The sequence below is a fragment of the Pseudomonas fluorescens genome (assembly GCF_000968015.1).
Classification (GTDB): domain Bacteria; phylum Pseudomonadota; class Gammaproteobacteria; order Pseudomonadales; family Pseudomonadaceae; genus Aquipseudomonas; species Aquipseudomonas fluorescens_W.
The window spans coordinates 1-57,671 of record NZ_LACH01000016.1 but is presented as its reverse complement, the minus strand read 5'-3'; the positions used below and the strand labels follow the sequence as shown (position 1 = coordinate 57,671).

General features: G+C 60.2%; 52 protein-coding genes (1 of these 52 running past the window's edge). 17 read left to right on the top strand and 35 right to left on the bottom strand.

Annotation, left to right across the window (positions count from 1 at the left end; all coding sequences use genetic code 11):
* Positions 1-292, bottom strand: partial view of a TSUP family transporter gene (locus tag VD17_RS09225; protein ID WP_046053566.1) — the start only. Its footprint begins 488 nt before the window's first position; only the first 292 of its 780 coding nucleotides appear in the window; it begins with the start codon at positions 290-292; the stop codon falls past the left edge of the window.
* A 191-nt stretch (positions 293-483) separates the two neighbouring features.
* Entirely contained in the window at positions 484-1,722 is a 1,239-nt protein-coding gene (locus VD17_RS09220) for an acyl-CoA dehydrogenase family protein (protein ID WP_046053565.1), read from the bottom strand.
* 343 nt (positions 1,723-2,065) lie between these two features.
* Here VD17_RS09220 and sfnG point away from each other — a divergent pair, with 343 nt between their 5' ends.
* Positions 2,066-3,166: a dimethylsulfone monooxygenase SfnG gene (gene sfnG, locus VD17_RS09215; protein ID WP_185753128.1), complete on the top strand. Its 1,101-nt coding sequence runs from the start codon at positions 2,066-2,068 to the stop codon at positions 3,164-3,166.
* A gap of 122 nt (positions 3,167-3,288) precedes the next feature.
* On the opposite strand, the gene VD17_RS09210 is transcribed toward sfnG, so the two are convergent.
* Both VD17_RS09210 and VD17_RS09205 read right to left on the bottom strand, forming a co-directional pair.
* Positions 3,289-3,765 carry a nuclear transport factor 2 family protein gene (locus tag VD17_RS09210; RefSeq protein WP_010460010.1) on the bottom strand — a complete coding sequence of 159 codons (477 nt, stop codon included), beginning with the start codon at positions 3,763-3,765 and terminating at the stop codon, positions 3,289-3,291.
* Positions 3,766-3,821: 56 nt separating this feature from the next.
* Positions 3,822-4,385, bottom strand: a complete 564-nt coding sequence (locus tag VD17_RS09205) for a TetR/AcrR family transcriptional regulator (protein WP_008152706.1) — start codon at positions 4,383-4,385, stop codon at positions 3,822-3,824.
* Positions 4,386-4,602: 217 nt separating this feature from the next.
* Here VD17_RS09205 and pssA point away from each other — a divergent pair, with 217 nt between their 5' ends.
* The 7 genes from pssA (at position 4,603) to VD17_RS09170 (ending at position 13,066) form a co-directional block, all read left to right on the top strand.
* Complete coding sequence (gene pssA / locus VD17_RS09200; protein ID WP_046053563.1) at positions 4,603-5,946, top strand: CDP-diacylglycerol--serine O-phosphatidyltransferase; 1,344 nt, start codon at positions 4,603-4,605, stop codon at positions 5,944-5,946.
* A 106-nt stretch (positions 5,947-6,052) separates the two neighbouring features.
* Positions 6,053-7,069: an AraC family transcriptional regulator gene (locus VD17_RS09195; protein WP_046053562.1), complete on the top strand. Its 1,017-nt coding sequence runs from the start codon at positions 6,053-6,055 to the stop codon at positions 7,067-7,069.
* Positions 7,070-7,345: 276 nt separating this feature from the next.
* Positions 7,346-9,010 carry an AMP-binding protein gene (locus VD17_RS09190; protein WP_046053561.1) on the top strand — a complete coding sequence of 555 codons (1,665 nt, stop codon included), beginning with the start codon at positions 7,346-7,348 and terminating at the stop codon, positions 9,008-9,010.
* A 16-nt stretch (positions 9,011-9,026) separates the two neighbouring features.
* Positions 9,027-9,788 (top strand): SDR family NAD(P)-dependent oxidoreductase, encoded by a 762-nt coding sequence (locus VD17_RS09185; RefSeq protein WP_033054749.1) that lies wholly within the window; start codon positions 9,027-9,029, stop codon positions 9,786-9,788.
* A 12-nt stretch (positions 9,789-9,800) separates the two neighbouring features.
* Positions 9,801-10,994 (top strand): acetyl-CoA C-acyltransferase, encoded by a 1,194-nt coding sequence (locus VD17_RS09180; protein ID WP_046053560.1) that lies wholly within the window; start codon positions 9,801-9,803, stop codon positions 10,992-10,994.
* A 157-nt stretch (positions 10,995-11,151) separates the two neighbouring features.
* The gene (locus VD17_RS09175) at positions 11,152-12,279 is read left to right on the top strand and encodes an acyl-CoA dehydrogenase (RefSeq protein ID WP_046046988.1); all 1,128 of its coding nucleotides are present in this window, start codon (positions 11,152-11,154) and stop codon (positions 12,277-12,279) included.
* Positions 12,280-12,292: 13 nt separating this feature from the next.
* A complete protein-coding gene (locus VD17_RS09170; RefSeq protein ID WP_046053559.1) occupies positions 12,293-13,066 on the top strand; it encodes an enoyl-CoA hydratase in 774 nt (257 codons plus the stop codon).
* Positions 13,067-13,285: 219 nt separating this feature from the next.
* Here VD17_RS09170 and VD17_RS09165 read toward each other — a convergent pair whose 3' ends face one another.
* Positions 13,286-14,437 (bottom strand): acyl-CoA dehydrogenase family protein, encoded by a 1,152-nt coding sequence (locus VD17_RS09165; protein WP_046053558.1) that lies wholly within the window; start codon positions 14,435-14,437, stop codon positions 13,286-13,288.
* Positions 14,438-14,440: 3 nt separating this feature from the next.
* The gene (locus VD17_RS09160; RefSeq protein ID WP_046053557.1) at positions 14,441-15,547 is read right to left on the bottom strand and encodes an enoyl-CoA hydratase/isomerase family protein; all 1,107 of its coding nucleotides are present in this window, start codon (positions 15,545-15,547) and stop codon (positions 14,441-14,443) included.
* Between the two features lie 517 nt (positions 15,548-16,064).
* On the opposite strand from VD17_RS09160, the gene VD17_RS09155 reads away from it, so the two are divergent.
* The 7 genes from VD17_RS09155 to astA all read left to right on the top strand — a co-directional run bounded on the left by VD17_RS09155 (position 16,065) and on the right by astA (position 21,875).
* Positions 16,065-16,847 (top strand): transporter substrate-binding domain-containing protein, encoded by a 783-nt coding sequence (locus VD17_RS09155; RefSeq protein WP_046053556.1) that lies wholly within the window; start codon positions 16,065-16,067, stop codon positions 16,845-16,847.
* Between the two features lie 76 nt (positions 16,848-16,923).
* The gene (locus tag VD17_RS09150; protein ID WP_033054762.1) at positions 16,924-17,649 is read left to right on the top strand and encodes an ABC transporter permease; all 726 of its coding nucleotides are present in this window, start codon (positions 16,924-16,926) and stop codon (positions 17,647-17,649) included.
* Positions 17,646-18,356 (top strand): ABC transporter permease, encoded by a 711-nt coding sequence (locus VD17_RS09145; RefSeq protein ID WP_008155279.1) that lies wholly within the window; start codon positions 17,646-17,648, stop codon positions 18,354-18,356. Before VD17_RS09150 ends, VD17_RS09145 begins: the two co-directional genes overlap by 4 nt.
* A gap of 56 nt (positions 18,357-18,412) precedes the next feature.
* Entirely contained in the window at positions 18,413-19,174 is a 762-nt protein-coding gene (locus VD17_RS09140; protein WP_008155281.1) for an ABC transporter ATP-binding protein, read from the top strand.
* 12 nt (positions 19,175-19,186) lie between these two features.
* Positions 19,187-19,666 carry an Lrp/AsnC family transcriptional regulator gene (locus tag VD17_RS09135; protein WP_007974731.1) on the top strand — a complete coding sequence of 160 codons (480 nt, stop codon included), beginning with the start codon at positions 19,187-19,189 and terminating at the stop codon, positions 19,664-19,666.
* 239 nt (positions 19,667-19,905) lie between these two features.
* Entirely contained in the window at positions 19,906-20,844 is a 939-nt protein-coding gene (ctlX, locus tag VD17_RS09130; protein WP_046053555.1) for a citrulline utilization hydrolase CtlX, read from the top strand.
* Positions 20,841-21,875, top strand: a complete 1,035-nt coding sequence (astA, locus tag VD17_RS09125; protein WP_046053554.1) for an arginine N-succinyltransferase — start codon at positions 20,841-20,843, stop codon at positions 21,873-21,875. The genes ctlX and astA overlap by 4 nt, the downstream gene beginning before the upstream one ends.
* A gap of 132 nt (positions 21,876-22,007) precedes the next feature.
* Here astA and VD17_RS09120 read toward each other — a convergent pair whose 3' ends face one another.
* The 9 genes from VD17_RS09120 to argH form a co-directional block, all read right to left on the bottom strand.
* The gene (locus tag VD17_RS09120) at positions 22,008-22,715 is read right to left on the bottom strand and encodes an HPP family protein (RefSeq protein ID WP_046053553.1); all 708 of its coding nucleotides are present in this window, start codon (positions 22,713-22,715) and stop codon (positions 22,008-22,010) included.
* Positions 22,716-22,873: 158 nt separating this feature from the next.
* Complete coding sequence (locus VD17_RS09115) at positions 22,874-24,052, bottom strand: MFS transporter (RefSeq protein ID WP_046053552.1); 1,179 nt, start codon at positions 24,050-24,052, stop codon at positions 22,874-22,876.
* A 149-nt stretch (positions 24,053-24,201) separates the two neighbouring features.
* Positions 24,202-25,551 (bottom strand): MmgE/PrpD family protein, encoded by a 1,350-nt coding sequence (locus VD17_RS09110; protein WP_046053551.1) that lies wholly within the window; start codon positions 25,549-25,551, stop codon positions 24,202-24,204.
* Positions 25,548-26,435 carry a polysaccharide deacetylase family protein gene (locus tag VD17_RS09105; protein ID WP_046053550.1) on the bottom strand — a complete coding sequence of 296 codons (888 nt, stop codon included), beginning with the start codon at positions 26,433-26,435 and terminating at the stop codon, positions 25,548-25,550. The genes VD17_RS09110 and VD17_RS09105 overlap by 4 nt, the downstream gene beginning before the upstream one ends.
* Complete coding sequence (locus VD17_RS09100; protein ID WP_046053549.1) at positions 26,428-27,276, bottom strand: polysaccharide deacetylase family protein; 849 nt, start codon at positions 27,274-27,276, stop codon at positions 26,428-26,430. Before VD17_RS09100 ends, VD17_RS09105 begins: the two co-directional genes overlap by 8 nt.
* Before the next feature lie 284 nt (positions 27,277-27,560).
* Complete coding sequence (locus tag VD17_RS09095; RefSeq protein ID WP_046053548.1) at positions 27,561-28,385, bottom strand: ABC transporter substrate-binding protein; 825 nt, start codon at positions 28,383-28,385, stop codon at positions 27,561-27,563.
* Positions 28,386-28,438: 53 nt separating this feature from the next.
* A complete protein-coding gene (locus VD17_RS09090; RefSeq protein WP_033054778.1) occupies positions 28,439-29,203 on the bottom strand; it encodes an amino acid ABC transporter ATP-binding protein in 765 nt (254 codons plus the stop codon).
* A gap of 10 nt (positions 29,204-29,213) precedes the next feature.
* Entirely contained in the window at positions 29,214-30,092 is an 879-nt protein-coding gene (locus VD17_RS09085) for an amino acid ABC transporter permease (RefSeq protein WP_033054780.1), read from the bottom strand.
* Between the two features lie 149 nt (positions 30,093-30,241).
* Positions 30,242-31,669, bottom strand: coding sequence for an argininosuccinate lyase (argH, locus tag VD17_RS09080; RefSeq protein ID WP_046053547.1), 1,428 nt, complete (start codon positions 31,667-31,669; stop codon positions 30,242-30,244).
* Positions 31,670-31,976: 307 nt separating this feature from the next.
* Between argH and VD17_RS09075 the strand changes: the two genes are divergently transcribed.
* Positions 31,977-32,942, top strand: a complete 966-nt coding sequence (locus VD17_RS09075) for a LysR family transcriptional regulator (RefSeq protein ID WP_046053546.1) — start codon at positions 31,977-31,979, stop codon at positions 32,940-32,942.
* On the opposite strand, the gene VD17_RS32145 is transcribed toward VD17_RS09075, so the two are convergent.
* The 10 genes from VD17_RS32145 to arnB are packed head-to-tail and all read right to left on the bottom strand — an operon-like array spanning position 32,893 to position 43,667.
* Positions 32,893-33,228, bottom strand: a complete 336-nt coding sequence (locus VD17_RS32145) for a GNAT family N-acetyltransferase (protein WP_185753127.1) — start codon at positions 33,226-33,228, stop codon at positions 32,893-32,895. The two genes, VD17_RS09075 and VD17_RS32145, sit on opposite strands and share 50 nt — an antisense overlap.
* A gap of 46 nt (positions 33,229-33,274) precedes the next feature.
* On the bottom strand, positions 33,275-34,873 hold the full coding sequence (locus VD17_RS09070; protein ID WP_046053644.1) for an ArnT family glycosyltransferase: 1,599 nt from the start codon (positions 34,871-34,873) through the stop codon (positions 33,275-33,277).
* Positions 34,870-36,249 carry a UDP-glucose dehydrogenase family protein gene (locus VD17_RS09065; RefSeq protein WP_046053545.1) on the bottom strand — a complete coding sequence of 460 codons (1,380 nt, stop codon included), beginning with the start codon at positions 36,247-36,249 and terminating at the stop codon, positions 34,870-34,872. Before VD17_RS09065 ends, VD17_RS09070 begins: the two co-directional genes overlap by 4 nt.
* Entirely contained in the window at positions 36,246-36,647 is a 402-nt protein-coding gene (arnF, locus tag VD17_RS09060; protein WP_046053544.1) for a 4-amino-4-deoxy-L-arabinose-phosphoundecaprenol flippase subunit ArnF, read from the bottom strand. The genes VD17_RS09065 and arnF overlap by 4 nt, the downstream gene beginning before the upstream one ends.
* Positions 36,644-36,988: a 4-amino-4-deoxy-L-arabinose-phosphoundecaprenol flippase subunit ArnE gene (gene arnE / locus VD17_RS09055; RefSeq protein ID WP_046053543.1), complete on the bottom strand. Its 345-nt coding sequence runs from the start codon at positions 36,986-36,988 to the stop codon at positions 36,644-36,646. The genes arnF and arnE overlap by 4 nt, the downstream gene beginning before the upstream one ends.
* Positions 36,985-38,634, bottom strand: coding sequence for a lipid IV(A) 4-amino-4-deoxy-L-arabinosyltransferase (gene arnT, locus VD17_RS09050; protein WP_046053542.1), 1,650 nt, complete (start codon positions 38,632-38,634; stop codon positions 36,985-36,987). The genes arnE and arnT overlap by 4 nt, the downstream gene beginning before the upstream one ends.
* Complete coding sequence (arnD, locus tag VD17_RS09045) at positions 38,631-39,515, bottom strand: 4-deoxy-4-formamido-L-arabinose-phosphoundecaprenol deformylase (RefSeq protein WP_046053541.1); 885 nt, start codon at positions 39,513-39,515, stop codon at positions 38,631-38,633. Before arnD ends, arnT begins: the two co-directional genes overlap by 4 nt.
* Complete coding sequence (gene arnA, locus VD17_RS09040; protein WP_046053540.1) at positions 39,515-41,506, bottom strand: bifunctional UDP-4-amino-4-deoxy-L-arabinose formyltransferase/UDP-glucuronic acid oxidase ArnA; 1,992 nt, start codon at positions 41,504-41,506, stop codon at positions 39,515-39,517. Before arnA ends, arnD begins: the two co-directional genes overlap by 1 nt.
* Positions 41,503-42,522 carry an undecaprenyl-phosphate 4-deoxy-4-formamido-L-arabinose transferase gene (gene arnC, locus VD17_RS09035; protein WP_046053539.1) on the bottom strand — a complete coding sequence of 340 codons (1,020 nt, stop codon included), beginning with the start codon at positions 42,520-42,522 and terminating at the stop codon, positions 41,503-41,505. Before arnC ends, arnA begins: the two co-directional genes overlap by 4 nt.
* Positions 42,519-43,667, bottom strand: a complete 1,149-nt coding sequence (gene arnB / locus VD17_RS09030; RefSeq protein ID WP_046053538.1) for a UDP-4-amino-4-deoxy-L-arabinose aminotransferase — start codon at positions 43,665-43,667, stop codon at positions 42,519-42,521. The genes arnC and arnB overlap by 4 nt, the downstream gene beginning before the upstream one ends.
* Positions 43,668-44,056: 389 nt before the next feature.
* Between arnB and VD17_RS09025 the strand changes: the two genes are divergently transcribed.
* Positions 44,057-44,995, top strand: a complete 939-nt coding sequence (locus tag VD17_RS09025; RefSeq protein ID WP_046053537.1) for a site-specific integrase — start codon at positions 44,057-44,059, stop codon at positions 44,993-44,995.
* A gap of 10 nt (positions 44,996-45,005) precedes the next feature.
* Here VD17_RS09025 and VD17_RS09020 read toward each other — a convergent pair whose 3' ends face one another.
* The 10 genes from VD17_RS09020 to VD17_RS08975 all read right to left on the bottom strand — a co-directional run bounded on the left by VD17_RS09020 (position 45,006) and on the right by VD17_RS08975 (position 57,285).
* Positions 45,006-46,076, bottom strand: coding sequence for an ABC transporter ATP-binding protein (locus VD17_RS09020; RefSeq protein WP_046053536.1), 1,071 nt, complete (start codon positions 46,074-46,076; stop codon positions 45,006-45,008).
* On the bottom strand, positions 46,073-47,671 hold the full coding sequence (locus VD17_RS09015) for an ABC transporter permease (protein ID WP_046053535.1): 1,599 nt from the start codon (positions 47,669-47,671) through the stop codon (positions 46,073-46,075). The genes VD17_RS09020 and VD17_RS09015 overlap by 4 nt, the downstream gene beginning before the upstream one ends.
* A 3-nt stretch (positions 47,672-47,674) precedes the next feature.
* Positions 47,675-48,688 (bottom strand): iron ABC transporter substrate-binding protein, encoded by a 1,014-nt coding sequence (locus tag VD17_RS09010; RefSeq protein ID WP_046053534.1) that lies wholly within the window; start codon positions 48,686-48,688, stop codon positions 47,675-47,677.
* A 196-nt stretch (positions 48,689-48,884) separates the two neighbouring features.
* Positions 48,885-49,640, bottom strand: a complete 756-nt coding sequence (locus VD17_RS09005) for an ABC transporter ATP-binding protein (RefSeq protein WP_046053533.1) — start codon at positions 49,638-49,640, stop codon at positions 48,885-48,887.
* Positions 49,634-50,695 (bottom strand): FecCD family ABC transporter permease, encoded by a 1,062-nt coding sequence (locus VD17_RS09000; protein WP_046053532.1) that lies wholly within the window; start codon positions 50,693-50,695, stop codon positions 49,634-49,636. Before VD17_RS09000 ends, VD17_RS09005 begins: the two co-directional genes overlap by 7 nt.
* Positions 50,692-51,873, bottom strand: a complete 1,182-nt coding sequence (locus VD17_RS08995; RefSeq protein ID WP_046053531.1) for an ABC transporter substrate-binding protein — start codon at positions 51,871-51,873, stop codon at positions 50,692-50,694. The genes VD17_RS09000 and VD17_RS08995 overlap by 4 nt, the downstream gene beginning before the upstream one ends.
* Before the next feature lie 65 nt (positions 51,874-51,938).
* Entirely contained in the window at positions 51,939-54,368 is a 2,430-nt protein-coding gene (locus tag VD17_RS08990; protein ID WP_046053530.1) for a TonB-dependent receptor, read from the bottom strand.
* Positions 54,369-54,469: 101 nt separating this feature from the next.
* The gene (locus tag VD17_RS08985) at positions 54,470-55,447 is read right to left on the bottom strand and encodes a FecR domain-containing protein (RefSeq protein ID WP_046053529.1); all 978 of its coding nucleotides are present in this window, start codon (positions 55,445-55,447) and stop codon (positions 54,470-54,472) included.
* Positions 55,448-55,963: a sigma-70 family RNA polymerase sigma factor gene (locus tag VD17_RS08980; protein ID WP_046053528.1), complete on the bottom strand. Its 516-nt coding sequence runs from the start codon at positions 55,961-55,963 to the stop codon at positions 55,448-55,450.
* Positions 55,964-56,043: 80 nt separating this feature from the next.
* Complete coding sequence (locus VD17_RS08975; protein WP_046053527.1) at positions 56,044-57,285, bottom strand: MFS transporter; 1,242 nt, start codon at positions 57,283-57,285, stop codon at positions 56,044-56,046.
* Between the last annotated feature and the right edge of the window lie 386 nt (positions 57,286-57,671).

The following is a 57,671-nucleotide window of genomic DNA, read 5'->3' as shown; positions in this document are numbered from 1 at the left end:
CGACCACAGCCCCGGTCAGCGCGCCCACCAGCGTGCCGACAATGGCGTGCATCCACTGCCTTGGATGGAACAGCTTGCGTCGGTAGAAGGTGAAACTGGCGGTGGCCGAGCCGAACGTCGAACTGAGTTTGTTGGTGCCCAGCACCAGATGCGGCGGCAGGCCTGCGGTCAGCAGCGCCGGGGTGGTCAACAAACCACCGCCACCGGCAATGGCGTCGATGAAACCGGCAATGAAAGCGACGAGGGCCAGAATGGCCAGGGTGGTGAGGTCAACACTGAGTTCGAAAGGCATGGAATCGGCTTATTCGGCGGGGTGCAGGACAGGGCTGCGGGGGAAGGGCCGATATCTTACCTATATCCAACTTCTGCGGCGACCGCTCTGGCCCTATCGCGAGCAAGCTCGCTCCCACAGGGGATCTGCGGCGTTGCACAGAACAATGTGGGAGCGAGCTTGCTCGCGATGGCGTCAGCCCTGACGACACATCACTTGGTCTGTGGCCCATTCCCGATCTGCCACACAAACGGCGGCTCGGTCCCGTTGATCGCCCAATCCCCGACAATCCGTGCCTTGTAGATCACCGGATTGTGCGACGACACCGTCCGCGCATTGCGCCAGTGCCGATCCAGCGATTTACCCACCCGAGTATCCGAAGCCCCCAATGCATTGAACAGCTCTGTAGTCGCTCGCTGGATCAGCTCCGACACCACCACCTGCGCCTTGGCCGATTCGATTTCCGCCGCGACATTCGCCACTTGTTCCAAGGCTTCATCACCTGAGAATCGCGCCAGATAAGCCCGCTGCGCCGGTTGTGCAGCCCTCAAGGCGCTGGCCTCGGCCGCATACACCAGTGACGCGATTTCACCGACCACTTGCTGCACCTGCGAATCCTGGCTGACGTGCTGCGCATTGCCATGGCTGTAGATGCGTTTGCGTTCACGTACTTGGTGAGCCACATCGCGCAACGCCGCACGACCGATCCCGGCCAGTGTCGCCAGCAGCACCAACTGATAAAACGCGGTCTGGTATTTGAAGCGGGTGGCGAAGTCGATGATGTTCTCGGCCTCCACGTCGGCATCGATAAACCGTGAGGTGCCACTGCCGGTGGTGCGTTGACCGAAGCCGTCCCAGTCGTCGCTCTGCACGATGCCGGGCTGGCGAGTGCGGACCGCGGCAATCACGTCGCCGCCGGTGTCGCTGCGTTGCGCATACACGTCGATCCAGTCGGAAAACAGGCTGCCGGTGCTGTAGAACTTCTCGCCGTTGAGCCTCCACTGATCGCCATGAGGTGAGACTTTGGTGATGACATCGCCAATCGCCACGCTGCCGATTTCGGTCCAGGCATTGCCGGCGATATCGCCGTCGACGAAGCGCTTGAACCACAGATCCCGCGCCGGCCCGGGCGCCGAGTTCAAGCGATCCTCGGCAAAGGCGAAGTGCCCGCGCAAGGCCTGAGGCACGTTGGAATCGGCTTCGGCCAATTCGATCAGCAGCTCAAACAATTGTGGCAGGGAGGCGCCGCCACCGCCGTATTCAACGGGAATCCGTACGGCGCCGAAACCGGCGTCCTTGAGCCACTGAATCGGTTCGTACGGAAGGCTGCGGGACTGTTCGCGCTCAACGGCACCGGCGGCGATGCGTTGGAAAATTGGCCGGAACCTTGCGGCCAGCGTTTCATAGTCAGTGCCAGTGGACAGCGGATTGATTACCTGATGTTCGGTCATGGGACGGCTCCTTGGGTCGGCAGTAGAAAGTGTTGCGTCTGCCAGGGGCAATTGCAGGGTCCATGCCGAAGCTCGCGGGCCAGGATTTACGGGAGGAACTGGATGCCGACACGCAGTGAATTGTTGCTGTACCAACAGTGCATCAGCAAATTGCCTCTGATACACCCACATCTGTGGCGAGGGAGCTTGCTCCCGCTTGAGTGCGCAGCGCTCACAAAAAAAAAGGGTCGCTGCGCAGCCCAGCGGGAGCAAGCTCCCTCGCCACAGTGTTCGCCCACCCCGAGATTTCGGTGCTGGCACGGTTGCTGCTCTTACCCCAGGACTTCCCTAAAGTCCCGAGGACATGTCAATGAGTCAGCAAGCCGTCAAATTTGCCTACTGGGTGCCGAACGTCAGCGGCGGGCTGGTGGTCAGCAAGATCGAGCAACGCACCCACTGGGGCATCGACTACAACCGCAAACTGGCGCAACTGGCCGAAGAGGCCGGGTTTGAATACGCCCTGACGCAGATCCGCTTCACCGCCGGTTACGGCGCCGAGTACCAGCACGAATCGGTCGCCTTCAGCCATGCGCTGCTGGCCGCCACCACCCAACTGAAAGTCATCGCCGCGATCCTTCCCGGCCCTTGGCAACCGGCGCTGGCGGCCAAGCAATTGGCAACCATCGACCAACTGACTAACGGCCGAGTGGCGGTGAACATCGTCAGTGGCTGGTTCAAGGGTGAGTTCCAGGCGATTGGCGAACACTGGCTGGAACACGACGAGCGTTATCGTCGCTCCGAAGAATTCATCCGCTCGCTGAAGGGCATCTGGAGCCAGGACAACTTTACCTTTCGCGGCGACTTCTACCGTTTCGACAACTACAGCCTCAAACCCAAGCCGCTGGGTCAGCCGGAAATCTTCCAGGGTGGCAGTTCCCGCGCGGCTCGGGACATGGCGGCACGGGTTTCGGACTGGTACTTCACCAACGGCAACACCCCGGAAGGCATCAAGGCCCAGGTCGATGACATCCGCGCCAAGGCAGCGGCCAACAATCATTCGGTGAAGGTCGGTGTGAACGCGTTTGTCATTGCCCGCGACACCGAAGAAGAAGCGCGAGCCGTACTGGCGCAAATAATCGATCAGGCGGACCCCGAGGCGGTGAATGCGTTTGGCGATGCGGCGAAGCAGGCGGGCAGGGCGTCACCTGAGGGCGAGGGCAACTGGGCCAAGTCGACGTTCGAGGATCTGGTGCAGTACAACGACGGGTTCAAGACCAACCTGATTGGTACGCCGCAGCAGATTGCCGAGCGGATCGTCGCGTTGAAAGCGGTGGGCGTGGACCTGGTGTTGGCGGGGTTTCTGCACTTTCAGGAGGAGGTGGAGTATTTCGGTAAGCGGGTATTGCCGTTGGTGAGGGAGCTGGAAGCCAAGGCAGCGGCCAAGCAGCAGGCCGCGGTAGCCTGAACACCACAAAACCCCTGTAGGAGCTGTCGAGTGAAACGAGGCTGCGATCTTTTGACTTTGATTTTTGAGATCAAAAGATCGCAGCCTCGTTTCACTCGACAGCTCCTACAGGGGATCAGTGTTTACAGGCCCAAGTCGGACAAGCTTGGGTGATCGTCAGGACGACGGCCCAGCGGCCAGTGGAACTTGCGGTCACTTTCCTTGATCGGCATGTCGTTGATGCAGGCAAACCGATTGGCCATCAAGCCGTTCTCGTCGAACTCCCAGTTTTCGTTGCCGTACGAGCGGAACCAGTTGCCCGAGTCGTCGTGCCATTCGTAGGCATAACGCACGGCAATGCGATTGCCGGTAAAGGCCCAAAGTTCTTTGATCAGGCGGTAATCCAGTTCCTTGGCCCATTTGCGCGTCAGGAAACCTTTGGCTTCTTCGCGGTTGTAGGCGAACTCGGCGCGGTTACGCCATTTGGTGTCCAGGGTGTAGGCCAGCGACACGCGTTCCGGGTCGCGGGAGTTCCAGCCGTCTTCGGCCAGGCGTACTTTTTCAATGGCCGATTCACGGGTGAATGGCGGCAATGGCGGACGAACTTCGGCATTAGACATTAATAGTCTCCCTATCAAAGTAAAGTTCTAGCAAGTTGTCGGGCTTGGTTAAAGTGTTACAGGTCCAATAACTTTCGCGCCATGCATTGCGCATTATCGGCGGCACTGTGATCACCCATGACAAGCGCCACGGTAATGGCACCGTCGATCAGGATCAGCAGCTGTTTGGCCAGCGTCTCCGGGTCTGTGGCGCCATGTTCGGTGCAGAGCTCGCGCACGTAGTCGAGCAGCTTCTGTTTATGGTCTTTGGCAACCAGGCGAACCGGGTCTTGCGGGTCGCCGGTTTCGCCGCTGGTATTGATGAATGCACAGCCACGGAAGCCTTCGGAGGCGAACCAGGCCTTGAGCACGGTAAACAGGTTGAGCAGCCGGTCGGCCGGTGTTTCAGCCTGGTCGACTTCGCTTCGGTACCAATGCATCCAGCGCACATCACGGCGTTGCAGGGCCGCGACGGTGAGCTCCTCCTTGTTGGCGAAGTAGCGGTAAATACTCTTTCTGGAGACACCGGCGGTTTTCACCAGAAGATCCATCCCGGTGGCAGCGATGCCACTTTTGTAGATCAACTTTTCGGTGACATCCAGAATGATGTCGCGTGTGTCGTTGCTGGTTATTTCGTTCATGTGGCAAACAGTAGAACGATCGTTCTCCTTGGTCAAGAAGATATTTTTGTCGTCTACAAAATTGCTATCGCGAGCAAGCTCGCTCCCACATTTGAAATGCGTTCCCCTGTGGGAGCGAGCTTGCTCGCGATGGGGCCATTACAGTCAGTAACAAGACCCGAACCGATCCATGGTGTAAGCTCTCGGGTTCTCCGGATTCGACCTTTTTGCGAGCCCTATGCCGTCGCTTTTCAAACGCTCTCTGCTGCCCAAACTGCGCAGTTTTCCGCTGACCGCCGATGCCGTCACCATCCTTTCTGGCGCTGCCGAGTTTCGTCGGTGCCTGCTGGAAAAGATCGCCAGCGCCACCCGGCGCATTTATATCGTCGCGCTTTATCTGCAACAGGATGAAGCCGGCCAGGAAATTCTCGATGCCTTGCATGCGGCCAAACTGGCGCGTCCGGAACTGGACGTGGTGGTGGTCGTTGACTGGTTGCGCGCCCAGCGCGGCTTGATCGGCGCCGGCAAGCAGCCGGGCAACTCGGCCTGGTATCAGGAAACCACCCGCACTCACGCCAGTGAAGTGCCGGTGTATGGCGTTCCCGTGCAGACCCGAGAACTGTTCGGCGTGCTGCATTTGAAAGGCTTCGTGATCGATGACTGCGTGATCTACAGCGGCGCGAGTCTGAACAACGTCTATCTGCACAAGTTCGACAAATACCGCTACGACCGTTATCACCTGCTGCATAACAGCGCGCTGGCCGATTCCATGCAGCACCTGGTCAAGCACGGTCTGATCGCTTCCAAAGCGGTACATCGTCTCGATTTGCCGAACCTGCCGACCACTCGCAGCCTGCGCAACGACATCGGCGACTTGCGCAGCCGCCTCAAGCACGCGGCGTACGACACCACGACAGGCACCACGGAAAAAGGTGGTTTGTCGGTCAGCCCATTGCTCGGTGTCGGCAAGAACAACCCGTTGAGCCGGGTGATTTGCGAGTTGATCGCCAGCGCTCAGCATCAACTGACCATCTGCACACCGTACTTCAACATGCCGCTGCCCGTGACTCGGGAAATCAACCGGGCACTGGCGCGGGGCGTGAAGATCGACATCATCGTCGGCGACAAGACGGCCAACGACTTCTACATCCCGCCGAGCGAGCCGTTCAAGGTGATTTCGGCGCTGCCTTATCTTTACGAGATCAGCCTGCGGCGCTTCGCCAAACGTCATCATCGCAGCGTCGACAGCGGCCAGTTGAACCTGCATCTGTGGCGTGACGGCGACAACACCTATCACCTCAAGGGCATGTGGATCGATCAGCGCTACACCTTGCTGACCGGCAACAACCTCAACCCGCGGGCGTTCCGACTCGACCTGGAAAACGCCTTGCTGATTGATGATCCGAAAGGTGAGTTGTTGGAGCCCCGTCGTAAAGAGCTGGCGGAGATTTTCGAGAACACCCGCCGCATCGAACGTTACCAGGAACTGGAAACGCTGCTGGAATACCCGGCGGCGGTGGCCAAGTTTCTCAAGCGCGTGAGTCGTGTGCGGATCGAGCGGTTGCTCTATCGGATTTTGTAACGCAAGGGTTGGTGGCGGGTCTGAATATGCCTTCGCGAGCAAGCTCGCTCCCACAGGGTTCTGCGCTAAGATGCCGGCACTCAAATAACAAGGCTCGCCTCGGTCAATGTCGGAAAAAGACACCATCTCCATTCAACTGGTGCGTGAAGCACTGCTGCAAAGCTGCGCCCCCGGAGCGACCGCCGATGAGGTGTTGAACAAGGTCGGCATCGATCCGGCACTGCTCGACAGCAGCGATGCACGCGTTCCGGCCACAGCTTATGCGCGTCTGTGGCGTTTACTGGCGCGACGTGGAGACGATGAATTTTTTGGCATGGATCCGCGCAAACTCAAATCCGGCAGCCTGGCTTTTCTCTGTCGCTGCTCCATGGTCCAGCCGAGCCTGGCCGCCGGCCTGACCTCGGGCTTGAGCTTCCTGTCGTTGATGCTCGAACACCTGCCCGCGCAGTTGGTTCGTCAGCAAAGCCTGGCGGAAATCGTCCTGCTCGAAGACGACCAGGACCCGCGCCGCGCCTTCACGTATTTCACTTACTGGATGATCGTTCACGGCGTCGCCTGCTGGCTGGCGGGGCGACGAATTCCGATCCTGGCCATCGAGTTGCGCTGCCCGACACCGGACTTCTGCGATGACTATCAGGTGATGTTCTCCGAGAACCTGCGTTTCGACCGGCCGCGCACGCGGATGATTTTCTCCGCCGAGTGCCTGGACTTGCCGATCAAGCGCAGCCCGGAAGAACTCAAGCGTTTCCTGGCCCATGCGCCGGCCAATATCCTGGTCAAGTACCGCGACCCGGAGAGCCTTGCCAGCCGGATCAAGCACGATTTGCGGCAACTCCCCGCCGAACACTGGCCGGAAACCGAACCCCTGGCGCAACAGCTGTGCATGTCGGCTTCCACCCTGCGTCGGCGCCTGGCCGAAGAAGGCCAGACTTACCAAGGGCTCAAGGACAGCGTGCGCAAGGAACTGGCGATTGTCTGGCTGGCCGAACCCGCTATCAGCTTCGCCGAGATCGCCGCGCGGCTGGGGTTTGCCGATACCAGCTCGTTCTACAAGGCGTTTCGCAAGTGGTCGGGGTCAAATCCCGGGCATTACCGCAGCCTGATCCTCAACGAAGCTGATTGATCCGAAGCCTGTTGTGCCTGGGCTGACGCTATCGCGAGCAAGCTCGCTCCCACAGGGAATTTGGTGTGACATAGATAGTGTTCACACCAAAGAACTACTGTGGGAGCGAGCTTGCTCGCGATGAGGCCCTTACAGGCGCCACATCTCTCAAATCTTGGCCAAACCAGTCACGCAACTTGATAGCTTTGACCATTGTCCCGCGCCCTGCGCAGAGCGAGTATTTCCCTGTAAATAAAGGTTCCCCCGGCCTAATAAAAATACAAAGGGATTCTGGCAATGCGCGATTATTTGTCTGCTACATCACAGTTTAATTATCAGCACACCGTCGATGCCGCGCTCGCGGGCGATTTGACTGCCCTCAACGCCTGTGTCGAGTGTTGCGACCGCCATGCCTTGCCGGGGCGCATCGCGCTGTTCTGGGAAGGCCGTGATGGCGCCAGCGCGACCTACACCTTCAGCGACTTGCAGGACAAAGCCGCACGTTTAGCCAATTTCCTCCTGGCCCAAGGCGTGAAAAAAGGCGACAAGGTTGCCGGTCTCCTGCCTCGTAACATCGAATTGCTGATCACTGTATTCGCCACCTGGCGCATCGGCGCGGTCTACCAGCCGCTGTTCACGGCATTCGGCCCGAAAGCCATCGAACACCGTCTCAACTCCTCTGGCGCCAAAGTGGTGGTCACCGACGCGGGCAATCGCTCCAAACTCTCTGAAGTCGCCGACTGCCCGACCATCGTCACCGTTGCCGGCCCGAAAGGCCAAGGCATCGTCCGCGGCGATTACAGCTTCTGGGCCGAACTGGCCCATTATTCTCCTGTGTGCGAACCCGTCCTGTTGACCGGCGAAGACCCGTTCCTGCTGATGTTCACCTCGGGCACCACCGGTCCGTCGAAAGCGCTGTCCGTTCCGCTCAAGGCCATCGTCGCCTTCCAGAACTACACCCGTGACGCCGTGGACTTGCGCCCCGAAGACGCCTTCTGGAACCTCGCCGATCCGGGTTGGGCCTACGGCATCTATTTCGGCGTCACCGGGCCCATGGCCCTGGGGCATCCGATCACCTTTTACGATGGCCCGTTCTCCCTCGAAAGCACCTGTCGGGTGATCAACAAATACGGGATCACCAACCTCACCGGCTCGCCGACGGCCTATCGCCTGTTGATCGCCGGAGGTGACGAATTCGCCCGCTCGATCAAGGGCAAGCTGCGCATCGTCAGCAGCGCCGGCGAGCCGCTGAATCCGGAGGTGATTCGCTGGTTCGCCGACAACCTCGGCGTGGTGATTCACGACCATTACGGCCAGACCGAACTCGGCATGGTCCTGTGCAATCACCATGGCCTCGAGCATCCGATCCACATGGGCGCCGCCGGTTTCGCTTCGCCCGGCCACCGCATCGTGGTGCTGGATGACGAGTACAAAGAACTGGGCGTCGGTCAGCCGGGCATTCTGGCCATCGACCGCACCCAGTCGCCGATGTGCTGGTTCGCCGGTTACGAAGGCGCACCGACCAGGGCCTTCGTCGGCAACTATTACCTGAGCGGCGACACCGTCGAGTGGAACCCGGACGGCAGCATCAGCTTCGTCGGTCGCAGCGACGACGTGATTACTACCTCCGGTTACCGCGTCGGCCCGTTCGACGTGGAAAGCGCGTTGATCGAACACCCGGCCGTGATTGAAGCCGCCGTTGTCGGCAAGCCCGACCCGGAGCGCACCGAACTGGTGAAAGCCTTCGTGGTGATTTGCGAGCAATACCGCGCAACGCCGGAGCTGGCCGAAGAGCTGCGCCAACACGTGCGCAAACGACTGGCCGCGCACTCGTACCCCCGTGAAATCGAATTTGTCAGCGAGTTGCCGAAAACCCCTAGCGGCAAATTGCAGCGCTTTATCTTGCGCAACCAGGAAATCGCCAAGGCTCAAGAGGCCGTCGCGAAGAACGTTTCAGCTTGAATCCAAGGAAACAATGATGCAGATCGAAAATAAGGTTTTTCTCGTCACCGGCGGTGCGTCGGGCCTCGGTGCGGCCACCGCTGAAATGCTGGTCGCTGCCGGTGCCAAAGTGATGCTGGTGGACATGAACGCCGAGGCCGTTGCGGCCCAGGCTGAACGTCTCGGCGCGCAAAGCGTGGTGGCGGATATCAGCAACGAAGCGGCGGCCGAAGCCGCTGTGCAGGCGACGGTCAAAGCCTTCGGTGGCCTGAATGGTCTGGTCAACTGCGCCGGCATCGTGCGCGGTGAGAAGATCCTCGGCAAGAACGGCCCGCACGTGTTGGCCAATTTCAGCCAGGTAATCAACGTCAACCTGATCGGCAGTTTCAACATGCTGCGCCTGGCCGCTGCGGCGATTGCCGAAACCGAAGCAGATGCTGACGGCGAGCGCGGCGTGATCATCAACACCGCTTCGGCTGCAGCCTATGACGGCCAGATCGGCCAGGCCGCGTATGCCGCCTCCAAAGGCGCAATCGTCAGCCTGACCTTGCCCGCCGCCCGTGAACTGGCGCGCTTCGGCATCCGCGTGATGACCATCGCCCCGGGCATTTTCGAAACCCCGATGATGGCCGGCATGACCCCGGAAGTCCGCGCGTCGCTGGCGGCTGGCGTGCCGTTTCCGCCACGTCTTGGCAAACCAGGCGAGTATGCCGGGCTGGTCAGGCATATCATTGAAAACAGCATGCTTAATGGCGAGGTGATCCGTCTCGACGGCGCCTTGCGCATGGCCGCCAAGTAAGGAGGATTTGTCATGACTATTTCCAACGATCCCATTGTTATCGTCAGCGCCGTCCGCACCCCGATGGGTGGTTTCCAGGGCGAACTGAAAAGCCTGACTGCACCGCAACTCGGTGCTGCGGCGATTCGCGCTGCCGTCGAACGCGCCGGTGTGGCGCCAGACGCGGTTGAAGAAGTGCTGTTCGGTTGCGTCCTGTCCGCCGGCCTCGGCCAAGCCCCTGCGCGTCAAGCCGCACTGGGCGCCGGGCTGGATAAATCGACCCGCTGCACCACCCTGAACAAGATGTGCGGTTCGGGCATGGAAGCGGCGATTCTGGCCCACGACATGCTGGTGGCCGGTAGCGCCGACGTGGTTGTCGCCGGCGGCATGGAAAGCATGTCCAACGCACCGTATCTGCTGGACCGCGCCCGTAGCGGTTACCGCATGGGCCACGGTCGCGTACTCGACCACATGTTCCTCGACGGTCTGGAAGACGCTTACGACAAAGGCCGCCTGATGGGCACCTTCGCCGAGGATTGCGCCGAAACCAACGGTTTCACCCGTGAAGCCCAGGATGCGTTTGCCATTGCCTCGACCACCCGCGCGCAGCAGGCGATCAAGGACGGCAGCTTCAAAGACGAGATCGTGCCGCTCACCGTGACCGTCGGTAAAGAGCAGGTGCTGATCAGCAACGACGAACAACCACCGAAAGCCAAACTGGACAAGATCGCGTCCTTGAAACCGGCGTTCCGCGACGGCGGCACGGTGACGGCGGCGAACTCCAGCTCGATTTCCGATGGCGCCGCTGCACTGGTGTTGATGCGCCGTTCCGAAGCTGAAAAGCGCGGCCTGAAACCGCTGGCAGTGATTCACGGCCACGCCGCGTTTGCCGACACCCCGGGCCTGTTCCCGGTGGCACCGGTGGGGGCGATCGAGAAGCTGATGAAGAAAACCGGCTGGTCGCTGGACGAAGTCGATCTGGTCGAAGTTAACGAAGCCTTCGCCGTGGTCAGTCTGGTCACCATGACCAAACTGGAAATCCCTCACGAGAAGATCAACGTTCACGGCGGCGCTTGCGCCCTCGGCCACCCGATCGGTGCGTCTGGCGCGCGGATCCTTGTGACCTTGCTCTCGGCCCTGCGCCAGAAAGGCCTGAAACGCGGCGTTGCAGCAATCTGCATCGGCGGCGGTGAAGCCACGGCCATGGCTGTTGAATGCCTCTACTAAGGCCTGCACGGTCTCTGTAGGAGCAATGTAGGAGCTGTCGAGTGCAACGAGGCTGCGATCTTTTGACTTTGCTTTTTTAAAGATCAAGATCAAAAGATCGCAGCCTCGTTGCACTCGACAGCTCCTACAAGGGCAACTGTAATTTTAAGGATTTGCCATGATTCCCAATGACGAACAACTGCAAATCAGCGAAGCGGCCCGGCAGTTTGCCCAGGAACGGCTGAAACCGTTCGCCGCCGAGTGGGACCGCGAGCATCGCTTCCCCAAGGAAGCCATCGGCGAGATGGCGGAACTGGGCTTCTTCGGCATGTTGGTGCCGGAAGAGTGGGGCGGCTGCGACACCGGTTACCTGGCCTACGCCATGGCCCTGGAAGAAATCGCGGCCGGCGACGGCGCCTGCTCGACCATCATGAGCGTGCACAACTCGGTGGGTTGCGTGCCGATTCTCAAGTACGGCAACGACGACCAGAAAGAACGCTTCCTCAAACCTTTGGCCAGCGGCTCGATGCTGGGGGCCTTTGCCCTGACCGAACCGCAGGCCGGCTCCGACGCGAGCGGCTTGAAAACCCGTGCCCGCCTGGAAGGCGATCACTACGTGTTGAACGGCTGCAAACAGTTCATCACCTCCGGACAGAACGCCGGGGTGGTGATCGTGTTCGCTGTGACTGATCCGAGTGCCGGCAAGCGTGGCATCACGGCGCTGATCGTGCCCACCGATTCGCCGGGCTACAAAGTCGCGCGGGTCGAAGACAAGCTCGGCCAGCACGCCTCCGACACCTGCCAGATTCTGTTTGAGGACGTGAAGGTGCCGGTGGCCAATCGGTTGGGCGAGGAGGGCGAAGGTTATCGAATCGCCCTGGCCAACCTCGAAGGCGGCCGCGTCGGCATCGCTTCGCAATCGGTGGGCATGGCCCGCGCTGCGTTCGAAGCAGCCCGCGACTACGCCCGCGAGCGTGAAAGCTTTGGCAAACCGATCATCGAGCATCAAGCGGTCGCGTTCCGCCTGGCGGACATGGCAACCCAAATCGCTGTGGCCCGGCAGATGGTGCATTACGCAGCGGCGCTGCGTGACAGCGGCAAACCGGCCTTGGTCGAAGCGTCCATGGCCAAGCTGTTCGCCTCGGAAATGGCCGAGAAAGTCTGTTCCTCGGCGTTGCAAACACTCGGCGGCTACGGTTACTTGAACGATTTTCCGCTGGAGCGGATCTACCGCGACGTGCGTGTCTGCCAGATCTACGAAGGCACCAGCGATATTCAGCGCATGGTTATTTCTCGCAATCTTTAAGAAGGAGTCATCTGTGAGTTACGAAACGATTTTGCTGGAAACCCACGGTCGTGTGGGCCTGATTACCCTGAACCGGCCGCAAGCGCTGAATGCGTTGAACGCGCAAATTGTCAGCGAGCTGAACCACGCCCTCGATGGCCTGGAAGCCGATTCGAACATCGGTTGCATCGTGCTGACCGGCTCGAAAAAAGCCTTCGCCGCCGGTGCCGACATCAAGGAAATGGCCGAGCTGACCTACCCGCAGATATACCTCGACGACCTGTTCAGCGACAGCGATCGCGTGGCTAACCGCCGCAAGCCGATCATTGCTGCCGTCAACGGCTTCGCCTTGGGCGGTGGTTGTGAACTGGCGCTGATGTGCGACTTCATCCTGGCCGGCGACAACGCCAGATTCGGTCAGCCGGAAATCAACCTCGGCGTACTGCCGGGCATGGGCGGCACCCAGCGCCTGACCCGCGCGGTGGGCAAGGCCAAGGCCATGGAAATGTGCCTCAGCGGTCGCTTGATCGATGCGGTGGAAGCGGAGCGTTGCGGGATTGTCGCGCGGATTGTTCCGGCTGATGAGTTGCTGGAAGAAGCGTTGAAAGTCGCGGCGCTGATCGCCAAGAAGTCGCTGCCGATTGCAATGATGGTCAAGGAAAGCGTCAACCGCGCGTTTGAAGTGAGCCTGTCGGAAGGTGTGCGCTTTGAGCGTCGGGTGTTCCATGCGGCGTTTGCGACGCAGGATCAGAAGGAAGGGATGGCGGCGTTTATTGCCAAGCGTGAGGCCGAGTTCAAGGGTAAGTGATGGTAGTGGGGTAGATTCAAAATCCACCCCTCACCCCAGCCCTCTCCCCATGGGGGAGAGGGGGAAAGGGAGCCCATCTCCATGCTTTTCAAATCCTGAGTTCGACCCGGAATTTTCAGGTCGATGAAACTCGAAAAACACCTCGGTCAGTCCCCTCTACCCTCTGGGGAGAGGGTTAGGGTGAGGGGTGGATTCAAAGACCACCCCCGATCCCAGACCTCACACAAGGTAGTTTTTGAGCTCCCGGGCAATCACCATCCGCTGTATCTCGCTCGACCCTTCATAAATCTGCGTAATCCGCGCATCCCGGTAGTAACGCTCCACCGGGTAATCCTCCAGATACCCATACCCGCCGTGAATCTGCATCGCCGACGAACACACTTTCTCGGCCATCTCAGATGCAAACAGCTTGGCCTGTGAAGCCTCCGACAGACACGGCTTGCCGGCACTGCGCAACCGCGCAGCATGCAAGATCAGCAGTCGTGCAGCATTCAATCGGGTGTGCATGTCGGCCAGCATGTTGGCAATGCTCTGGTGCTCGATGATCGGTTTGTCGAACTGCACCCGATCCCGCGAGTAGGCCAGCGCTGCTTCAAACGCTGCGCGGGCAATGCCCAGCGCCTGCGCCGCGATGCCGATGCGGCCGCCTTCAAGGTTCGACAGGGCAATCGCCAGTCCTTTGCCGCGCTCACCCAACAGGTTGGCTTCGGGAATCGTGCAGTTGCTCAGGGTCACCGCGCAGGTATCGGACGCGCGAATACCCATTTTGTGTTCGGTGCGATCAACGATGAAACCCGCGGTATCGGTCGGCACCAGGAACGCCGAGAGGCCGCGCTTGCCCAGGTCCGGATCGGTCACCGCAAACACAATGGCCAGTTTCGCCCGTTTGCCGTTGCTGACGAATTGCTTGGCGCCGTTGATCACCCACTGGCCATCGCGCAGCTCGGCACGGGTGCGCAGGTTGTGGGCTTCGGAGCCGGCCTGGGGTTCGGTCAGGCAGAAGCAGCCGATGGCCTGACCGCTGGCCAGATCCGGCAGCCAGGTCTGTTTCTGTTCTTCAGTGCCGTAGTTGAGGACCGGACCGCAGCCCACGGAGTTGTGAATGCTCATCAGTGCGCCAGTGGCGCCGTCACCGGCCGAAATCTCTTCCACCGCCAAGGCGTAGGCGACGTAGTCGACATAGGTGCCGCCCCATTCCTCGGGCACCACCATGCCCAGCAGACCCAGTTCGCCCATCTTCGCCACCAGGCCGTCATCGATCCAGCCGGCCTTTTCCCAGGACTGTGCGTGGGGCGCGATTTCGCCGCGGGCAAAGTCCCGGGCCATGTCGCGGATCATGACTTGCTCTTCGCTCAATTCGATATCGTGCATGGCTCAGCTCCCGCTTTGGTCAAAACCGGTGAAGAAACTCGCGACGTGCTCGGCGTCCAGCGCCTGCAAGGTCGGCGGGTTCCAGCGCGGCTTCTTGTCTTTGTCGATCAGCAAGGCGCGCACGCCTTCGATCAGGTCGCCGCGCTCGAACCACTGACGGTCCAGGTGCAGCTCAAGGGCGAAGCAGTCTTCCAGACTCAAGTGCCGGCCGCGACGGAGCATGTCCAGGGTCACGCCCATGGCCAGCGGTGAACGGCTTTCCAGCAGGTTGGCGGTGGTTATGGCCCACTCGTGGCTGTCGGCGACCGTTACTTCACGCAGTTGCTCAACAATACTCGGCACATCGGGCAGGGCGAAGAAGTGATCGATGGCCGGGCGCAATGCCGCCAAAGGTGCCGCGGGCAGTTGTTGCACGGCGAGTTTCGCCAGCAGACCTTGAAGGTCCTTCAACGGTGTTTCGTGCCATTCGAGCTGGTCGAGTTGCTCGTCGAGGGTGCCCAGCTTGTCGCTTTCCAGGTACCAGTCGGCCAGGCCGCAATAGAGCGCATCGGCCGCACGGATCTGCACGCCGCTGACGCCAAGGTAAATCCCCAGCTCACCGGGAACGCGCGGCAGGAAATGGCTGCCACCGACATCCGGGAAATAACCGATCGCCACTTCCGGCATCGCCAGACGGCTTTTCTCGGTGACCACCCGCAAGTCGGCGCCTTGTACCAGGCCCATGCCGCCGCCCAGGACAAAACCGTCCATCAAGGCGAGCACCGGTTTGCGGTAATGGTGAATCGCGAGGTCGAGGGCGTATTCCTCGACGAAGAAATCTTCGTGCAGCGTGTCGCCGTTTTTGAAGCTGTCGTACAGCGAACGAATATCGCCGCCGGCACAGAACGCCTTCTCGCCAGCACCGCGCAAAACCACTGCGTGTACATGCGGATCCAGCGCCCAGGCGTCGAGCTGACGCTGCAGATTGCGCACCATGTCCAGGGTAATGGCGTTGAGTCCGGCGGGGCGATTGAGAGTCAGGTGACCGATGTGGTTGCGAACCTCGGCCAGCACTTCGTTTTGCGTGGCATCCATGGACGAAGTCCCTGGAGAAGAAACCTGAGCAGTCATCACTAACTCCCTGCTTTTATTGTTCTTTATAGAGAAGCTCGCGCGCGAGCGATGCTGGATCGTAACAGTGCAAATTTGTGATGTACAACCGGCATATGTGCAGGGTCAGTTTGCGTTTTTGCCTTAAAGCAAGATCAAAAGATCGCAGCCTGCGGCAGCTCCTACCTCAGAACACGTACACCCTGTAGGAGCTGCCGCAGGCTGCGATCTTTTGATCTTTGATTGCCGACGACAGAAACGGCTGTGAAAGCCCCTCGTTCAGCGCAGTTGCGCTGTCAGAACAGGGACTTACGACACCTGCACCGGCCTGGCAATTGGCATTCTGACGGTCCATTTCAAGCGCTTGCGACGATGCGCCTGGAGCGGACTGCACTCCGACGACTGGCTCGGGCCGGTCGAAAACAACAACAAATACGGCTGCGGTGAATACCGCATCGACTCTCTGCCCCTGTCAAAAAGTGTGGTTAGGCGCAGGCGCCAGGCCGCGATAAATCCAAATAATCCGGGACTCAAGAAGATGATCAACATCAAATGGCTGACCTTGCCGGCAATCGCATTGCTGTGCTGCACCACCGGCGCCAGCGCCAAGGAATGGAAAGAGCTGCGATTCGGCGTCAACCCGAGCTACCCGCCTTTTGAATCCACCACCGCCGATGGCGGCGTGCAGGGCTTTGGCGTGGATTTGGGCAACGCGATCTGCGCTGAATTGAAGTTGAAATGCGTGTGGGTCAGCAATGACTTCGACGGGCTGATTCCGGCGCTCAAGGCGGGCAAGTTCGACGCCATCGAATCGTCGATGACGGTGACTGATGCGCGTAAAAAGCAGATCGACTTCACCGATCGCCTGTATGCCGGGCCGACCGCCATCGTCACTCGCAAGGATTCCGGGCTGTTGCCCACAGCCGAGTCGCTGCAGGGCAAGACCATCGGTTACATGCAGGGCACGATTCAGGAAACCTACGCCAAGGCCAAGCTGGCACCCGGCGGCGTGAAACTGCGTGCCTATCAGAATCAGGATCAGGTCTACGCCGACCTGGTATTTGGCCGTCTCGACGCCTCGATCCAGGACAAGATGCAGGCGCAAATGAGCTTTTTGACGTCCCCCCAAGGCGCAGACTTCAAGAACAGTGAAGGCATCAGCGACCCGTTAGTGCCGTCCGACATCGCCATCGGCGTGCGCAAGGACAACGAAGAACTAAAAGGCATGCTCAATGCCGCCATCAAGGCCCTGCATGACAAGGGTATCTACGCGCAGATCCAGCAGAAACACTTCGGCGATCTGGACCTTTACAACTACTGATCCTCGCGCCCCGAAGGCTGCGTCCTGGTAACAGGCGCAGCGCTTGAGCGCGGGCGCCTCAAGACAGGTGACTGACGTGAACTCCTTCCTGAATCTGATCGGGGTCGATCTCTCGGCCCTGCAAGGCTATGGCCCTTTGTTGCTGCACGGCACCTGGGTCACTCTGAAATTGTCAGCGCTCTCGCTGCTGGTGAGCATGGCGCTGGGCCTGCTCGGCGCGGCGGCGAAACTGTCGCCGCTGAAGCTGTTGAACCTGCCGGCGACCTTCTACACGACACTGATTCGCGGCGTGCCGGACCTGGTGCTGATGCTGCTGATTTTCTACAGCTTGCAAGGCTGGCTGAGTAGCCTGACCGAGGCCATGGACTGGCCCTACATGGAAATCGACCCGTTCGTGGCCGGCGTCATCACCCTTGGGTTTATCTACGGCGCGTATTTCACCGAGACCTTTCGCGGGGCGATTTTGAGCGTGCCGCGCGGCCAGCAGGAAGCCGCCGCGTGCTTTGGCCTGAACCGCTGGCAGCGATTTCGCTTCGTGGTGTTCCCGCAAATGATGCGTTTCGCCTTGCCGAGCCTCGGCAATAACTGGCTGGTACTGCTCAAGGCCACGGCGTTGGTGTCGATCATCGGTTTGTCGGACCTGGTCAAAGTCGCGCAGGAAGCCGGCAAAAGTACCTTCAACATGCTCGATTTCCTGCTGCTCGCAGCGGCGCTGTATTTGCTGATCACCAGCGCTTCCAACTACGTTTTGCGCGTGCTGGAACGACGTTATAACCAGGGTGTGCGGGGGATGGCACGATGATCGAGTTGATTGCCGAATACTGGAAACCCTTTCTGTTCAGCGACGGCTACAGCCTCACCGGGTTGGCCATGACGTTGTGGCTGCTGGTGGCGAGCATTGTGATGGGGTTCTTCCTGTCGTTGCCATTGGCAATCATGCGCACTTCGCGCTGGGGCCTGCTGCGCTGGCCGGTTCAGCTGTTTACCTATGTGTTTCGCGGAACACCGCTGTATATCCAGTTGCTGATTTGCTACAGCGGGATCTACGGCATCGCGGTGGTGCGCTCGCAACCGCTGCTCGAAGCATTTTTCCGCGATGCGATGAATTGCACCTTGCTCGCGTTCACGCTCAACACCTGCGCCTACACCGTGGAAATCTTCGCCGGGGCGATTCGCAGCATTCCCTACGGTGAAATCGAGGCCGCCCACGCGTATGGCTTGAGTGGCTGGCGCCTGTACCTGCGGCTGATTCTGCCTTCGGCATTGCGCCGGGCACTGCCGTATTACAGCAACGAAGTAATCTTGATGTTGCACGCGACTTCAGTGGCGTTCACCGCCACCATTCCGGACATCCTCAAAATCGCCCGGGACGCCAACGCCGCGACCTTCATGACCTTCCAGGCCTTCGGCATTGCCGGCCTGCTGTACCTCGCGCTGTCGTTCGGGCTGGTCGGAGCCTTCCGCCTGGCGGAGAAGCGCTGGCTGAGTTTTCTCGGCCCGACTCACTGAATCCCATTTTCTATCCAGAGCGGTGCCGCTTGGCGCGCCGCTCCAGGAGTGCTGACATGTACAAACTCACGGTTGAAAATCTGTATAAACGTTTTGGTGACAACGAAGTGCTCAAGGGCGTCTCGTTGAACGCACGGGCAGGCGATGTGGTGAGCATGATCGGCGCCAGCGGTTCGGGTAAAAGCACGATGCTGCGTTGCATCAACTTTCTGGAGCGCGCGGACGAAGGCGCCATTGAACTGGACGGCGAGCGCGTCATCACGCGCCCGGGTGCCGGTGGCATGCGTGTCGCTCATCCGGCGCAATTGCAGCGTTTGCGCACACGCCTGGCGATGGTGTTCCAGCATTTCAATTTGTGGAGCCATCTGACGGTGCTGGAGAACATCGTGCTGGCGCCGTGTCGGGTGCTGGGGATCAGCCGCAAGGCGGCGGAAGAAAGTGCGCGGGCCTATCTGGACAAGGTCGGTCTGCCGCAACGAGTGGCCGATCAATACCCGGCATTTCTGTCCGGCGGGCAGCAACAGCGGGTGGCAATCGCGCGAGCCCTGGCGGTGGAGCCGGAGATTCTATTGTTCGACGAGCCGACTTCGGCACTCGATCCGGAATTGGTGGGTGAGGTGCTGAAGGTAATTCAGGCGCTGGCCGAAGAAGGCCGTACCATGTTGATGGTGACCCACGAGATGGGGTTTGCCCGGCAGGTTTCCAGCCAGGTGTTGTTCTTGCATCAGGGGAAGGTCGAGGAGCAGGGGGACGCTACGATCCTCGACCAGCCAAAAAGTGAACGTTTGCAGCAATTTCTATCGGGTCGTTTGAAGTGAGGCAAGACGTACATGGCGGATATCCGCGATCTGTCGATCGTGCTTGATCGTATCGATCAGGCAATCATCGAAGTGCTGCGCCACGAAGGGCGCATCACTTATCAAAAGCTTTCCGAGCGCGTGCACCTGACGCCCAGGCCGTGCCTGGAACGAGTGCGCAAACTCGAACAGCTCGGGGTCATTCGTGGGTATGGCGCGATTCTCGATGAAAAGAAACTGACGCCAGGCTTGTCGTTGCTGGTGCTGGTGGCGTTGTCCAACCAGAGTGGGCGGGCGGCGCAAAAGGCGTTTGAAGCCAAGGTCCGCGCCTGCCCGCAGGTGCTGGAATGTCGGTTGATCAGCGGTGCGTTCGACTACAGCTTGCGCATGCGTTGCCGGGACATGGAACACTATCGGGTGCTGACCGAAGTCTGGTTCGATGATCCGGATTTGCACATCGACAAGTTGGTGAGCCATCCGGAACTGGCGATGGTCAAGACCACGATGGAATAGAAGCAAGATCAAGATCAAAAGATCGCAGCCTTCGGCACCTCCTACACAGACCGCGTGAAAACCCGATTCTGTAGGAGCTGCCGAAGGCTGCGATCTTTTGCTTTTCGGTGCTCGCCGAATCGGCTGGGCCACACACGTTTTTCAGCCGTTTCCATCACGCCGCAGCCACTTATCAACCGGGTTTTTCAGCCTGCGAAACAGACAATGAGTACCTCTTAACCCTCATTGAATCTGTGCCCATGCAAACCACCAATACCGTTTTGATGATTCGCCCGACACGTTTCTCCTTCAATCAGGACACGGCGGCGAACAACCGTTTCCAGCAGCCGGCCGCGGTCAGCGAAGACGTTCAGCAAAAGGCCCTGCAAGAGTTCGATGGCTACGTTGCTGCGCTGCGTCACCATGGCGTCGAAGTCATCGTGCACAACGACCGCGAAGCGCCGCATACCCCGGATTCGATCTTCCCCAACAATTGGTGGAGCAGCCATCCCGACGGCACATTGGTGCTGTACCCGATGCAGGGCCACAACCGGCGTCTGGAACGGGACAAAGGCGTGCTTGACTGGCTGCGGGACGAGTACCGGGTAGAACAATTGCTGGACCTTTCCTGCCTCGAACAGCAGGAAGTGTTCCTCGAAGGCACCGGCAGCATGGTGCTGGATCGTCAGCAGCGGATTTGCTACGCCGGTTATTCCACCCGCACCCATGCCCGTGCTCTGGATCAGGTGGTCAGTCATTTGGGTTACGAGCTGTGCGCCTTCAATGCGGTGGACCGCCAGGGCGTCGCGATTTACCACACCAACGTGATGATGAGTGTCGGCACGCGCCTGGCCGTGGCTTGCCTGGCGTCGGTCACGCACCCGGCCGAACGCCTGGCCCTGCGTTCGCGACTGGAAGACAGCGGCAAGCAGGTCATCGCCCTGAGCTGGGAGCAGCTGGAATCCTTCGCCGGCAACATGCTGGAGGTCCACAACGCCGCGGGCGAACCCTTGCTGGTGATGTCGCGCACGGCCTGGCAATCGCTGGATGCCGCGCAACGTCGTTTGATCGAAGCCCACACCACGCCACTCCCCGTCAATATCGACACCATCGAGCGCATCGGCGGCGGCAGCGCGCGCTGCATGTTGGCCGAGGTCTTTCTGTCCAGACATCAGGTTACCCAGGAGCAAGTGCGATGATCGTTCGTCCAGCCACACCGGCAGACCTGCCGGCACTGTTAGCCCTGGCCCATAGCGCCGGAACCGGTTTGACCACCTTGCCGGCCGACGCGGGGCGTCTGCGTCAGCGTCTGGAATGGGCGGCGAAAACCTTCGCCGGCGAGGCCGAACGCGCCGATGCCGATTACCTGTTTGTGCTCGAGAATGACCAGCATGAAGCCATCGGCATTTGCGCACTGGCCGGTGCCGTCGGCCTGCGCGAGCCCTGGTACAACTATCGACTGGGCCTGTTTGTCGCGGCCTCGAAAAACCTTGGGATCAATCAGCAACTGCCGACATTGTTCCTCGGTAACGATATGACCGGTCACTCAGAGCTGTGTTCGCTGTTTCTGCATGCCGATCACCGCAGCGGCCTGAACGGGCGTTTGCTGTCCAAGGCGCGGTTCCTGTTTCTGGCGGAATTTCGTCAGCATTTCGCAGAGAAGGTCATCGCCGAGATGCGCGGCTACTCGGACGCGGAGGGCGTTTCACCGTTCTGGGAAGGTCTGGGGCGGCACTTCTTCAAGATGGATTTTGCCGATGCCGACTACCTGACCGGGCTGGGTAACAAGACCTTCATCGCCGAGCTGATGCCCAAGTTTCCGCTGCCGACCTGCCTGTTGCCTGAAGCAGCAAGAACCGTCATCGGTCGCGTTCACCCCAACACGGAACCGGCGCTGGGCATGCTCAAGGCTGAAGGATTCGAACACCGCGACTACATCGACATCTTCGACGGCGGCCCGTTGATCGAATGCGCCACCGGGGATATCCGTGCGGTGCGTGACAGCCAGGTGCTGCAACTGAGCATCGGCACACCGGGGGAGCAGGCGGCGACTTACCTGATTCACAACCGCCAGTTTGCCGAGTGCCGGATTACCGCGGCACCGGCGCGGGTGGCTGCTGGTACGTTGATTGTCGATGTAGAGACTGCGAAGAGTTTGGGGTTGAGTGCCGGATCATCGGTGCGCGCGGTGAGTCTGGCGGTGCCGGCACGACAATTGTCAGCGGCCTAAACAGATTTTTGGGGTGGCTCTGAACCTGAGGGAGCGAGCTTGCTCGCGATGGCGGTGTGTTATTCAACATCAATATTGACTGACAGGGCCCCCTCGCGAGCAAGCTCGCTCCCACAGGGGATCTGTGTTTCTTCAGGTTCTACTGCTGAGTACTTCACCAATGCTGCGCCGTCTGGCATGCAATTCACTGGCATGGATCAATTGTTCGAGGTCTTCGGGCGTGACATCGAAGAACGCTTCCATCTCCGCCAGGGCCAGTTTCAGGTCCTGGGCGGTGATCGCCTGGCTGTCGGTGGGCGGGTGGTCGGCCGGTACCCTGGACACCGGTTCGCTGGCGCGTTTTGGGTAACGTATGCGCGTCAGGTTGTTGTAGGCCAGGGCGCTGAGCAGCAGGGTCGACCCGCTGAGCATCACCGGGCCGAGGGCTTTCCAGTCCAGGGCAATGGTCGCCGGGTCTGCCAACACCAGCAGCAGCGCCAAGGCCCCGGCCGGTGGATGCAGGCAACGCAGCCAGCACATCAGAATCAGCGCCATGCCTGCCGCCAGGCAAGCGCTGCCGAGGGTTCGTCCGAGCACGTGAGCGACCAGCAGCGAAACCACCCCGGCGCTGAGGTAGCCGCCAAGAATCGACCAGGGCTGGGCGAGGGCGCCGGAGGACACTGCGAACAGCAATACGGCCGATGCACCCAGCGGACCGATCAGGTGCTGCGCCACTTGCATGCCGAATACCTGGCTGCAGAGCCAGACGCTGAACATCGTGCCCAGGGACATGCCAATCGCGGCGCGGCTCCATTCGGAGGGGCGGGTGTTGATGGCGGCGGGAAACCAGCGAGCGAACATGAGGCAGACGATCCGTTGAAAAAACCGAGGCAAAAAAAAGGCTTAGCTGGGATACCCAGAAAGCCCTTGAAGTTGTTCCAACTATTGGGGGAGGAACGGGCACAGTGTGCCGTTCATTCCTGATACTGACAAATTCATATTAATGCAGTTTGAGTGCATTAATTTTGCTGTAAGGCCACCCGACGACCGCTCATGAAACACAGGAAACCGCCCATGGCGGTCAGCGCGCTCAGGGCATAAAACATCGTTGGCGCCGGGGTGTGAATCAGCAGGTATCCGCAAATCACTGGGCTCAGGGCTCCGCCAAGGGCCGCGAGGTTTTGCGCACCGTAATAGCTGCCGCGCAGTTCTTCCGGGGCCAGGGTGTCGACGAAGAGGAATTCGGCGGGGTAAATGATCATTTCACCGAGGGTGAAGATGAACATTGCCACGCACCAGCTCACAAGGCTGTCGGCCAGGCTGAAACCGATCAACCCGACGATGAACAGACTGGTACCGCCCGCGATCCAGTAACGCAATTGTTCACGTTTGAGGAAGCGGCCGATCTGGTATTGCAGCAGGATCACGCTGATCGCGTTGCAGGCGAGCAGGGCGGCCATGGTTTCCAGTGCCCGTTTGGAATCATGGGTCACCAACAAATATTGCGACAGGTACAGGGTGAAACGGCCGTGGACGACGGTACTGAGCAGGCAGCCGCAGGTGAACATGATCAGCGTGCGGTCATTCTTCAGGGTGACCAGTGTCTTGAGAAAACTCGCGGGCTGGCCGATTACGGGTGTCTGGGCCGCGTCCTTCGGTATCCCGATCATCAGAAAAATACTGAAGAAGGCGATGCCGCCGGCGATCAGGAACGGTGCAATCGGATACACGCCGGCAATCACCACGCCCAACATCGGGCCGGTGGCGTAGCCGATGTTGGTCAAGGTGTAGCGCAGGGAAAACGCCTTGGCGCGCTGGCCCATCGGCAGGTTTTCACTGAGGATCGCCTTCGAGCCGATCAGGAACAGCGCCGAGGCGGTTTCGGTGATCACCAGGGTGGCGGTGGTCAGGTAGAGGTTGTCGGCGAAGGTCAGCAGCACGAAGCCGATGGCGCTGGAGAGCATCGCCAGGATCAGCAGCCGGCGCTTCTCGAGGCGGTCGATGATGTAACCGCCGTAGAGCGCGAGCAGGGTGGCGATGAACACCGCGATGCCCAGCAGCAAGCCAACGTCCTGTTGGTTGAGGCCGAGTTTGTTGCTCAGGAACAACGTCAGCAGCGGGCTGGTGATGGCGCGGCTGACGACGATGGTCAGCGAAACGATCATCAACCGGCGGATAACGAGTGAGTAAGTGGCCACGGTGGGGCAAATATCCTTATTTAGATTTTAGTGTTCGACGTAACACCGAGTCGCTGCCAATCGCGAGCAAGCTCGCTCCCACAGGGGAATGCATTTCAAATGTGGGAGCGAGCTTGCTCGCGATGGGGCCCGCCAAGGCAACGCAATATTCAAGTCAGCCACCGATCCAGAGAGCCAACCGATTCCAGTTCCTCCAACCGCCACAACTGCTCAAGCAATTCCACAGCCTGCTCCCGCGGCATCACCCGCCCAGCCAGACTGAAAAACTTCTCTTCCAGCGCCACATCACTCAACGGATTGCCCGGTGCACCTAACGGCACTTCAACACACAGGCTCGCCTGCCGACCGTCCACGGTCCGCACGCTGACGATGGGCTCGCCATCCTCTGACAGTTGCGGGTCCACTTCAAGACGGATGCGCGACATCCAGTGAGCAATCCGTGGATCGCCCCGTTGTTGATCGTCATAAGCCTCCAGCCGGCAATGACCTTGCACCAGCCGGGCCGCAAGGGCATACGGCAGGCTCATCTGCGCCGCCGCCAGCGTGCTGACGTCGCGCCCGCCGCACATGTCCTGAAGAAACCCGCACAACGACACCCGGACATCCTCGACCTGATCCACGCTGACCTGCAGTTGATCCAGCAACAGGCCCAGCGCATCGATTGCCGAATGGGTTCCTCGGCACGCGGCGTACGGTTTGATCGAACAGCGAGCGAGTTTCCATACGACGCCCAGTTCCGCATCCAGCGCGTCAGGTTGTGAGTTCTCGCCGGCCAGGGTTTTCAGAAACCCGCCCCAGACATCGTCGAACAACTTCGTCGGCCCGGTGATACCTCGTTGGGCAAATCGCGCCGCCAGCAATCCACCCTCGGCGGCACGACCGCTGTGAAGTTTTTTGCTTTGCGATCCGTCGTGGATGAATGCCCACAATCCACCACTGAAACTGCCGGCAATGCCCAGCGCCGAGACGGTTTGCGCGGTATCCAGTCCGAGAATTCGCGCACTGGCCGCCGCCGCGCCGAATACGCCGCAGGTGGCGGTGGAGTGCCAGCCGGCGCCGTTGTGGGCCGAATAACTGCCGCAGGCTTCGAGCACCCGGCGACCGATTTCGTAGCCGATCACCACGGCCGTGATCAACTCCCGGCCATTCACCGGTTTGCCAGACATCGACACCGCCGCCATGACGGCCGGCAGCACCACCGCGCCGGAATGGTCGCAGCCACCGGTGTCGTCCAGTTCCAGGGCATGGGCGGCGACACCATTGAGCATGGCGGCCTGAGCCGCGCCGGTGCGCTGATCGCTGCCCCAGATCAGCGTGCTCCCGGTTTCACCTTCGAAGACCTGCCGTGCCTGTTTCGCGACCTCGCTGCCAGCCCCGGCCAGGGTCGCGCCGAAGGTGTCGAGTATGTGCCGCTTGGCTTGGGTCACCAGTGAGGGCGGCAAGTCTTCGAATCGGGTGTCGACGCAGAACTGCGCCAATCGCTGCATCCGCTCGGTCATAGGAGGTAATCCCGATAATGGCGCTCATACACCGAGGCCGGATGATCCTCGGTCACCGGCAGCGCCGATTCGGCCCACCATTGCGCGACGTCGGCGCCCGTGGCAATCCACACGTCATCGTGCTGTTGAATCCCCTCAAGCAACTCGCGCAGTACGCCAATCCGCCCAGGTGTCGCAATGATCTCCGGGTGCAGCCGCAGTACATAACACAAACCAAACCGGTGAAACCCGGCGAAGTCCATTTGCAGGTTGCCCAGGGTGTGGCTGTAAGAAGCGATCCGCGATTGTGCTGGCGGCACGGCCGGGCTGAGGTTGAAGGCGAAGTAGGGTTCGTCTTCCAGTTCGTAGTGCAACGGCAACTCGATGACGTCGGGCGCCGTCGGATGAGCGAACGGCAAATCATCACCGCGCCAGGATGAGGACCAACGAATGCCGTGATCCTTCAACGCCTCGATGAAGCCTGGCGCACCGTTGCCGGCCGGGATGCGAAAGCCTGTTGGACGTTGGCCCGTCAGCGCGGTCAATGCCTCACAGCCTTTGGCAATCTCGGCGCTTTGCTCGTTGAGACTCAGGTTGTCGTAGTTCTGATGGCGATAACCGGCGCAGGCAATCTCATGCCCACCGGCCTGGATTGCCCGAATATGCTCGGGGTTTTCCTCGGCGACGATACCGGGCACAAACCAGCTGCTGGAAACCCCCAGTTCTTCGAACAAACCGAGCAAACGGTCGACGCCGCGTTGGGTGCCATAGCGCCAGACCGACAGCGTCTTGTCGCGCCCGGCGACTTCCGGGGCCTGGGTGAGGATGCCGTGGATGTCGTTGTAATCGACGGTCAGCACCACAGCGCAGCGGTAACCTTTGGGCCAGACAGTGGAATCAGCCATGGTGATGCTCCTTCAGCCACCACTGGGCGACATCGCGGCACGTGGCGAACCACACGTCATCGCGCTGGCGCATGTGTTCGAAGAGTTTTTCCAGCAGCAGGATGCGTCCCGGTTTGCCGGTGATCTTGGGGTGGAACAGGGTGGTCAGGCACAACCCTTCGTTCATGGCGCCGTCGTACTCGCGGCACCAGTTATCGAGGGTCAGTGCGTAACTGGCAGTGCGGTCCAGCCCGGAAGGAAAGTCCGGCGCGCGGGTGTAGGCGAGAGAGGCGTAGTCGTCCATTTCCCAGCGACCGGGGATTTCCACCAGCGGTGTTTCGTAACCCGGCACTTTCACCAGGTACGGCCGGTCATCACCGCGCATGCTGCTGGAGTAGGTCACGCCGGCTTCCACCAGCATCGCCGGGGTTTCGGCCCGCCAGTCGCCGGACGGGGTGCGGAAACCTTCGGCGCGGATGTTCAAGTGCTTCCAGAACACCTCGCGGGATTTGTTCATCACGTCCTTTTGCTGGTCCAGCGTCAGGGCGTAAAAGGATTCGTGTTTGTAGCCGTGGTAGGCCACTTCATGCCCGCGCTCGACAATCGCCTGGCACTGTTTCGGCCAGTTCTCCACGACCCAGGCCGGGACGAAGAATGTCGTCGGGATTTGGTACTCATCGAGCACATCGAGGATGCGTGGCAGGGCACGGTAGGGGCCATAACCGCCGAAACCGAAGTACTCGGGCTTGCGCCAGATCGAGCCGTTGAGCATGGCATCGCCGGTCGGGCCGTCGAGGTCGAAGGCCAGGGCGAGGCAGGCTTTGTGCTGGTCAGGCCAGGTGGGTTGGGGTGAGGAGGACATCGTGGTGCTCCAACTATCTATAAGTAGACGCCGAACCCTGTGGGAGCGAGCTTGCTCGCGATAGCGGTGTGTCATTCAACATCAATGTCGACTGCATGGCCTCATCGCGAGCAAGCTCGCTCCCACATGGGATCTGGGTCGATCATCAAATCTCCGGTCAACCCGTAACCTTGTAGGAGTGAGCCTGCTCGCGATGAGGCCGGCAAATCCAACATCTCTGCTGACTGACACACCGCTATCGTCGGAACGCCGCCCGGAGCAGGCTCACTCCTACAGGGCAAGCATTACTTGCCGGCGTTAATGGTCACAGTCTTGATCGCACCCAACTCCAGGTCCCATTTTTTCAGGATGGTCTGATACGTGCCGTCATCCACCATGCTCTGCATCGCCACCTTCACCGCTTCACTCAACTCAGGTTTTTTCTTGCTCACGCCCAGCCCGGTGAACTGCTTGGAGATCGGCAGGCCCACGGTTTTGTACATGTCCTTTTCCTGGGTCTTGAGGTACGGCAGGGTTTCGCTGCCCTGCATGGCCGCGTCGATACGGCTCTGACGCAGTTGCGCACGGGCATCGGCCGAACCTTCGGTGCCGATCACCACGATGGCCGGTTTGCCGGCGGTTTCGCAGTTAGCCTTGCTGTATTCAGCAATTTCCGCGGGGAAGGTGGTGCGGCGGCTGGTGCCGACTTTCTTGCCGCACAGGTCGGTGATCTCGTTGAAATCCTTGTTTTTCTGCAAGGTGTAGAACTGCGGACCGCTGGTGAAGTAGTCGACGAAGGTCACGCTGGCCTGACGTTCGGCGGTGTCGGTCATGCCTGACATCACCATGTCCACGCGGTCGGTGGTCAGCGCATTGATCATTTGCTCGAAGCCGGTTTCCTGCCATTTGATCTTCACGCCCAGACGTTCGGCCAGGGCATTGCCCAGGTCATAGTCGAGACCGGTAAGGGTGTTGGTGGCCGGGTCCTTGAAATCCATCGGCGGGTAGTTCGGCATGATCGCTACCACGACCTCGCCTTTTTCTTTGATGCTGGCCGGTAGTTCGGCGGCGAAGGCGAAGCCGGAAGCCATAACGCTTGCGAGTACTGCGGGGATAACTATGTTCTTCATGGTCGTTCTCTTATGAGTGTTATTAGGCGGCTCTTGTTTTACAAGCACGGCGCTTAGGTTCGAACGGCAGAAATGAAGCTTTGGGTGCGCGGGTTTTGCGGACTTATTAGTATTTCTTCGGGGCTTCCTGCCTCCACGATCTGCCCGCCGTCCATGAACACCATGCGGTTGGAGACTTCGCGAGCGAAGCCCAGTTCATGGGTGACGACGATCATGGTCATGCCGGTCTGCGCGAGGTCGCGCATCACCGACAGCACCTCACCGACCAGTTCCGGGTCGAGTGCCGAAGTGGGTTCATCGAACAGCATCAGCTTGGGCCGCATGGCCAGTGCACGGGCAATGGCGACGCGTTGTTGCTGACCACCCGAGAGTTCGATCGGGTAGCTGTTGCGCTTGTCGGCCAGGCCGACGCGAGCGAGCAATTCCACGGCTTCTTCGTGCGCCTCTTTGGGCGAACGCTTGAGCACCTGGCACGGCCCTTCGATGATGTTTTGCAGCACGGTCATGTGCGGGAACAGGTTGAAACGCTGGAACACCATGCCGGTGGACAAGCGTTGACGGGCGATCTGCGACTCGTTGAGTTCGTGCAGTTTGTTGCCGACGATCCGGTAACCCACCAGTTCGCCGTCGACCCACAGGCCACCCTTGTCGATTTTTTCCAGCTGGTTGATGCAACGCAGCAAGGTGCTTTTGCCGGAGCCGGACGGGCCAATGATGCACAGCACTTCGCCTTGCTCGACTTCGATGTTGATGTCCTTGAGCGCGTGGAAATGGTCGTAGTACTTGTTCAGGCTCACGGCCTTGACGATGCTTCTCATGTTGAACTCCTCAAGAACGCTTGCCGGCGCCGCGAGCGAAACGACGCTCCAGACGGCTTTGACCGAAGGACAGGACGGTGACGGTGGCCAGGTACCAGATACCGGCGACGATCAGCAGCTCCATCACCCGGGCGTTGGCGTAGTAGATGTTCTGGGCGTTGTAGAGCAGTTCCGAGTACTGGATGACGCTCGCCAGCGAGGTCATTTTCACCATGCCGATGAACTCGTTACCGACCGGTGGAATGATGACCCGCATGGCTTGCGGCAGGATGATCCGGCGCAGCGCTTGCAGGCGCGGCATGCCGATCGACTTGGCGGCTTCGTACTGGCCGGTGTCCACCGACAGCAGGCCGGCACGCACCACTTCGGCGGTGTAGGCGCCCTGGTTGATGCTCAAGCCGAGGAGGGCAGCCACGAACGGCGTCATCAGGCTCACGGTGTCCATCTCGAACACACCGGGGATGCCGATGGTGGGAAAAATAAGCGCCAGGTTGAACCACAACAGCAGTTGCAGAATCAGTGGCGTACCGCGAAACAACCAGGTGTAGGTCACTGCCACGTAGCGCAGGATCGGGTTGGCCGACATGCGCATGATTGCCGTGATCACCCCGAACACAATGCCCAACGCCATGGCCAGTACTGCCATGATGATGGTGTTGAGCAAACCCCACATGATCGCCTGGGAGGTGAGGAACTGGCCGATGTAAGACCACTCGATCTTGCCTTCGGCGAAGGCCCGCACCAGCCCGAGAATCGCAATGACGATGACGGTGGCGAAGAAAATCCGCCCGTAGTAACGCCGTGGCACATGGTGGTACTGGGTGATATCGAACTGGTTTTCCGCCAGTTTGCGCTCCGCCTGGAGTCGTTCTGCCTGAGTCTGGCTCATGTTGTTTCTCCGTACACTTGGTAATTCAGGCCAACCACAATCCCTGTAGGAGTGAGCCTGCTCGCGATGGCGGTATTACATCAACACCGATGTTGACTGACCCACCGCTATCGCGAGCAGGCTCGCTCCTACAGGTTCTGTGTGCTGCTTTAGAGTCGGAAACCGTGATAGTTCTCGGTCCACTCTTGTTGAGCAGCCAGGGCCGTTTTCAACCGGCCGATCTGCTCGCGCACCTGTTGCGGCGCGGTGCCGCCCCAGCCACTGCGGGCGGCGATGGCGGCTTCGAGGGTCAGGCTCTCGCGTACTTCCGCAGTCAGGCGCGGGTCAATCTCGGCCAACAACGCCGGGGAGGCTTCCCACAATTCGATGTCGTGTTTCTCACAGGCCTGGACCAGCGCACCGGTAATTTCGTGGGCTTCCTTGAACGGCACGCCGCGCATGGCCAGCCAGTCGGCGACTTCGGTGGCGAGGGTGAAACCCAGTGGCGCCTGACGCCGCAACTCTTCGACGTTGACCTTCATGGTCGCGACCATCCCGGCCATGGCAGGCAGCACCAGCAACAGGGTGTCGACACTGTCGAGCACGCCGTTTTTGTCTTCGCTCAAGTCGCGGTTGTACGACAGCGGCAGGGATTTCAGGGTGGAGAGCAGACCGGTCAGGTTGCCGATCAGGCGACCCGCCTTGCCGCGTGCCAGTTCAGCGATGTCCGGGTTTTTCTTCTGCGGCATGATCGAGCTGCCGGTGGCGTAGGCATCGTCCAGTGCGACCCAGCGAAACTGCCGCGACGACCACAGGCAGAATTCTTCAGCAAGGCGGGAAATGTTGATCCCGAGCATGCTGGCAATGAACAGGAACTCGGCAACGTGATCGCGGCTGGCCACGGCGTCGATGGAGTTTTCACACACGCCGCTGTAACCCATTTCCTTGGCCGACTGCTGAGGCAGGCGAGCGATGGCGGAACCGGCCATCGCCGCCGCGCCGAGTGGCGACAGCGAAGTGCGTACGTCCCAGTCCACCAGGCGTTGCACGTCACGCAACATGGATTGGGCGTGGGCCAGCAGGTGGTGAGCGAAAACGATCGGCTGGGCTTGCTGCAGGTGAGTGAACCCCGGGCAGATGCTTTCGATGTGTTGCTCGGCCTGATCCACCAGCGCTTGTTGCAAGGCCAGGACTTCAACGGCCAGGGTGCGGACGTGATCACGCAGGAACAGGCGCAGGTCGTTGGCGGTCTGGTCGTTGCGTGAACGGCCGGCGCGCAGCTTGCCACCGAGGGCGCCGAGGCGTTCGGTCAGCAGGCGTTCGATAAAGGTGTGGACGTCTTCGTCGTCCAGGGTCGGTGCGATGCTGCCAGCGCGGAAGTCATCACCGATGCGCTCAAGAGCGTCGAGCATGGTTTGGGTTTCTTGTTCGCTCAGCAGCCCGGCGCGCTGCAATTCACGGGCATGCGCCTTGGAGCCGGCGAGGTCGTACGGGGTGAGGCGAAAGTAGCGCTCGGGGCAACGGGACAAGGCCGCCAGGGCTTCGGATGGGCCGCTTTTGAAGCGAGCACCCCAGAGACGGTCGGTGGTTTGAGACATTGTTGTTTTCCTCGTCGGTAAAGCGAACTGAAATCGGTGTGCCGGGCCTGAAACACTCGTCGCAAATCAATGGGGCGTGGTGAGGCCTAAACATTATTCAAGGGCAGGGGGGAAGCGCAGTTGCATCGTTACGAGAGCTGATCGAAGTGTCAGCTTTTAATGTTTCGAAATCAGTGGGTTGGCACTGATGTGCGGGATTTATTAGCGGTTGCCAAGCCTGGTTTTCTGTGGTCATTATTATTTACCAGCACTATTTTTGTTGTTGGACACAGATTGTTGAATAGGGCGCCAGAGGTAAATAGGCATTATGGAAACCCCACTTTCCAATTCAGGAAACCCGCCGCTGAAAACGGGCCATCGGGCACCGCTGACCCTCAGCGGTCTGGACTTCAAACTGCTCAAAGTGTTCAAGGCTGTGGTCGAGGCCGGCGGCTTCAGTGCCGCCCAGAACGAGCTGAATGTGGGACTGGCAGCCATCAGCAAACAGATCTCCGACCTGGAGATCCGCATCGGCATGCGCCTGTGCACCCGAGGTCGCGAGGGGTTTCACCTGACCGAAGAGGGCCGCTTGGTGTATCAGGCGTCCATTGATTTATTTGCCTCGGTCGACAACTTTCGTGATCGCCTTAGTTCAGCGCAAAACGAACTGATCGGTGACCTTGGCGTGGGGGTTATTGACAATACGATTTCCGACGTTAATTCGCCGTTAGTTGCTGCTCTTAGAATAATTAATGAGACGTCGCCGAAAGTAAGGTTTCAACTTCAAGCGTCTCAGCTAGATGAAGTGGAAAGAGGCGTGGTAGAGGGGCGATTAGTAGCGGGGATCGTGCCGGTTTATCAGAAGCGCGAAGAGTTTGATTACTACGCGCTGTATGAAGAACGCTCCGAAGTTTATTGCGCGGTCGGTCATCCGTTGTTCACAGTGCCGGACGCAGAAATCGGCAGTCATGTGCTCAAGGATTACGAGTGCATCAACCACCGCTACGCGATCCATCGCGACAAACTGAATTTTGCCCATTACGACAGCTTTTCCGCGTCGGCCAGCCAGGTCGAAGCGGTGGCATTGTTGATTAAGACCGGGCGTTTCGTGGGTTTTCTTCCCCAGCATTACGCTACGTCGATGGTGGCGCAGGGGCAGTTCCGGGCGGTGCGTCCAGACCTCATACACATCGTCACGCCGTTCAATCTGATCCTGCGCCACAACACTGTGCGCAGCCCGCTGGTCAAGGCCTTTGCCCAGGCGTTGGGGGTTGATTTGAAGGCGCCGCTCTAAGGTTGAAACGCAGCGCACAACGGCGTTCACCAGGTAAACCGTGGGCCACTTTGTTACTCAATACGTCTTTTAAACATGGACCCATTTGCGCAGGGCTCAATGTTTCAAAGCCCATGCGCTGATAAAACGGTTCATTCCATGGCAACTCGCGGAACGTGGTCAGCGACAGACCATAGAGTGCTCGATCCCGGTCATGCGCAATTGCGGTTAACAGTAACTTTCGCCCCGCGCCCTGGCACTGGAAGTCAGCGTCGGCAAGTTGGGCACGGCGAATAGTTAAATTCATGCGGGCGACTCCGTCGCCGAACGCAGCCTCGCAAGCTCGACAGCTGCTACAAAGGATTGAGGTGCAGCAGGACGTAATCGTTTTTGTCGAAGCTGCCGCTCAAAATGGGCGGTAACGCACCCAACGGCGTGCCCTGCAGGGCGCGGTAGTCGTTTTCATCCATCATCAGCCATTGCGGCCCCTGAAGGTTTTCCAGTTCTTGCGTCGATTCGGTGAAAACCGGCTGTAAGTCCTGCTCGATGTTGACCATGAACTTGATCGCCTTGGCGTCTTTTCCCATGGCGTGCAGCACCAGAGGCGCCGGGTCTTTCTGGACCAGTGCGAATGCCGCGCGGCTGAAAGTCCGGGTATCGTAGAGTCGGCGTTCGACCGGTTCGAATACCAGAATGTAGACCGACCACAACGCCAGGACCGCGCAAAAGGCCAGTGTCTGAGCCCGCCAGGCGGGCCGAAAAAGCACTGCCAGCGCGATGACTTGCAGAACGCCAAGCATGATCAACATTGCAGTCAGCGCCGGCATTTGCTCGGAAAAACGTCGGTGAGCGACCATCAATCCAACCACCAATAGAGCCGGGATCAACAACCACACCCCTTGCATCAACCCCCGCAACCACTCGAATACCCGACCCTGCGCCACCTGGAACGGATACGCCGCAATGATCGCCGCCATGGGCAACATAGGCAGCAGGTAACGGGCCTTTTTGGCCTGGGGGATCGAGAGCCCGACCATCACGATCAAGGCGGCCGCCGTGCAGTACTGCAACAGGCGCAGTGTGGGACCGGCCTGCCGAGGCGTTGTCAGCCAGACGGCGGCCAGTGCCAGCAACGCCAACGGATACGCGAGCGCATAGTTGCCCACTGAGCCGGTGAAGTAATACAGCGAACCGCTGACGCCTTCGCTACCGTCCAGGCGCCCCATGAACTGCATGCGCACCACTTCGTGCATGAAGTCCGGACCGCCGATGGTTTCCGCCAGCCACAACAGCACGCCCACGCACACGGCCAGTAGCACCGCCGCAATCAGGCCAAAACCAAAAAAATGCTGCCATTGTCGATTGAGCAAGAAATAGCTGCACAGCATGCCCGTGGGAATCACCAGCCCGATCGGCCCGCGAATCCCGAAACCCAGCAGCAACAACGCAAAGATCAACCACCACCGGCGCTTTGCTGCGAAATGATCGGCGGCATAACCCAGGTAGAACACCGAGAAAGCCACCGCCGTGAGCATCAAATCCAGGGACACGGCACGGGTTTCGGTGACAAAGGTGTTGGTCAGCAGCATCAGGGCGATGCTTAGCAACGCCCAGCGCTGGGAGTAGGGCGCCAGCAGCCGGTACATCAACGTGACGATCACCGCCCCGGCAATGGCGCTCGGCAACCAGGCAGTCAAACTGTTGACCTGCCCGAACGGCAGCGACAGCAGCCAGATGAACAGCGTCGTCAGCGCAGAATAATCCGCATACGGCTGGCCATAGGTGGTCGGAAAAAATGTCGGCCCGTGGCGCAGCATTTCCTGAGCGAACAGCACAAAGCGCGAATCGAAGCCGATCACCGCCTGCTGATACACCCCGGCGCTGAACAGCAGCAGCGCCAACAGCCCCAACCCCAGAGACTGTCGGCGGATACCAGGTGATGTCGCTATCAAGCAATGACCGAAGCAGCGGGCCACTGCTGATGTGGAATCGGCAGATTGCGCGATTCACCGCGGCCCATCGGGAAGTACTTGAAGCCGGCGCGAGCCAGGCGATCGGCGTCGTAGAGGTTGCGTCCGTCGAAGATCACCGGTGCGTTGAGCCGCTGCTGGATCAGGCTGAAATCCGGGGCCTTGAACTGCTGCCATTCGGTGCAGATGATCAACGCGTCAGCGCCGGACAATACCGATTCCGGTGTGCCCATGAGCATCAACTTGGGTTCATCGGGATACAGTTGCTGGGTTTCCTGCATGGCTTCCGGGTCGAACGCGCGGACATTGGCCCCGGCGGCCCACAGCGATTCCAGCAGCACCCGGCTCGGTGCATCGCGCATGTCGTCGGTGTTCGGTTTGAACGCCAGGCCCCACACGGCAAAGGTCTTGCCGCGCAAATCGCCCTTGTAGAACGCGTTGATGCGGTCGTACAGCTTGTGCTTCTGACGCTCATTGATCGCTTCCACCGCTTGCAGCAAATCGCTGGAGCAATGCGCCTCTTCGGCGCTGTGGATCAGGGCGCGCATGTCCTTGGGAAAGCACGAGCCGCCATAACCGCAGCCGGGATAGATGAAGTGGTAACCAATGCGCGAATCGGCGCCGATGCCCAGGCGCACCGATTCGATGTCGGCGCCCAGGTGTTCGGCCAGTTCGGCGATCTGGTTGATGAAGCTGATCTTGGTCGCCAGCATGCAGTTGGCGGCGTACTTGGTCAGCTCGGCGCTGCGCAGGTCCATGAACATGACCCGGTCATGGTTGCGGTTGAAGGGCGCGTAGAGGTCACGCATCACGTCACGCACCTCATCGCGTTCGCAGCCGATGATGATCCGGTCCGGGCGCCGGCAATCGGCCACGGCCGAGCCCTCTTTCAAAAATTCCGGGTTGGAGACGATATCGAACTGCAGCAAGCGGCCGACCTTGATCAGGCACTTGTCGATATGCGCGCGCAAGTTGTCACCCGTGCCCACCGGCACCGTGGATTTCTCCACCAGAATTACCGGTTGTTCACGATGACGCGCCACGGCTTCTCCCACCGACAGCACGTAACTCAGATCCGCCGAGCCGTCGTCCCGGGACGGTGTGCCGACCGCGATAAACAACACCTGGCCATGCTGCACCGCGAGTTTTTCGTCGGTGGTGAACTGTAGACGTTTGCCTTCCAGGCCTTCGCGCACCAGGCTGGCCAGCCCCGGTTCGAAAATGCTCACGTGGCCTTGTTGCAACAGCTCGATTTTCTTCTCGTCAATGTCCATGCAGACCACGTCGTGGCCAACTTCAGCCAGGACGGCGGCTTGCACCAGACCAACGTAACCGCTACCAAATACACTGATTTTCATGGGGTACTCCTGAGTTCGCGCGAGCGAGCAGGCCGAGAGTTAATGGTAATGACACCGAGGATGACCAAGGCCACCCCGATGGTTTTTGAAAGGCTGAACGCTTCGTTGAACAGCGGCAGGCTGGCGGCCAGCAGGTACACCAGCGCGTAGCTGATGCTCAGCAGCGAATAGGCCCGGCCCAGCGGTAAATCCCGCAGGGCGGCGAGCCAGCAAAGCATCGACAGGGCGTAGGCCAGAATCGCCGCCAGCACCACGGCGACAGCGCTCAAATCAATGCTGGCGGTGAACCAGTATTCAGGTGGCGGCAGGCGGCTCATGCTCCAGCGCATGCCCAGTTGCGCGGCACTGACCAGCAGCACGCTGCCCAGCGCGAAGGTGATTCCGCGACGCAGGTTCATGTGTGTTGCCCCAGCAGCACCACGCCACCGATCACCAGTGCCACACCCAACCAGTGGCGACGGTCGATGGTTTCGTGGAAAACGAAGCGGGCGACCAGGGTGATCAGCACGAAATTGAGACTCAGCATCGGGTAGGCGATGCCGACCTCGAGGCGCTGCAACACCAGCAGCCACACCAGCAAGCCCAATCCCAGAGCAGCGAGGGCCAGCCACAACCACGGCGAACGCAGTTTCTCGCTCCAGTCCGATACCTTGTCGCGCCAGCTTTCCACGGCGTATTTCTGGGCGATCTGGCCCAGGCAGGTCAGCAGGCAGGCGGCCAAGAGCAGTAACAGGCTCATGACGCCTCCTGAGGGAAGATCAGAATCACAATGTTGCCTTGTTCATAACGCTTGCCATCCTTGGGCAGCCGTTCGATTTCTTGCAGTTCCTCGTCACCTTTGACGCGCATGACCACGCCGACCGAGCCGCTCTGGCGGGCGTTGCGCATCCAAGCTTGAACCTGGTTCGGGTGAACTTGCTGCTGTGCGCCGTCAGGATAGGCGAGGCCATATTTCAATTCGCCTATCGTGTTGTACAACGCCACGTCCGGGCGTTTCAGACGCCAGGCCAGGGCCCCGGCGGCGCCGAGATCGTTGCTCAGCAATTGGTCGGTCTGGCCGAGTTCCTGGGAATGCTCGAGGATGAATTGATCGGGCATCTTGTTGGCGACCACCGACTCAGGCAGCCCGGCCGGCAACAAGGCGATCAGCAGCAGACTGCCGAAGGCTGGCGCCGCCCAGCATTGCAACGGTCTAAAGGCTTGCAGCAGGTTGGCCATGATCCAGCCGGTCAGGCCGATGAACACCAGCACCAGGTTGTGCAGTTCATGGTTGTAGAGCGGTTTTTTCAGTTGCAGGTAGACCAGGGCCACCAGGATCGTCAGGCCCAGCAGCAGGTTCAGCAGACCATTGATGCCCAGTACCCGGCCTTGCTCAAGCTTCAAGCGGTCCACCAGTGCATGGCCCAGCAGCAACGCCAATGGCAACAGGCACGGCAGGATGTAGCTCGGCAATTTGCCTTTGCTCAGGCTGAAAAAAATCAGCGGCATCAGCAGCCACAGCAGCAGGAAAGCGATGTTGGCCTGGCGTCGTGTGTCCCACGCCTGCTTCAGCGCCGACGGCAGCAACGCCACCCACGGCAGACTGAAGGCGACCAGCAACGGCAGATAAAACCACCACGGTGCGTCATGCTGCGCGTCGTCGCCGGCGAAACGGCGAATGTGTTCATGCCAGAAGAAGAACCGCCAGTAATCGGGTTCCTGCGCGTGCACGGCCAAGGCCCACGGCAAGCTGACGGCGACGGCCACGGCAATCGCCAGCGGGCCGTAGATCAGCAGTTCACGCCAGCGTTTTTGCCAGATCATCCAGGGCAAGGCGATCAGCACCGGTAGCAGCCAGGCGAGAAAACCCTTGGTCATGAACCCCATGCCGCAGGCCAGGCCCATCGCCGCCCAACCGATCAGGCGCTGGCCACGGCTGACGCTGTCGAGGGCAAACCACAAGGCCACCAGACTCAAATTGACCCAGAAGGTGAATTGCGGATCGAGGTTGGCGTAGCCCGCGGCGCCAGCGATGACGGTGAGACTCATGTACAGCAGCGCGCAGGCAAAACTCTTGCGCGGTTCGTTCCAGAGCCGGCGAGCGATCAGGTAACACAGCAACACACTCAACCCGGTGCTCATCGCGGAGGCAAACCGCACGCCGAACAGGTTGTCGCCAAACAACGCTTGGCTGGCGGCGATCATCCAGTAGCCGGCCACCGGTTTTTCGAAATAACGCAGGCTCATGAAATGCGGCGACACCCAGTTGCCGCTCAGGAGCATGTCCTGGCTGATCTGGGCGTAGCGGGTTTCGTCGGGAATCCATAAGCCATGGCTGCCCAGCGGCAGCAGGTACGCCAGAGCGAAGATAGCCAGCAACAACGGTAATGCCCAGCGCTTGCTCATACGCCTTGCACTCCCAACCAGCCTTCGCGTCCTTCCAGGGTGCCGCGCAGCACCCGGCCAACCGGCAAGGTGTCGGTCGCCTCGGGCAGCAGATCGCCCAAGGGTTGAAAACGGATGTTTCGCTGGCGCGCATCGGCCAGCAGTTGACGAAAATCGTGGGCCATCAGAATCCCTTCTACTTCGGCATGGATCGTGTAGACGTTGAGTTTTTCGGGGCTGAAGCGATCAAGAATAAAAGCGTTGAAGTCCTTGGCCGCCACGCTGGGGCCGACCACCTCATCGAAGGTTGGCAGGTCCACCGGAATCTGCGGCGCCCCCAAACCACCATTGGACAATCGCGGCTGAAACAGGCTCTGGCCCCGGCAATCGCTGTTGTAGCGAAAGCTGAACGCCTGCTTGGCCTCGATCACGCGCTCGTCTGCCCGCCACCCGGCGGACGCCGAGCATTCGACGTTTTGCCCGAGGATGTCGGCGAGCGTGTCCACGCCCCGACGAAGGTGCTCGATCAGTTGCTTGTCATTCCAGCGCCCGGCATTGGCCTGCCAGCCGTGATGATCCCAGGCGTGCAGCCCGACTTCATGCCCGGCTGCAATGGTTTGACGCATCAAGTGCCCAAGATCACGGCCGATCGGTTTGCCGGGCCACGCGGTGCCGGCCAGCAAGATGTCCCAGCCGTACAGGCCTGCCGCGTTGGAACGCAGCATTTTCCAGAGAAATTGCGGGCGGATCAGGCGCCACAAATGGCGCCCCATGTTGTCCGGCCCGACACTGAAAAAAAACGTCGCCTTGACCTGCGCTTCATCGAGGATTTCCAGCAGCCGCGGCACCCCCTCACGGGTGCCCCGGTACGTGTCGACATCAATCCGCAGACCTGCCCGCATCAGCGCTTGTCCGCGATTTCGAGCATGGCTTCACGCAGGAAGAAATCCAGCGTATTGCCGATGGTCTCGCTCATCTCCACGGTCGGCGTCCAGTCCAGCAGACGTTTGGCGTTGGCGATGCTCGGCTTGCGGTGGGACACGTCCTGATAGCCGGTGCCGTAGAATGCTTTGCTTTCGACATCGCGGAACCCGGCGAACGGCGGGAAGTTGTCGCGCAACGGGTGCGCTTCGAACTGACGCAACAGCTCCTCGCCCAACTGGCGAATGCTGGCTTCGTTGTCAGGGTTGCCGATGTTGATGATCTGGCCGTTGCAGGCGTCGTTGTCGTTGTCGATGATCCGCGCCAGCGCTTCCACGCCGTCGGCAATGTCGGTGAAGCAGCGTTTTTGCTCGCCGCCATCGAACAGGCGAATCGGCGTGCCTTCCACCAGGTTGAGGATCAGCTGAGTGATCGCGCGGGAACTGCCGATCCGCGCCGAGTCCAGACGGTCGAGACGTGGGCCCATCCAGTTGAAAGGGCGGAACAGCGTGAAGTTCAGGCCTTTCTGGCCGTAGGCCCAGATCACCCGGTCGAGCAGTTGCTTGGAGATCGAGTAGATCCAGCGTTGTTTGTTGATCGGACCGACGATGAGGTTGGAGGTGTCTTCGTCGAAGTTCTGGTCCTGGCACATGCCGTAGACTTCGGAGGTCGACGGGAAGATCACGCGTTTGTTGTATTTGACGCAGTAGCGAACCAGTTTCAGGTTCTCTTCGAAGTCCAGCTCGAACACGCGCAGCGGGTTGCGGGTGTACTCGATCGGCGTGGCGATCGCCACCAGTGGCAGGATCACGTCGCACTTCTTGATGTGGTACTCGATCCACTCGGAGTGGATGCTGATGTCACCTTCGACGAAGTGGAAGTTCGGGTGACTGCGCAGACGCTCGATGGCATCCGAGCCGATGTCCAGGCCATACACCTCGTATCGGTCGTCGCGCAGCAGGCGCTCGGACAGGTGATTGCCGATGAAACCGTTGACGCCGAGGATCAGCACGCGGGTGCGACGCGGGGCACGACCGGACTCGGCGCCACGCAGCACGGAACCGTCCACCAGACCCAGTTCGTTGGCCAGTTGCGGGCCACTGAGGTACAGGCCATTGTCGTTGCGCTGGCCGGCGGTGATCACCAGGGAATCTTCGCCGCAGGCGATCCGCAGCGGGTCGACGCTGATGACCCGGCCCGGTGCCTGGCCTTCGTTGCCCTTGGCGACTTCTGCGTTCCAGACAATCAGCTTGTGTTCGCCCACGGCGCAGAAAGCGCCCGGGTAAGGCTGAGTCACCGCGCGAACCAGGTTGAACAGTTCTTCCGCCGGTTTTTGCCAAACCAATTTGCCGTCGGCCGGGGTACGCCGGCCAAACACCGTGGCTTGGGATTCGTCCTGTGGGGTTTCGCTGACTTTGCCGGCGAGTAACGCTGGCAAGGTGTCATGTAGCAAGTCGCTAGCGGCCAGACGCAATTTGCCGTGCAGGCTCAGCGCGGTGTCGCTGCGTTCAATCGCCACGGTTTTCTGGGCGAGGATGGCGCCGGCATCGGCCCGTTTGACCATGCGGTGCAGGGTCACGCCGGTTTCGGTTTCGCCGTTGACCAGCACCCAGTTGGCGGGCGCGCGGCCACGGTAGCGCGGCAGCAACGAACCGTGCAGGTTGAAGGCACCTTTGCTGGCCGTGGCCAACAGCGGTTCACTCAGCAGGTTGCGGTAGTAGAACGAGAACAGGTAATCGGGGTTGAGCTTGGCGATGCGCTCGATCCACAGCGGGTGGTTGGCATCTTCCGGGGCATGCACCGGAATGCCCTTGCGTGCGCACAGTTGCGCAACAGAGCCGTAGAACGCGTTTTCCTTCGGATCATCGGCGTGGGTAAACACGGCGGCAATGTCAAAGCCCGAGCTAAGCAGGGATTCGATGCCGGCACAGCCAATATCGTGATAGGCGAAGACAACAGCTTTTGCACTCATGAGTGAACCTGATCTGAAGAAATGGAGGTGAGACCGTCAACGGTGACAACGGGAACCGGGGCAGCGGGTTGGTTACGCAGGACTTTTTCAATAAAGAACCGGGGGCGGGCGCGGACGTCGCCGTACATGCGGCCCAGGTATTCGCCCAACAGGCCCATGCCGATGAATTGGCCGCCAGTGAAGATGAACAGCACGGCGAACAGTACGAACGTCCCGTCGCCGGCCCAATGGGCGCCGAAGGCCAGGCGCAACACGATCAACGCCGTGGCAAACAGCACGCCGAGGGCTGCCATGGCGAAGCCGACAATGCTCAACAAACGCAGGGGCGTGGTGGTCATGCAGGTGATCAGGTCGAACATCAGGTTGACCAGGCGCATGGGGCTGTACTTGGATTCACCATGTTCACGCTCGGCGTGGGTCACCAGAATTTCCGTGGTGTGCCGGGCGAAGCTGTTGGCGAGGATCGGGATGAAGGTGCTGCGTTCGCGGCAGGCGAGCATGGCGTCGACGATGGTTCGCCGGTAAGCGCGGAGCATGCAGCCGTAGTCGGTCATGGCGACGCCGGTGGAGCGCTGCACGGCCAGATTGATCAGCTTCGACGGCCAGCGGCGCAGCGCCGAGTCCTGACGATTGCTGCGCACGGTGGCGACCACGTCATAACCCAGCTCGGCCTGAGCCACCAACCGCGGGATTTCTTCGGGCGGGTTTTGCAGGTCGGCGTCGAGGGTGATGACCACATCGCCCTTGCACTGCTCGAAACCGGCCATGATTGCCGCGTGCTGGCCGTAGTTGCGGTTGAGAATGACCGCTACGAACGGGCTGCCTTTGAGCGATGCTGCCTGTTCCAATATTTGCGCCGAGTCATCGCGGCTGCCGTCATCGACCAACACAATCTCGTAGTCATGGTGCAATTGCTGACACGCCGCTTCGGTACGCCGGAGCAACTCGGGCAGGCTGTCTTGCTCGTTGTAGACCGGAATGACGATCGACACGCAGCGGATTGGGTAAGGTTTCACAGGCTTGAGTCCATAACGTTTTCAATGGCGCCGACCACACGATCGACGTCATCGAGGGTCATGTCGGGGAACAACGGGATCGAGCAGAGCCGCGCCGAGTTCCATTCGGTGTTGGGCAGGTAGATGTTGGGGAAGCGTTGGCGGTAATAGGTGTGGAGGTGAGTGGCGATGAAGTGAATGCCGGTGCCGATGTTCTGTTCCTGCAGAGCCTTCATGAACGCTTCGCGGTCCAGCCCGCAGCGCTCGGTGTCGATACGCAGGATGAACAGGTGCCAAGCGTGCTGCTGCGCATAGGCTGGAAGGGCCAGGGGTTGCACCGGCAAACCTTCCAGTCGCTGCAAATAAGCACCGGCCAGCTCCGTGCGTTTGGCGTTGATTTCGTCCAGTCGCTGCAGCTGCACCAGGGCGATGGCGGCGTTAATGTCGGCCAGGTTGTACTTGAAGCCGGGCTCCATGACCTGAGCCTGAGGTTTGCGCCCGTGAGTCAGGCGGTCATAGGCGTCGACCCCAAGGCCGTGAAACTTGAGCATGCGCACTCGCGAGGCCAGGGCTTCGTCATCGCTGACGAACATCGCGCCTTCGGCGCAGGTCATGTTCTTGATCGCGTGGAACGAGAAGATTGCCGTGCCTTTCGCGCCGACATGTCGCCCTTTGTAGAAGGTGCCTGCGGCATGAGCGGCATCTTCGATGACGGGGATGCCGTGTTTGTCGGCCAACGCATAAAGCGGATCGAGATCGAACGCTGCACCGGCGTAATGCACCGGAATAATGGCTTTGGTGCGCGGCGTGATCGCCGCTTCGATGCTGGCCAGGTCACTCATCAGCGTGTCGCGATCTACGTCGACGAACACCGGAGTCGCGCCCAACAGGCAGATCATGTTGGCAGTGGACACCCAGGTCTGCGACGGCGTAATGACTTCGTCGCCCGGACCAATGCCCAATGCCAGCAACGTGATGTGCATCCCGCCGGTGGCCGAGGACAGTGCCACGGCATGACGACATCCCACGTAATTGGCGAATTGCTCTTCCAGCTCCTGATTTTTCGGCCCGGTAGTGATCCAGCCGGAGCGCAGCACTTGCTCTACGGCGGCAATTTCTTCATCGCCGATACTGGGGCGGGAGAAGGGGAGAAAAGCCTGACTCATGGGCACCTCTGGGCTAAAGAGTGAATAGCCTGTGAGGCTAAAAAAAATTTGGATCCAGTGCAAGCATAGACGCTAAAAGAAAAGCTGTATCAACAAGTTACTCGAAATACCTGACGATTTAGATAGGTTGACATTTTCTGCCATGGTCGGCAGGTTGGTCCCTCGCAAAGAGACAGGCTGGACTCATTGAGGTTATTCCTGATTTTGTGAAAGGGACATGAAAAACCAGTCGGCGAATCGTTTATCTGGGGGGCATACAGCCACTGTTCAGGCTTCTGCCGTTCATCGAGTTTTCTAGTAGAAGGTCCTACAGAAGTGTCCCGCTTTACATGAAGGATGTTTCAATCCTTAGTTGTTTAATGAACTGTTTCCACTGAAGGCCGTTTCGTTTGATTGACTTACCCGCTACCGACCCAATTCCCTCAAAGACCAATCCGTTGACCCTGTATCTGGCACGTCTGGCGCCCTCCAGCCAACTGACCATGCGTTACGTGTTGCAGGACGCCGCTGACCGGTTGGGCTTCGAAGACATGAACGTCGAGGAGATTCCCTGGCACAACCTGCAACCGGAAGATGTCATCGCGCTGGTGGCCACTTTGCGCACGGACGGCTATGCGCCGAACACCTCTTCGCTGTACGTCAACGCGGTGCGCGGGGTGATGAACGAAGCGTGGCGCATGAGCCTGATCAGTCAGGAGCACTTGCTGAAAATGCGTTCGGTGAAAGGGATTGCCGGCACGCGTTTGTCCCAGGGACGTAACCTCAGGCGCACGCTGATCCAGGAATTGATGGCGGTCTGCGCTGCCGATCCACGGCCACAAGGGTTGAGGGATGCGGCGATCATCGGGATTTTGTATGGCTCAGGCATGCGCAAATCCGAATCGGTGAACCTGGACCTGAACCAGGTCGATTTCGCCGAGCGCAGCCTTCGTGTGACCGCCAAGGGCAATAAGCAATTGATCAAGTACGCACCGGCTTGGGCGTTCGCCAAGCTCAATGACTGGCTGGAACTGCGGCGCTCGCTACTGAAGGAGGGTGAAGTGGACGATTCGTTCCTGTTCAATCGCATCCGCCGCGGTAGTCACATCACCCGCGAGCGCATCACCAAACATGCGATCTATTACATCGCCCGACAACGGGGCGCGCAGGTCGGGGTGAAAATCATGCCGCATGATTTTCGACGTTCGTTCATTACCCGCGTCATTGAGGAGTACGACTTGTCGATCGCCCAGAAACTCGCCCATCACAGCAACATCCAGACCACCGCCAACTACGATGTGCGCGATGACAACGAACGGCGTCGGGCCGTGGACCGGTTCGATCTTTGATAGACGAGGTTCAGGATTCGCTCAGTACATGGGCATGGCCGATTGTCGAAACGTGAACCGCACTGCCGGCGGGTGGCGCATACAGGCCCGAGCTGCGCACCATTAATGATCGCCCAGCCTGTTGCCCGGAAGCCAACGTTTCCAATTCCACCGTCAACGTGCAGGTATTGCCGCTGAAATCCCGCTCGGTCACAACGGCACGACACCCGGCAGCCTCGGTTGGGCTGGGCTGGATGCTGACGAGTTGCAGTTGTTCGGGACGCAGCATGATCTGCGCCGATTTGTTGTTCCGGTGGTTGTTCACCGGTATGCGACCGAGATCGCAATGGGCCCAGCCTGCTTCGATTCTGGCGGGCATGACCACGGCATCTCCCAGAAACAACGCGGTTTGTTCATCCTCGGGGTAGCGGTAAAGATCCAGCGGATGGCCTGACTGCACCAGTCGACCGTCGCGCATCACCGCCAGCTGATCGGCAAACGACAAGGCTTCACTCTGGTCATGGGTGACCAGAATGGTGGTCACGCCAGCGTCGGTCAGCAGCCGTGCGACCATTTTGCGCATGGCGCCCCGAAGTCCGGTGTCGAGGGCCGAAAACGGCTCGTCCAGCAACATCAAGCGCGGCTGTTGCGCCAACGCCCGCGCCAGCGCCACGCGTTGTTGCTGGCCGCCGGACAGTTCATGGGGCCAACGGTTGGCCATGTTCGCATCCAGCGCCACGCTATCCATCAGTTCTGCGACTCGCTCTTGTTTTGCACCGCCCTTGATCGAAAGCCCGAAACCGATGTTCGCGGCCACGGTCATGTGCGGGAACAGGGCGCCGTCCTGGGGAACATAACCAATCAAACGCTGATGCGCCGGGACTTCGTGGGTGTTGTCGACGAGCGTTTGGCCATTGAGTGAAAGACGGCCCGTATCCGGGAATTCGAAGCCGGCGATCATCCGCAACAACGTGGTTTTTCCTGAGCCGGACGGGCCGACGATAACCGTTCGGCTGCCCGTTGGCACCGACAGGTTGATGCTCTCCAGCGCTTGATGGGAGCCGTAGGACTTGGAAATGGAATGGAGTTCAAGAGCGTTCATCGGCCAGCCGTTCGTTTGGATTGGTGATAAAGAAGTCCGGTCAAGGGAAGCGACAGCAAAATCATCAGCAGGGCATAGGGCGCAGCCGCAGCGTAATCGATTTCGCTGGTCATGGCCCAGAACCCGGTGGCCAGGGTGCGCGTGCCGTTGGGGGCGAGCAGCAGGGTGGCGGTCAACTCATTGGTGATCGCCAGAAACACCAGTGCGGCGCCTGCGGCAGCACCGGGCGCGGCCAGGCGCAGGGTGATCAGCCACAATGCCCGGGCAGGCGAGCGGCCGAGGCTGCGGGCCATGTTTTCCAGCTCCACCGGCGCCTGGGCGATCCCGGCGCGCAAACTCACCAGAGCGCGGGGCAAAAACATCAGCAGGTACGCCAGCAGCACTGTGATGGTCGTCTGGTAAATCGGCCGGGCGAAATGGATGGTGACGGTCACCAATGCCAGGGCCACGACGATCCCGGGCAACGAACTGGTGATGTAGTTGCAGCTTTCCAGTACGCGCTGCAACCGGCCCGGAGAGCGAATCGACAGCCAGGCAATCGGGATGGCGGCGCAAGTGGTGAGGGCGGCACCCACAACGCCGAGCAGCAGCGTCTGTTCCAGCGCTGGCAGAAGTTCGTCCATCTGCCAGACCTGCATACCGCCAGCTATCAGCCAGTTACCTAAAGTCACCAGTGGTACGCCCAGCGCCAGCGCGCAGGTCGCGATCTGTACGGTCAGGGCGAGGAGCGTTGTTCCGGGTTTCAGACGCACCACTCGCTGTTCGCGAGCGCTTCCCGACCCGACCCGGGCGTAACGCGCCGAGCCACGAGCGGCCGATTCTGCGGTCAGCATCACCAGGCAACACAGGGCGAGCACGCTGGCCAGCATGTGGGCGGCAGGGCCGTTGAAGGTGGACTTGAACTGATCGAAGATGGCCGTGGTGAAGGTGTCGAAACGGATCATCGCGTACAGGCCATATTCGGCCAGTAAGTGCAGGCCCACCAGCAAAGCACCGCCGCAGATGGCCAGGCGCAACTGCGGCAGGACCACGCGGAAAAATATCGCCCAGGGTTTTAGCCCCAGCGATTCGGCAACGTCTTCGATGGCCGGATCGAGCCTGCGCAGGGTCGCTGCAATCGGCAAGTACAGGAACGGGAAGTAGGCGATGACCGAGACCAGAACCCCGGCAAACAGACCGTGAATCGGTGGGGCCAGACTGACCCACGCATAGCTGTGCACGAACGCCGGTACCGCCAGCGGCGCGGTCGCCAACAACGACCACCAGCGCCGCCCCGGCAGGTTGGTGCGCTCTGTCAACCAGGCCAGAGACAGGCCTAGCGTGACGCACAACGGAATCGTGATCACCACCAGTAAAACAGTGTTGATCAATAATTCAGCGACCCGAGGCCGGAAAACCAGCGGCACAAGGGTCGCCCAGCCTGTCTGAAACGATACGCCGATGACGAAGGCAATCGGCAGCAGCGACAGGAGCGAAACCAGCACCGACAAACCGATCACCCACGCGCCACCGCGCCCCGCGAAGAGGCCGCGGGTTCGTCGTCGCAAGTTCGCGGGTATCGCCTCGGCGACACCCGCTGGCAAGGTTTCAGGCATCAATTAGAGCAGTCCCGCCTGAGTCATCAGCTCCACCGCTTTTTTACTGTCGAGTTTTGACGCATCGACTGTCGGCGCGTCGAGTTGCTGCAAAGGTACCAGTTTTGGATTGGATTCAGCGTTCTTGCCCACGGCGTATTCAAACGATTTGCCGGTTTTGAGGATGGCCTGGCCATCTTTGCCGGTAACCCATTTGAGGAACGCCTGGGCTTGTTCCTTGTGTTTGCTGGACGCCAGCACGCCGCCGCCGGAGACGCTGACGAACGCGCCCGGATCCTTGTGTTTGAAGTAGTGCAGGGCTGTGTTCTTGCTGTTTTCGCCGGTCTTGGCCTGGTCGCCGAAGCTGTAATAGTGGTAGATCACACCGCTGTCGACCTGCCCGGCGTTGACCGCTTTCAGTACCGCACTGTTGCCGCGATAGATCGTGGCATTGGCCTTTAACCCTTTGAGCCATTCCAGCGTGGCGGCTTCACCCTTGAGTTCCAGCACGGCGGCGACGATGGCCTGGAAGTCGGCACCGGCCGGTGAAGCACCCCAACGACCTTTCCAGTTTGGGCCGGCAAGGTCCATCAGCGACTTGGGCAGCTCGGCTTCGGGCAGTTTGCTCGGGTTATAGACAAACACCGTGGAGCGCGCGGCGATCCCCACCCATTTGCCATGGGCCGGGCGGTAAGCATTGCCGACCTGTTCCAGGGTGGCCGGCGCAACCGGTGCAAACAGCCCAGCGTTGTCGACCAGCACCATGGCCGGGGAGTTTTCGGTCAGGAACACGTCGGCCGGGGAGGCGGCGCCTTCCTGTACGATCTGATTGCCCATCTCGGTGTCGTCGCCATTGCGCACGGTGACCTTGATGCCGGTTTCCTTGGTAAAACCTTCGATCCAGGATTTGGTCAGGCTTTCGTGCTGGGCGTTGTAGACTACGATGCCATCGGCATCCGCCGCATACACGTGGCCGACGCTCAGCAGCGCGGTGGCCAGCAGTGCTTTTTTCAGGAAAGAAGGGATACGGGCATTCATTCTGTGGGCAGCTCCGGTTCTTTTTTAGAAGTCATGCATGCAGACTCGCGGGTAGCACAATGCGAATCATTGGCATGTTTTGAGTTGCAGCGAATGTAGAGAACAACATGAGAAAAAAACGTTAAAGAAACCGTTAATACATGTCATTTTCATTCAGATTAGCAGCACCTCAGCCCATTGCGCGGTGGATCGGGTATCAAACGATGTCGTCGATCAGAATGTGGCGCTGTCCACGGCTGCATTGCTCGATCCTTGCTTCAACCTCGTAGACTTCGCGCAGCATCTTCACCGTAATCACTTGATCGCTGGGACCGCTGCCCTGGCTGGTGCCATTGGCGATCACTAATACCTGATCGGCAAAGCGTAGCGCCTGATTCAGGTTATGGATCGCGATGAACACGATGACTTCGCGTCTGCGCGCCAGTGCGCGCATGAAGTTCAGCACTTGCACCTGCCGATGCATGTCCAGCGCGCTGGTCGGTTCGTCCATCAGCAGAATTTCCGGCTCGCGCACCAGGGTTTGGGCGATCGACACCAGTTGTTGCTGGCCGCCGCTCAGTTCCCCAAGGTTGCGAAAGGATAGTTCAGTGATCCCCAGGGCGCCGAGAATCTGGTCCACCCGCTGCAACTCATCGTCGTGGACAACCCAGCCTGGCGTCAGTTGTTTGCGCGCCAGCAATACTGACTCGTAAACCGTCAGGCGGGCGCTGGCATTCAAGCCCTGAGGCATGTAGCTGATTCCCTGAGGGCCTTTTTTCGAGTCCTGCAGGTTGACCTGGCCTGGGCCGTCAATCAGCCCGGCCATGCGTTTGAACAGCGTCGACTTGCCCGCCGCATTCGGTCCGACCACCGCCACCACTTGGCCGCCGTTAAACGTCGTCGTGGTCACGCCCGTAATGATCTGGCGCTGACCGTAGTGGGCACCAAGGTTCTCCAGCTGGATCTTCACCATGAGTTTTTCTTCCCGCTGAGGATCAGAGATATGAAGAACGGCACGCCAATCAGCGAGGTAACCACGCCAATGGGGAATATCGCGCCCGGGATCAGGGTTTTGCTGACCACGGAACTGGCGGACAGAATCAGCGAGCCGGTCAGCAGCGAGGCCGGTAAAAAGAACCGTTGATCTTCACCGATCAACATTCGGGCGATGTGGGGGCCAACCAGTCCGATAAAGCCGATGGTGCCGACAAACGCCACCGGAAATGAGGCGAGCAGGCTGACCATGATCAGCGTCTGAAAGCGCAAACGCCGCACGTTGATCCCGAAACTCGCCGCCTTGTCGTCGCCCAGCCTCAGGGCGGTCAAAGCCCAGGCGCGCCTGGCGAAAATCGGCAGGGTGATCAGGATCACCAGACAGATCACCCCGAGTTTCGGCCAGGTGGCTTTGGTCAGGCTGCCCATGGTCCAGAACACCACCGCCGCCACGGCTTGCTCGGTGGCGAAAAACTGCACCAGCGCCAGCAGCGCATTAAACGTAAACACCAGCGCAATGCCGAGCAGCACAATGGTTTCGGCCGTTACGCCGCGACGCATGCTCAAGAAGTGGATCAGCAGCGCAGAAAGCATCGCCATGATGAACGCATTCACCGGCACCATGTATTGCGCCGCCAAGGGGAACAACGCGACGCCAAACGCCAGTCCCATCGCCGCGCCAAAACTGGCGGCGGCGGAAATGCCGAGGGTGAAGGGGCTGGCGAGCGGGTTGTTGAGGATCGTCTGCATCTGCGCGCCGGCCAGGGACAACGCCGCGCCGACCGCCACGGCCATCAGGGCCACCGGCAAGCGGATTTCCCACATCACCACCCGGACTTGCTTCGATGCGGTATCTGGAGAAAACAATGCCCCGAGCACTTCGCTCAGGCTGTAGCTGGCCGGGCCCAGGGCCAGATCGAGCAGCACGCTGAACACCAGCAACACCACGAGCGCACCGAGGATCAGCCGTTTACGCAGCACCAGTTGACGGTAGGTGTCGCTCTGCACGATCTGTACTTCACCCAGGGAACTCATTGATGGCTCTCCTTCAGACTGACGAAGTAGCCTGACTCATAAGTCACCGGCAGGAACCGCTCATGGAGTTCACGAAACGAGGCGTCGGGATCGAGGTCTGCAAACAGCGTCGGGTGAAACCATTTGGCGAGTTGCTGGATGGCCACGAACTGGTAAGGGCTGTTGTAGAACTGATGCCAAATGGCATGAAAGGCCTGGTTGTCCTGAGCCTTGATCCCGGCATACGCCGGGCGTTGGGTGTACCAGGCCAGTTTGTTTCGGGCGTTAGTCAGGTCCGCGCCGGGTCCGACGCCGACCCAGCGACCACTCGGCGCAAAGGCTTCCCAATTGGCGCTGGTGACAACCACTTGGTCGGGATTGGCGACAATCACCTGTTCGGGGTTCAGTTGGCCGAAGGTGCTGGGAATGATGCCTTTGGCAATGTTGTTGCCACCGGCCATTTCCACGAAACGACCGAAGTTCTCGTTACCGAAACTCAGGCAGCAATCGTCGGTGTAACCGCCGATGCGTTCGATGAATACATTCGGGCGCGACGGCTTGCTGGCGGCAATCACGTCAGTGACGCGGCGGATCTGTTGGTTACGAAAGTCGATGAAAGCCTCGGCGCGTGCTTCTTTGCCAAACAGCTGGCCGAACAGGCGCATGGTCGGCTCAGTGTTTTGCATCGGGTTGTTGCGAAAGTCGACGTAGACCACCGGGATGCCTAGCGCATCGAGCTTGTCGATGTAGCGCGCGTCTTCGGTGGCGTGCTGCGCTTCGATGTTGAGGATGATCACGTCCGGCTGTTGGGAGATGGCTTGCTCGATGTCGAACGTGCCGTCTTCAAAGCCGCCAAAGGTTGGGATCTTCGCGATGTCCGGGAATTTGCGCAGGTAGGCGCCGTAGGTGTCCGGGTCGGACTGAATCAAGTCCTTGCGCCAACCGACGATGCGTTCGATGGGGTTTTGCGTATCCAGCGCGGCGACCAGATACAACTGACGGCCTTCGCCGAGAATCACGCGCCTGACCGGGAGGTGGACCTTGACCTTGCGTCCCAGCAGATCGGTCACCGTGACCGCAGCAGGATCCTGATCGGCCGCAAATGCGGTGTGCGGTGCCAGACAAAACAACGCCACGCCGAGAAACCCTGCCAATAGCAGGGCCGTGAAGGCGTGGCGGCGTCGAAGAACAGAAGCCATGGTTGAAACCTTTGCAGGAAGCCAGACAGGGCAACGGCTCAGGCCGTTGCCCGGGGCTGAACGTTTCAGAAATCGACGGTGGCCGACAGTTGCAGGGTGCGCGGCGAGCCTTGGGAGAAGGCACCGTAGGACGCGACGCCGGACCAGTATTCCCGGTCTAAAACGTTCTGCACCGTTGCCCGGAAGGTGGTCGGTCGGTCCGCGATGCGCGTGGCATACCGCGCGCCGACATCGAAACGCGTCCACGGGTCGAGTTCCTGGGTATTGGCCTGATTGATGTACTGACTGCCGGTGTAGATCGCGCCGCCGGTCAAGGTAAAACCTTCGATCCACGGGGTATCCCACTCGGCCCAGAGGTTGGCCTGGACTTCGGGTACGCCGACCGGTTTATTGCCACGGTTGGCGGCAACACCGGTTTTGGTCAGTTCGGCGTCGAGCAGGGTCACGCCACCGAGCAGGCGCGTGCCTTGGGCGATCTCGCCAAACACGTTCAGCTCCACGCCGCGGTTGCGTTGCTCGCCCTGTACCGAGAACACCCCGGCAGCCAGTTCGCCGCTGGGTTTTTTGATCTGGAACAGAGCGAGCGTGGAGGTGAAAGTGCCGTAGTCGACTTTGACTCCGACCTCCTGTTGCCGGGAGATGTAGGGCGCGAAGATCTCGCCCGAGTTCGAGGCCGTGGCCGGCGCGATGTCGCCTTTGCTCAAGCCTTCGATGTAGTTGTAGTAGAACGACACATGGTCCCAGGGTTTGACGACGACACCGAACAGCGGCGTTGTCTCGCTCTTATCGTATGAAGTGGTGACCGCGCCGGCCGCGTTGAAGTTATCGGACTCGATGTTCTGTTTGCGTAAGCCGAGGGTGACCTGCAAGCGCTCGTCCAGCACCGAAAGGGTGTCGGCCAGGGCCACACCGGACAACTCGGTCTCGGACACTTTCAACGCATCCGGCGTGGCGATGGACGGTTTTGGACGGTCGATCGGGTGGTAAATATTCGATCGTACAGCCGGGCCGGAAATGATGCCGCGAGACAACTCATCGCGGTAACGGGTGACTTGCAGCGTGGTGCTGTGGCTGATCGGTCCGGTGTCGAAGCGCAGGCGCGCGCCGGCATCGACGGTGTAGCGTTCGACTTCGAATTTGTAATAACCGGGGATCGAGGACGTGTCGCCGGCAGCGTTGAGGATGGTTGGGGTCTGGTCGGACATCCGCGAGACGTCCGACTTGCCGCCGCCAGCATGGGCGAACACGGTCAGGGCGTCGTTGAGGTCGTATTCGGCACCGAGCAACGCCGACTTGTCGCGGGTTTCGGACCAGCCCCAGTCCTGGCTCACGTTGGTTCGGCCGTTGGCGGCGGAAGGCACCTCCAGCCCTGACGCAATAAGGAACGGCCGGGAGGCAGCGTCGAACTCTTCTTTCTGGCTGATCAGGTCCAGCGTGGTTCGCAGGCGCTCACCCTGATAGTCCAGCGAGATGGCGCCGATATCGACATCCCGGGATTGATCGTCGATGGCTGTGTCACCTTGCTGGGTGCTGCCGTTGATGCGCACGCCAAACTGGCGCCCCTCACCGAAGCGCCGACTGACGTCGAGGTGGCCGCCGATCTGTGAGTCCATGGCGTAACTGGCGGTGAACCGGGTCAGGTCTTCGTCGAGGGAGCGCTTGGGCACCACGTTGATCACGCCACCCACGCCGCTGTTCGGCGACATGCCGTAGAGCAGGGCACCGGGGCCCTTGATCACTTCGATGCGCTCGGCGTATTCGGTAAACACCCGGTAGTTGGGGGCGACGCCGTAGACGCCGTCGAACGCCAGTTCACCGAGGTTGCCTTCACCCACCGGGAAGCCGCGGATGAAGAAGGAATCGACAATGCCACCGGTCTGGCCCGTGGAGCGTACCGAGGAATCGCGCTCCAGCACGTCGGCCACGGTGACCGCTTGCAGATCTTTCATCAGCGCCGAGGTGTAGTTGCTCACGCTGAACGGCGCGTCCATCACATCCTTGTTGCCCAACATGCCGAGGCGCCCGCCGCGGGCAATCTGACCACCCGGGTACACCGGTGGCAAGCTGTCGCTCCGTGCGTCGATACCGTTGACCGTGGTTTCGGCAAGGGTCAGGTCGGCACTGTCGGCCGGGCGCGGCGCCAGGGTGTAACTGCCGTCACTGCGCAAAACCATGTCCAGGCCGCTGCCGGCCAGCAATCGGCTGATAGCTTCCTGGGTCGAGTAGGTGCCGGAAAGTCCCGGACTGCTCAGGCCTTCGGTCATCGCCGGCTGAAACGACAGCGCAATGCCGGCTTCCACAGCAAATCTCGACAAGGTCGACCCCAGCGGACCGGGGGCAATGTTGTAAGCGCGGGTAGCGGTGGTGTCCAGTTGAGCTGGCGCAGCGGCGCAGGCAAAGGGGCTGGCGGCGCCGGTCAGGGCAAGGCTTAGCAACGCGCTGCGGACAGCCAGCTTGAGTGAGCGATCCGAACGCGGAGGTCGTGCAGCGAGCATGGAGTGATGACCCTTTCGACGAGGTTGAGAAGTTCTTCCTTTCCTTGCCAGTCGAGATCAAAAAAAGTATCACCCTCGCAGCAACTTTTTTTGCGCGGGGTTCAGGCGGGGGAGAGCGTCACCCAATAACCGCTCAAATGGCCGGTGGCGATCACCGGGTAGGTTTGCACCAGCATGTTCAACGTGCGTTGGGTATCGCTGATCGGGAATGCGCCGGAAATGCGCAGTTCGGCAATCGCCGGATCGACACGTACGAAGCCTCTGCGATAACGCGTCAGTTCGGCGGCGAAGTCGGCCAGACGCAGGTTGTCAGCCATCAGCATGCCTTGGGCCCAGGCGCTGACGGAGCGATCCACCGGGTTCAACGGGCCAAAGGCTTGCGATGAAAAGTCGGTGCGTTGCCCGGCGTTTACGATCAATGGCGGCACGCGGTTGCCATCGGGTAATTGAACCCTGACCGCGCCTTCCAGTACGGCGAGGTGCGTGCGAGGTTGCTGCTCGCGAACGATAAACCGTGTGCCCAATGCCTGCATTCGCCCCTGACGCGTGCTGACCAGAAAGGGCCGAGCCTGAGGCATTGCATCTGGCGCGGTTTGCACCAGGATTTCACCTTCGCGCAAGTTGATCAGCCGCTGATGGGCGTCGAACAGCACATCGATGGCGGTGTCGGTGTTCAGGGTGATCTGCGAACCGTCGGCCAGGTTCAGCTCGCGACGCTGGCCAAGGGCGGTCCGGTAGTCGGCCGACCATTGCTGCGATTCCACCAGTTTCCAACTGCCCCAACTGGCGGGCAGGACGGCCAGAATCATCGCCAGTTTGCCCAGGGCGATACGGCGATCCGGATTGCCTGGACGATCGAGCGCCGACATCGCCAAGGACGGTGGCAGCCCGCCGAGTTTACTTTGCAGCAACTGTGCGCGGCCCCAGGCGCGATGACGCTCGGGGCTGCTGACACGCCAGCATTCCCATTCGGCACGCTGGGTTTCGTCAAGATCGCCTTCGCTCAGACGCATCAGCCATTCGGCGGCTTCGTCGAGCACTTGGGGATCAATCTGCGCGTCACTGCGGTGAGTCGACATTCATTCCACCAGCATCAGGCATTGCACGAAGGCTTGCTTCATGTAGCGCTTGATCGTGATCAGCGATACGCCCAGTTGCGCGGCAATGTCCTCGTATTTCAGCCCGCCGATCTGTGATAGCAGGAACGCGCGTTTGACCAGCGCGGGAAGGGCATCGAGCATTGCGTCGATTTCGTGCAGGGTTTCCAGCACCATGAAACGGTGTTCGGGCGAAGGCACTTCGGGGGCGGGCAGCAGCGCGAGCGCATCGAGGTAGGCGCGTTCGAGCGCCTTGCGCTGGTACCAATTGACGAGAATGCCCTTCGCCACACAACTCAAGTAAGCCCGGGGCTGTTCGATGACGGCAACCTGGGAGGCGAGTATGCGGGTGAAGGTGTCCTGCGCCAGGTCCGCCGCATCCATGGCGTTACCCAGTTTTTTGCGCAGCGTGGCATACAGCCAGCCATGATGGCCGCTGTAAAGGGCCTCGATCGCGCGCAGATGATTGTCGGGGGAAGCGGGCAGGGTAGCGCTCATGGATGATAATTTTTAGCGATTGAGAAGTATTCCCAATACTAGATGACAGTGAACTAGCGACGCAAGAAGATACTGCTTGATCAGTCGCCGGGAGACGGATCGCTCGCGGGCATGATCACCGGTCGATAACGCAGCGCGACGATGGGGATCAGTGCAACCCCATAAGCCAGGCAAACGAACAGGTAGATGTACGGCAATCCATAGACCTGGCTCAGCAAACCGCCGGCCGAGATGCCGGCAATGGAGGCAAATTGAGCGGTGCCTTGAGCAATTCCCAGCACGTGACCCTGCTGCGAACTGTCGACCGTTTTAGAAATCAGTGCCATCAGCACCGGCGTCGTTGCGCCCAGCAGCACGCCCCAAAGGAAGTAGGCAATCACAAACACCACCGTGTTTCGGGTGATGCCGGCCAGGGCCGTCAGGCCAATACAGCCGATGACGATGTAGGTGATACGGTGCAGGGTTTCCTGCCGGGTACGGTGTTCGAAGTACCTCGACCACGGCGTCGCCGACATGATGAAGCCCAGGGCCAGCAAGCCGTAGCACAGGCCCACGACCGAATGGCTGACCTCGAACACCGAGCTGACATACAGCGAAAACGAGGTCTGCGGAAGCATCCGCGCCAACAGCAAAATCCCCATCACACCCAGCAGCGACGGCAACGGTGAACCCTGCCAGAGGCTGCGTGGCCGACTGACTTGCGTAGCATCCACCTTCAGCGTTTTCTTCACCGGTGGTACATCCGGCAACGTCACCGCCGCTACCACGGTGCACACCGCACACAGTGCCGAGGCAATGATGTTGATCCAGAAGAACGTCGCATAATCGAGAATCAACCCGCCGACCACCGCGCCGAGCAACGAACCGACGTTGGTCGAGATCTGCAGGAGGGCAAACAGGCGTGCCCGCCGCGAAGGGGCTTCGATGCTGACACCGTAGGCTTGGGCCGGTGCGATGTAGCCGGCAAACGCGCCCTGCAAAAAGCGCAGGATCAGGATCACCCAGATGTCGCTGCACAGTGCCAGCGCAAGCTGAGTCAACGACAAACCGGCGAGCGCACGGATCATCATCAGCTTGTGGCCATGGCGGTCGCCGATACGGCCCCAGAAAGCGCTGGTCAGCATAATCCCCAGCATCGGGCCGACGTAGACCGCGATGCAGGCGAAGCTGAACAGCGATTCCGAGTCGGTCAGCCCACGCAGGTACACCGGCCAGAACGGACCGCTCATTTCCATCGCGCCCATGGAGACGAGCTGGATCACGAACAGTAGATAAATCAGGATTCTGACGCTCGAACCCTGGAAGATGGCTCCGTGGGGCATTGTTCAGTCTCGATGGGCAAACGTCGTCGATAGAGGGAGGGCGCGAGAGTACCGGTTTATGCCGCCTGCTGGCGATGGTTACGCGAGTGCTTGTTGTTGAGGCGCCGGATACCTTGTCGACGAAGATCACTAGTGAAAGCGCGCACTGACAGTTGGTTAAACCCAAATGAATCGAGAAGCCCCAGGGGTAATGCCAGCCAGTTAAGTCATAACGCAGTCCGTGTAGCAGCTGCCGAAGGCTGCGTTCGGCTGCGCAGCAGTCGTAAAACCTGGCCGCGAGGTAGTCCTGAAGAACCGCATTGCCTGATTTCACGACTGCTGCGCAGCCGAACGCAGCCTCGCAGACTCGACAGCTGCTACAGGGGTAAATAGCCTTCCTGCTACGG

Coding starts and splice junctions, on each gene's coding strand:
- VD17_RS09220 (WP_046053565.1), bottom strand. CDS start 1,722: ATGACCGAACATCAGGTAATCAATCCGCTGTCCACTGGCACTGACTAT.
- sfnG (WP_185753128.1), top strand. CDS start 2,066: ATGTCAATGAGTCAGCAAGCCGTCAAATTTGCCTACTGGGTGCCGAAC.
- VD17_RS09210 (WP_010460010.1), bottom strand. CDS start 3,765: ATGTCTAATGCCGAAGTTCGTCCGCCATTGCCGCCATTCACCCGTGAA.
- VD17_RS09205 (WP_008152706.1), bottom strand. CDS start 4,385: ATGAACGAAATAACCAGCAACGACACACGCGACATCATTCTGGATGTC.
- pssA (WP_046053563.1), top strand. CDS start 4,603: ATGCCGTCGCTTTTCAAACGCTCTCTGCTGCCCAAACTGCGCAGTTTT.
- VD17_RS09195 (WP_046053562.1), top strand. CDS start 6,053: ATGTCGGAAAAAGACACCATCTCCATTCAACTGGTGCGTGAAGCACTG.
- VD17_RS09190 (WP_046053561.1), top strand. CDS start 7,346: ATGCGCGATTATTTGTCTGCTACATCACAGTTTAATTATCAGCACACC.
- VD17_RS09185 (WP_033054749.1), top strand. CDS start 9,027: ATGCAGATCGAAAATAAGGTTTTTCTCGTCACCGGCGGTGCGTCGGGC.
- VD17_RS09180 (WP_046053560.1), top strand. CDS start 9,801: ATGACTATTTCCAACGATCCCATTGTTATCGTCAGCGCCGTCCGCACC.
- VD17_RS09175 (WP_046046988.1), top strand. CDS start 11,152: ATGATTCCCAATGACGAACAACTGCAAATCAGCGAAGCGGCCCGGCAG.
- VD17_RS09165 (WP_046053558.1), bottom strand. CDS start 14,437: ATGCACGATATCGAATTGAGCGAAGAGCAAGTCATGATCCGCGACATG.
- VD17_RS09160 (WP_046053557.1), bottom strand. CDS start 15,547: ATGACTGCTCAGGTTTCTTCTCCAGGGACTTCGTCCATGGATGCCACG.
- VD17_RS09155 (WP_046053556.1), top strand. CDS start 16,065: ATGATCAACATCAAATGGCTGACCTTGCCGGCAATCGCATTGCTGTGC.
- VD17_RS09145 (WP_008155279.1), top strand. CDS start 17,646: ATGATCGAGTTGATTGCCGAATACTGGAAACCCTTTCTGTTCAGCGAC.
- VD17_RS09140 (WP_008155281.1), top strand. CDS start 18,413: ATGTACAAACTCACGGTTGAAAATCTGTATAAACGTTTTGGTGACAAC.
- VD17_RS09135 (WP_007974731.1), top strand. CDS start 19,187: ATGGCGGATATCCGCGATCTGTCGATCGTGCTTGATCGTATCGATCAG.
- ctlX (WP_046053555.1), top strand. CDS start 19,906: ATGCAAACCACCAATACCGTTTTGATGATTCGCCCGACACGTTTCTCC.
- astA (WP_046053554.1), top strand. CDS start 20,841: ATGATCGTTCGTCCAGCCACACCGGCAGACCTGCCGGCACTGTTAGCC.
- VD17_RS09120 (WP_046053553.1), bottom strand. CDS start 22,715: ATGTTCGCTCGCTGGTTTCCCGCCGCCATCAACACCCGCCCCTCCGAA.
- VD17_RS09110 (WP_046053551.1), bottom strand. CDS start 25,551: ATGACCGAGCGGATGCAGCGATTGGCGCAGTTCTGCGTCGACACCCGA.
- VD17_RS09105 (WP_046053550.1), bottom strand. CDS start 26,435: ATGGCTGATTCCACTGTCTGGCCCAAAGGTTACCGCTGCGCTGTGGTG.
- VD17_RS09100 (WP_046053549.1), bottom strand. CDS start 27,276: ATGTCCTCCTCACCCCAACCCACCTGGCCTGACCAGCACAAAGCCTGC.
- VD17_RS09095 (WP_046053548.1), bottom strand. CDS start 28,385: ATGAAGAACATAGTTATCCCCGCAGTACTCGCAAGCGTTATGGCTTCC.
- VD17_RS09090 (WP_033054778.1), bottom strand. CDS start 29,203: ATGAGAAGCATCGTCAAGGCCGTGAGCCTGAACAAGTACTACGACCAT.
- VD17_RS09085 (WP_033054780.1), bottom strand. CDS start 30,092: ATGAGCCAGACTCAGGCAGAACGACTCCAGGCGGAGCGCAAACTGGCG.
- argH (WP_046053547.1), bottom strand. CDS start 31,669: ATGTCTCAAACCACCGACCGTCTCTGGGGTGCTCGCTTCAAAAGCGGC.
- VD17_RS09075 (WP_046053546.1), top strand. CDS start 31,977: ATGGAAACCCCACTTTCCAATTCAGGAAACCCGCCGCTGAAAACGGGC.
- VD17_RS32145 (WP_185753127.1), bottom strand. CDS start 33,228: ATGAATTTAACTATTCGCCGTGCCCAACTTGCCGACGCTGACTTCCAG.
- VD17_RS09065 (WP_046053545.1), bottom strand. CDS start 36,249: ATGAAAATCAGTGTATTTGGTAGCGGTTACGTTGGTCTGGTGCAAGCC.
- arnF (WP_046053544.1), bottom strand. CDS start 36,647: ATGAACCTGCGTCGCGGAATCACCTTCGCGCTGGGCAGCGTGCTGCTG.
- arnE (WP_046053543.1), bottom strand. CDS start 36,988: ATGAGCCTGTTACTGCTCTTGGCCGCCTGCCTGCTGACCTGCCTGGGC.
- arnT (WP_046053542.1), bottom strand. CDS start 38,634: ATGAGCAAGCGCTGGGCATTACCGTTGTTGCTGGCTATCTTCGCTCTG.
- arnD (WP_046053541.1), bottom strand. CDS start 39,515: ATGCGGGCAGGTCTGCGGATTGATGTCGACACGTACCGGGGCACCCGT.
- arnA (WP_046053540.1), bottom strand. CDS start 41,506: ATGAGTGCAAAAGCTGTTGTCTTCGCCTATCACGATATTGGCTGTGCC.
- arnB (WP_046053538.1), bottom strand. CDS start 43,667: ATGAGTCAGGCTTTTCTCCCCTTCTCCCGCCCCAGTATCGGCGATGAA.
- VD17_RS09020 (WP_046053536.1), bottom strand. CDS start 46,076: ATGAACGCTCTTGAACTCCATTCCATTTCCAAGTCCTACGGCTCCCAT.
- VD17_RS09015 (WP_046053535.1), bottom strand. CDS start 47,671: ATGCCTGAAACCTTGCCAGCGGGTGTCGCCGAGGCGATACCCGCGAAC.
- VD17_RS09010 (WP_046053534.1), bottom strand. CDS start 48,688: ATGAATGCCCGTATCCCTTCTTTCCTGAAAAAAGCACTGCTGGCCACC.
- VD17_RS09005 (WP_046053533.1), bottom strand. CDS start 49,640: ATGGTGAAGATCCAGCTGGAGAACCTTGGTGCCCACTACGGTCAGCGC.
- VD17_RS09000 (WP_046053532.1), bottom strand. CDS start 50,695: ATGAGTTCCCTGGGTGAAGTACAGATCGTGCAGAGCGACACCTACCGT.
- VD17_RS08995 (WP_046053531.1), bottom strand. CDS start 51,873: ATGGCTTCTGTTCTTCGACGCCGCCACGCCTTCACGGCCCTGCTATTG.
- VD17_RS08990 (WP_046053530.1), bottom strand. CDS start 54,368: ATGCTCGCTGCACGACCTCCGCGTTCGGATCGCTCACTCAAGCTGGCT.
- VD17_RS08985 (WP_046053529.1), bottom strand. CDS start 55,447: ATGTCGACTCACCGCAGTGACGCGCAGATTGATCCCCAAGTGCTCGAC.
- VD17_RS08980 (WP_046053528.1), bottom strand. CDS start 55,963: ATGAGCGCTACCCTGCCCGCTTCCCCCGACAATCATCTGCGCGCGATC.
- VD17_RS08975 (WP_046053527.1), bottom strand. CDS start 57,285: ATGCCCCACGGAGCCATCTTCCAGGGTTCGAGCGTCAGAATCCTGATT.